50 protein-coding genes and 2 other annotated features (2 of these 52 cut by a window edge) are annotated in these 57,671 nt (G+C 50.8%); of the genes, 44 read left to right on the top strand and 6 right to left on the bottom strand.

The features are described 5' to 3' along the window. From atpA to JUF22_RS10340, 16 genes are all read left to right on the top strand, one after another. Positions 1–1,184, top strand: the 3' portion of a protein-coding gene (atpA, locus tag JUF22_RS10415) for a F0F1 ATP synthase subunit alpha (protein ID WP_203639852.1). It extends 346 nt beyond the left edge of the window; 1,184 of the gene's 1,530 nt are visible here — the last part of the coding sequence; its start codon lies beyond the left edge, outside the window; its stop codon occupies positions 1,182–1,184. 29 nt (positions 1,185–1,213) lie between these two features. Then, on the top strand, positions 1,214–2,113 hold the full coding sequence (locus tag JUF22_RS10410; RefSeq protein ID WP_203639853.1) for a F0F1 ATP synthase subunit gamma: 900 nt from the start codon (positions 1,214–1,216) through the stop codon (positions 2,111–2,113). A 22-nt stretch (positions 2,114–2,135) separates the two neighbouring features. Further along, complete coding sequence (gene atpD, locus JUF22_RS10405; protein WP_125766038.1) at positions 2,136–3,551, top strand: F0F1 ATP synthase subunit beta; 1,416 nt, start codon at positions 2,136–2,138, stop codon at positions 3,549–3,551. 13 nt (positions 3,552–3,564) lie between these two features. Then, the gene (locus JUF22_RS10400; RefSeq protein WP_125766037.1) at positions 3,565–3,984 is read left to right on the top strand and encodes a F0F1 ATP synthase subunit epsilon; all 420 of its coding nucleotides are present in this window, start codon (positions 3,565–3,567) and stop codon (positions 3,982–3,984) included. Positions 3,985–5,018: 1,034 nt separating this feature from the next. After that, the gene (locus tag JUF22_RS10395) at positions 5,019–5,249 is read left to right on the top strand and encodes a DUF1146 family protein (protein ID WP_125766036.1); all 231 of its coding nucleotides are present in this window, start codon (positions 5,019–5,021) and stop codon (positions 5,247–5,249) included. A 27-nt stretch (positions 5,250–5,276) separates the two neighbouring features. Continuing rightward, positions 5,277–6,584: a UDP-N-acetylglucosamine 1-carboxyvinyltransferase gene (gene murA, locus JUF22_RS10390; RefSeq protein ID WP_203646132.1), complete on the top strand. Its 1,308-nt coding sequence runs from the start codon at positions 5,277–5,279 to the stop codon at positions 6,582–6,584. 181 nt (positions 6,585–6,765) lie between these two features. After that, complete coding sequence (locus JUF22_RS10385) at positions 6,766–7,770, top strand: rod shape-determining protein (protein ID WP_203646131.1); 1,005 nt, start codon at positions 6,766–6,768, stop codon at positions 7,768–7,770. A gap of 28 nt (positions 7,771–7,798) precedes the next feature. After that, positions 7,799–8,101, top strand: coding sequence for a membrane protein insertion efficiency factor YidD (yidD, locus tag JUF22_RS10380; protein ID WP_125766033.1), 303 nt, complete (start codon positions 7,799–7,801; stop codon positions 8,099–8,101). Positions 8,102–8,113: 12 nt separating this feature from the next. Next, the gene (locus JUF22_RS10375) at positions 8,114–8,338 is read left to right on the top strand and encodes a DUF2969 domain-containing protein (protein WP_125766032.1); all 225 of its coding nucleotides are present in this window, start codon (positions 8,114–8,116) and stop codon (positions 8,336–8,338) included. Between the two features lie 95 nt (positions 8,339–8,433). Further along, a complete protein-coding gene (locus tag JUF22_RS10370; RefSeq protein WP_203646130.1) occupies positions 8,434–9,639 on the top strand; it encodes an FtsW/RodA/SpoVE family cell cycle protein in 1,206 nt (401 codons plus the stop codon). Positions 9,640–9,654: 15 nt separating this feature from the next. Then, entirely contained in the window at positions 9,655–9,957 is a 303-nt protein-coding gene (locus JUF22_RS10365; RefSeq protein WP_125766030.1) for a glycine cleavage system H family protein, read from the top strand. A 974-nt stretch (positions 9,958–10,931) separates the two neighbouring features. After that, complete coding sequence (locus JUF22_RS10360; protein ID WP_203646129.1) at positions 10,932–11,780, top strand: SPFH domain-containing protein; 849 nt, start codon at positions 10,932–10,934, stop codon at positions 11,778–11,780. 89 nt (positions 11,781–11,869) lie between these two features. After that, on the top strand, positions 11,870–12,841 hold the full coding sequence (locus JUF22_RS10355; protein WP_203646128.1) for a DUF2785 domain-containing protein: 972 nt from the start codon (positions 11,870–11,872) through the stop codon (positions 12,839–12,841). A 75-nt stretch (positions 12,842–12,916) separates the two neighbouring features. Beyond that, entirely contained in the window at positions 12,917–14,059 is a 1,143-nt protein-coding gene (locus JUF22_RS10350) for a D-alanine--D-alanine ligase family protein (RefSeq protein WP_203646127.1), read from the top strand. Positions 14,060–14,132: 73 nt separating this feature from the next. Further along, the gene (locus JUF22_RS10345; protein ID WP_236000765.1) at positions 14,133–15,737 is read left to right on the top strand and encodes a glycerophosphodiester phosphodiesterase; all 1,605 of its coding nucleotides are present in this window, start codon (positions 14,133–14,135) and stop codon (positions 15,735–15,737) included. Between the two features lie 417 nt (positions 15,738–16,154). Next, entirely contained in the window at positions 16,155–17,015 is an 861-nt protein-coding gene (locus JUF22_RS10340) for a helix-turn-helix transcriptional regulator (protein ID WP_203646126.1), read from the top strand. 111 nt (positions 17,016–17,126) lie between these two features. On the opposite strand, the gene JUF22_RS10335 is transcribed toward JUF22_RS10340, so the two are convergent. From JUF22_RS10335 to JUF22_RS10320, 4 genes are all read right to left on the bottom strand, one after another. Further along, positions 17,127–17,606, bottom strand: a complete 480-nt coding sequence (locus JUF22_RS10335) for a universal stress protein (protein WP_125766025.1) — start codon at positions 17,604–17,606, stop codon at positions 17,127–17,129. Between the two features lie 95 nt (positions 17,607–17,701). After that, positions 17,702–17,989: a hypothetical protein gene (locus tag JUF22_RS10330; protein WP_125766024.1), complete on the bottom strand. Its 288-nt coding sequence runs from the start codon at positions 17,987–17,989 to the stop codon at positions 17,702–17,704. Between the two features lie 1,047 nt (positions 17,990–19,036). After that, complete coding sequence (locus JUF22_RS10325) at positions 19,037–20,287, bottom strand: replication-associated recombination protein A (RefSeq protein ID WP_203646189.1); 1,251 nt, start codon at positions 20,285–20,287, stop codon at positions 19,037–19,039. A gap of 43 nt (positions 20,288–20,330) precedes the next feature. Continuing rightward, positions 20,331–20,786, bottom strand: a complete 456-nt coding sequence (locus JUF22_RS10320) for a YueI family protein (RefSeq protein ID WP_203646125.1) — start codon at positions 20,784–20,786, stop codon at positions 20,331–20,333. A gap of 75 nt (positions 20,787–20,861) precedes the next feature. On the opposite strand from JUF22_RS10320, the gene JUF22_RS10315 reads away from it, so the two are divergent. The 3 genes from JUF22_RS10315 to JUF22_RS10305 all read left to right on the top strand — a co-directional run bounded on the left by JUF22_RS10315 (position 20,862) and on the right by JUF22_RS10305 (position 23,161). Further along, positions 20,862–21,461: a DUF1054 family protein gene (locus tag JUF22_RS10315; RefSeq protein ID WP_203646124.1), complete on the top strand. Its 600-nt coding sequence runs from the start codon at positions 20,862–20,864 to the stop codon at positions 21,459–21,461. An 84-nt stretch (positions 21,462–21,545) separates the two neighbouring features. After that, complete coding sequence (locus tag JUF22_RS10310) at positions 21,546–22,592, top strand: AI-2E family transporter (protein WP_203646123.1); 1,047 nt, start codon at positions 21,546–21,548, stop codon at positions 22,590–22,592. 146 nt (positions 22,593–22,738) lie between these two features. Then, on the top strand, positions 22,739–23,161 hold the full coding sequence (locus JUF22_RS10305; RefSeq protein ID WP_203646122.1) for a hypothetical protein: 423 nt from the start codon (positions 22,739–22,741) through the stop codon (positions 23,159–23,161). A gap of 62 nt (positions 23,162–23,223) precedes the next feature. On the opposite strand, the gene rpsD is transcribed toward JUF22_RS10305, so the two are convergent. Both rpsD and msrC read right to left on the bottom strand, forming a co-directional pair. Further along, a complete protein-coding gene (gene rpsD, locus JUF22_RS10300) occupies positions 23,224–23,829 on the bottom strand; it encodes a 30S ribosomal protein S4 (RefSeq protein WP_203646121.1) in 606 nt (201 codons plus the stop codon). A gap of 198 nt (positions 23,830–24,027) precedes the next feature. Then, positions 24,028–24,498: a free L-methionine (R)-S-oxide reductase MsrC gene (gene msrC / locus JUF22_RS10295; protein WP_125766019.1), complete on the bottom strand. Its 471-nt coding sequence runs from the start codon at positions 24,496–24,498 to the stop codon at positions 24,028–24,030. Between the two features lie 187 nt (positions 24,499–24,685). Between msrC and ezrA the strand changes: the two genes are divergently transcribed. The 25 genes from ezrA to mutL form a co-directional block, all read left to right on the top strand. Next, the gene (gene ezrA / locus JUF22_RS10290; protein WP_203646120.1) at positions 24,686–26,422 is read left to right on the top strand and encodes a septation ring formation regulator EzrA; all 1,737 of its coding nucleotides are present in this window, start codon (positions 24,686–24,688) and stop codon (positions 26,420–26,422) included. A gap of 176 nt (positions 26,423–26,598) precedes the next feature. Beyond that, positions 26,599–27,744, top strand: coding sequence for a cysteine desulfurase family protein (locus tag JUF22_RS10285; protein WP_203646119.1), 1,146 nt, complete (start codon positions 26,599–26,601; stop codon positions 27,742–27,744). Between the two features lie 20 nt (positions 27,745–27,764). Beyond that, positions 27,765–28,982, top strand: a complete 1,218-nt coding sequence (thiI, locus tag JUF22_RS10280; RefSeq protein WP_203646118.1) for a tRNA uracil 4-sulfurtransferase ThiI — start codon at positions 27,765–27,767, stop codon at positions 28,980–28,982. A gap of 573 nt (positions 28,983–29,555) precedes the next feature. Beyond that, positions 29,556–30,065, top strand: coding sequence for a thiol peroxidase (gene tpx / locus JUF22_RS10275; protein ID WP_203639291.1), 510 nt, complete (start codon positions 29,556–29,558; stop codon positions 30,063–30,065). Between the two features lie 23 nt (positions 30,066–30,088). Then, positions 30,089–30,302, top strand: a binding site (T-box leader). A 67-nt stretch (positions 30,303–30,369) separates the two neighbouring features. Then, a complete protein-coding gene (locus tag JUF22_RS10270; protein ID WP_203646117.1) occupies positions 30,370–33,036 on the top strand; it encodes a valine--tRNA ligase in 2,667 nt (888 codons plus the stop codon). 802 nt (positions 33,037–33,838) lie between these two features. After that, the gene (locus JUF22_RS10265; protein WP_203646116.1) at positions 33,839–35,155 is read left to right on the top strand and encodes a bifunctional folylpolyglutamate synthase/dihydrofolate synthase; all 1,317 of its coding nucleotides are present in this window, start codon (positions 33,839–33,841) and stop codon (positions 35,153–35,155) included. Positions 35,156–35,198: 43 nt separating this feature from the next. Further along, positions 35,199–35,846, top strand: a complete 648-nt coding sequence (locus JUF22_RS10260) for a JAB domain-containing protein (RefSeq protein WP_203646115.1) — start codon at positions 35,199–35,201, stop codon at positions 35,844–35,846. 206 nt (positions 35,847–36,052) lie between these two features. Then, positions 36,053–37,057 carry a rod shape-determining protein gene (locus JUF22_RS10255; RefSeq protein WP_203646114.1) on the top strand — a complete coding sequence of 335 codons (1,005 nt, stop codon included), beginning with the start codon at positions 36,053–36,055 and terminating at the stop codon, positions 37,055–37,057. An 83-nt stretch (positions 37,058–37,140) separates the two neighbouring features. After that, a complete protein-coding gene (gene mreC, locus JUF22_RS10250; protein ID WP_203639278.1) occupies positions 37,141–37,992 on the top strand; it encodes a rod shape-determining protein MreC in 852 nt (283 codons plus the stop codon). 13 nt (positions 37,993–38,005) lie between these two features. Further along, entirely contained in the window at positions 38,006–38,533 is a 528-nt protein-coding gene (mreD, locus tag JUF22_RS10245; RefSeq protein ID WP_203639276.1) for a rod shape-determining protein MreD, read from the top strand. 18 nt (positions 38,534–38,551) lie between these two features. After that, positions 38,552–39,223 carry a septum site-determining protein MinC gene (locus JUF22_RS10240; RefSeq protein WP_125765781.1) on the top strand — a complete coding sequence of 224 codons (672 nt, stop codon included), beginning with the start codon at positions 38,552–38,554 and terminating at the stop codon, positions 39,221–39,223. Between the two features lie 2 nt (positions 39,224–39,225). Then, a complete protein-coding gene (gene minD, locus JUF22_RS10235) occupies positions 39,226–40,032 on the top strand; it encodes a septum site-determining protein MinD (RefSeq protein WP_125765731.1) in 807 nt (268 codons plus the stop codon). 310 nt (positions 40,033–40,342) lie between these two features. Continuing rightward, positions 40,343–40,569 (top strand) — a binding site (T-box leader). A 181-nt stretch (positions 40,570–40,750) separates the two neighbouring features. Continuing rightward, positions 40,751–41,392, top strand: a complete 642-nt coding sequence (locus JUF22_RS10230; protein ID WP_203646113.1) for an amino acid ABC transporter permease — start codon at positions 40,751–40,753, stop codon at positions 41,390–41,392. A gap of 18 nt (positions 41,393–41,410) precedes the next feature. Next, positions 41,411–42,046: an amino acid ABC transporter ATP-binding protein gene (locus JUF22_RS10225; protein WP_125765733.1), complete on the top strand. Its 636-nt coding sequence runs from the start codon at positions 41,411–41,413 to the stop codon at positions 42,044–42,046. A 12-nt stretch (positions 42,047–42,058) separates the two neighbouring features. After that, positions 42,059–42,910 (top strand): amino acid ABC transporter substrate-binding protein, encoded by an 852-nt coding sequence (locus JUF22_RS10220; RefSeq protein WP_203646112.1) that lies wholly within the window; start codon positions 42,059–42,061, stop codon positions 42,908–42,910. Positions 42,911–43,489: 579 nt separating this feature from the next. After that, positions 43,490–44,770 (top strand): EF-P 5-aminopentanol modification-associated protein YfmF, encoded by a 1,281-nt coding sequence (yfmF, locus tag JUF22_RS10215; protein ID WP_203646111.1) that lies wholly within the window; start codon positions 43,490–43,492, stop codon positions 44,768–44,770. Beyond that, positions 44,763–46,049: an EF-P 5-aminopentanol modification-associated protein YfmH gene (yfmH, locus tag JUF22_RS10210; RefSeq protein ID WP_373306115.1), complete on the top strand. Its 1,287-nt coding sequence runs from the start codon at positions 44,763–44,765 to the stop codon at positions 46,047–46,049. The genes yfmF and yfmH overlap by 8 nt, the downstream gene beginning before the upstream one ends. Positions 46,050–46,161: 112 nt before the next feature. Then, positions 46,162–47,103, top strand: a complete 942-nt coding sequence (locus JUF22_RS10205) for a helix-turn-helix domain-containing protein (RefSeq protein WP_203646109.1) — start codon at positions 46,162–46,164, stop codon at positions 47,101–47,103. Positions 47,104–47,174: 71 nt separating this feature from the next. After that, on the top strand, positions 47,175–47,762 hold the full coding sequence (pgsA, locus tag JUF22_RS10200) for a CDP-diacylglycerol--glycerol-3-phosphate 3-phosphatidyltransferase (RefSeq protein WP_203646108.1): 588 nt from the start codon (positions 47,175–47,177) through the stop codon (positions 47,760–47,762). A 696-nt stretch (positions 47,763–48,458) separates the two neighbouring features. After that, positions 48,459–49,709 carry a competence/damage-inducible protein A gene (locus JUF22_RS10195; RefSeq protein ID WP_203646107.1) on the top strand — a complete coding sequence of 417 codons (1,251 nt, stop codon included), beginning with the start codon at positions 48,459–48,461 and terminating at the stop codon, positions 49,707–49,709. Between the two features lie 91 nt (positions 49,710–49,800). Then, positions 49,801–50,937, top strand: coding sequence for a recombinase RecA (gene recA / locus JUF22_RS10190; protein ID WP_203646106.1), 1,137 nt, complete (start codon positions 49,801–49,803; stop codon positions 50,935–50,937). Positions 50,938–51,240: 303 nt separating this feature from the next. Then, positions 51,241–52,800, top strand: coding sequence for a ribonuclease Y (rny, locus tag JUF22_RS10185; protein WP_203646105.1), 1,560 nt, complete (start codon positions 51,241–51,243; stop codon positions 52,798–52,800). Between the two features lie 430 nt (positions 52,801–53,230). Then, a complete protein-coding gene (locus JUF22_RS10180) occupies positions 53,231–54,025 on the top strand; it encodes a TIGR00282 family metallophosphoesterase (RefSeq protein ID WP_125765742.1) in 795 nt (264 codons plus the stop codon). A gap of 28 nt (positions 54,026–54,053) precedes the next feature. Then, entirely contained in the window at positions 54,054–56,759 is a 2,706-nt protein-coding gene (gene mutS, locus JUF22_RS10175; RefSeq protein WP_203646104.1) for a DNA mismatch repair protein MutS, read from the top strand. 398 nt (positions 56,760–57,157) lie between these two features. Beyond that, a protein-coding gene (gene mutL / locus JUF22_RS10170; protein WP_203646103.1) for a DNA mismatch repair endonuclease MutL crosses the window boundary here: on the top strand, positions 57,158–57,671 show its start. It continues 1,487 nt past the right edge of the window; only the first 514 of its 2,001 coding nucleotides appear in the window; it begins with the start codon at positions 57,158–57,160; its stop codon lies off the right edge, out of view.

Here is a 57,671-nt window from a genome sequence, read left to right as displayed (position 1 = left end):
ACGGTAAAGGGGACATTTCCACGGATAAGACCCGACCAATTGAACATAAAGCACCAGGGGTTATGGACCGGCAAGGGGTTAGCGAACCTCTGCAAACCGGGATCAAGGCCATTGATGCCTTAGTTCCAATTGGACGTGGCCAACGGGAATTGATCATTGGTGACCGGAAGACTGGGAAGTCCTCCATCGCCATCGACACGATCATTAACCAAAAGGGCCAAGACATGATTTGTATCTATGTCGCTATTGGTCAGAAGGCTTCTACGGTTCGTGCACAAGTGGCTACGCTGGAGAAATTTGGCGCCATGGACTACACCATCGTCGTAACTGCTGCACCATCTGAACCAGCCCCGATGCTGTACGTGGCACCATATGCCGGTGCAGCTATGGGTGAAGAGTTCATGAACAACGGCAAGCATGTGTTGATCGTCTATGATGATTTAACCAAGCAAGCCGATGCTTACCGTGAACTTTCTCTGATTCTGCGGCGTGCGCCAGGTCGTGAAGCTTACCCTGGTGACATTTTCTACACCCACTCTCGTTTATTGGAACGGGCAGCTAAGTTAAACGATAAACTTGGTGGCGGTTCAATGACGGCCTTACCTGTCATTGAAACCAAGGCCGGTGACGTTTCTGCCTACATTCCAACCAACGTTATTTCCATCACCGATGGTCAAATCTTCCTGAACAGTGATTCCTTCTATTCAGGTGTTCGGCCAGCCATGGATGCCGGGACTTCTGTTTCCCGGGTTGGTGGGGACGCTCAAATCAAAGCCATGAAGAAGGTTGCTGGGACTTTACGGTTGGACTTATCTGCCTACCGTGAACTGGAATCCTTCGCACAATTCGGTTCTGATTTGGATGCCGCTACCCAAGCGCGGTTAGCACGTGGGGCCCGGACCGTTGAAGTCTTAAAGCAAGGCTTACACGAATCCGTTCCTGTTGCTAAGGAAGTTATTATCTTGTTTGCTTTGACACATGGTCATTTGGACAAGCTCGAAGTTGAGGACGTTTTACGTTACCAAAACGAGTTGTTTGATTACATGGACGCCAGCCATCAAGATCTCGAAGACACAATTACCACGACTGGGAACTTGCCAGAAGGCGACTCCCTGGAAAAGGCCATTGCTGAATTCGATACGACTTTCCAACCAACTGCCAAGGCCGACGACTCGGCTAATTAAGATACTTGAAGGAAGGATGGTGAGAAATAATGGCTGAATCAATTCATGACGTTCAACGTCGAATTAATTCCACGAAAGCAACCCGTCAAATTACGGCGGCGATGCACATGGTTTCGACGGCGAAGTTAAATAAGATTCAGAAACAAGCAGTCGGCTACCAAGACTATGTTTCTAAGGTTAAGGCTGTCGTCATGCATCTTTCGCAGTCTCATCTGTTGGATAATTCCTCAAGTAGCCTACAGTCGAACCGTCCAGTAAAGAAAACCGCATATTTGGTGATCACCTCCGATCGTGGTATGGTGGGAAGCTATAATAGCAGCGTCTTACGGGATGCCAATGCGTTCATTAAAGAACGGACGCCTAACCAAGACGACTACATGATTTTAGCCGTCGGCGGTACGGGTGCTGATTTCTATCGGCACCGGGGTGTTAACGTGGCCTATGAATATCGTGGGGTTAGCGATGTGCCTGAATTCAATGAAGTTCGGGAAATCGTGAAGACCGTAACCACGATGTTTAACAACGAAGTGTTCGATGAACTCTTCGTGTGCTACAACCATTTTGTTAACCGAATCTCATCTCGTTTCCGAGCTGAGAAGATGTTGCCAGTCGACAAGGAAACAATGACGACTGATGCGGCAAACGATACGCAAGCATCGCCCTTAACGGCTGAATACGATACGGAGCCTTCTGATGAAGCTGTGCTCCAAGTTGTGTTACCGCAATACGCGGAAAGCTTGGTTTATGGTGCGATCTTGGACGCAAAGACGGCCGAACATGCATCAAGTACCAATGCGATGCAGTCTGCTACTGATAATGCCGATGATTTAATCGCGACGCTGCAACTGCACTACAACCGTGCACGTCAAGCACAGATTACGACTGAAATCACCGAAATTACCGGTGGTCAGGAAGCCTTAAATAATTAATGACGGGAGGAATTAACGAATAATGAGTGCTGGTAAAATTGTTCAAGTTATCGGACCTGTTGTCGACGTTGAATTCCCGTTGAATGATGAATTACCTGACATCAACACTGCCCTAAACATCAAAAAAGATGATGGTAGTGTCCTTGTAACCGAAGTTGCCTTGGAATTAGGTGACGGGGTTATGCGGACCATTGCCATGGACGGTACCGATGGTCTTCGTCGGGGACTGGAAGTAGAAAACACTGGTGCTTCTATTTCTGTTCCTGTCGGTGACGACACACTGGGTCGGGTGTTCAACGTTCTCGGAAATCCAATTGACGGCGGTGCCGAATTTGGACCAGACGCAGAACGGATGCCAATTCACCGTGATGCACCTAAGTATGACGAATTAAACCCTTCAACTGAAATCCTGGAAACGGGTATCAAAGTTATCGACTTGCTCGAACCTTACGTTCGTGGTGGGAAGATTGGGTTGTTCGGTGGTGCCGGTGTTGGTAAGACCGTTTTAATTCAAGAATTGATTCATAACATTGCCCAAGGCCATAACGGGATTTCCGTCTTCACCGGTGTTGGTGAACGGACTCGTGAAGGTAACGATATGTACTGGGAAATGAAAGGCTCCGGGGTTCTGAAGCAAACGGCCATGGTCTATGGTCAAATGAACGAACCTCCTGGTGCCCGGATGCGGGTTGCCTTGACTGGTTTAACGATTGCGGAATACTTCCGTGATGTTAAGGGCCAAGACGTTCTGTTGTTCATCGATAACATTTTCCGGTTCACGCAAGCCGGTTCTGAAGTTTCTGCCCTCTTGGGTCGGATTCCTTCAGCCGTTGGTTACCAACCAACGTTGGCTACTGAAATGGGTCAGTTACAGGAACGGATCACGTCGACGAAGAAGGGGTCTATTACCTCTATCCAAGCCGTTTACGTGCCTGCCGATGACTATACCGACCCTGCTCCTGCCACGACTTTCGCCCATTTGGATGCTACGACCAACTTGGAACGGTCTTTGACCCAACAAGGGATCTACCCAGCCGTGGACCCATTGGCTTCAACGTCAACTGCTTTGGCCCCTGAAATCATCGGCCAAGCGCACTACGACGTGGCGACGGAAGTTCAACACGTCTTGCAACGGTACCATGAATTGCAAGATATCATCTCTATTTTAGGGATGGATGAATTATCCGATGAAGAACAAACGATTGTTAACCGTGCTCGGCGGATTCAATTCTTCCTGTCACAACCATTCTCCGTGGCTTCACAGTTTACGGGTATGGAAGGGAAGTACGTCAAGCTCGATGACACGATCCGGAGTTTCAAGGATATCCTCGATGGTAAGTACGATGACCTTCCAGAAGATGCTTTCCGGAACTGTGGTCCTATCGAAGATGCTGTGGCCAAGGCTAAGCAAATGAATGACGCCGTTGCCAACAATTAGGGAGGGATTCTAATTGGCTGATAATCAATCAGTGTTATCTGTTAGTATCGTTACCCCTGATGGCCAAGTTTACGAAGGTAAGAGCGACTTATTAGTTGTGAAGACCACGATTGGTGAACTTGGGATTATGTATAACCACGTGCCGCTCATCGCTTCTTTGGAAGTTGATGAGACGCGGATCAAGTTAGGCGAAAACGAAGATAAAATTGCCGTTAACGGTGGTTTCTTGGAATTCTCTGACAACGTGGCGACCATTGTTGCAGACAGTGCGGAACGTCAAGACGATATTGACGTCAATCGGGCTGAAAGTGCTCGTAAACGTGCTCAAGCAACGATTGAAAAGGCCCACGCCGCGCATGATGCTGACTCCCTTGCACGGGCTGAAGTAGCATTGCGTCGAGCTGTTAACCGGATCAACGTCGCTAAGCACTAAACTCTTAAACAAATTCTTGTTTGAACGGTCCATCGCCCTCGGCGATGGCCGTTTTTTTTTGTGCTTGGGGTGCGCTCCCGGCGGCAGCTTCAAGGTGCTCTGCTGTGGGGCACGGTTCCAGCCTGAGGGGCGGTCTTCCACCTCGCCTGGAAACCTCGCGAAGGGCGCGAGTCTCCCAGGTCGTCCCATGCCCTAAGCTGAGTGAGGAACCTCAGCTAATGCCATCGACACAGCTGAGCACCTTGAGCCGCCTCTGGTCGCTCACATGGTTATCCTGGTTTTAGTTGCCGTTGTGGGAGATGGTTACGGCTGCCGTTTAGTGTTCCCGCTAGTGGTTTGATTGTGCACGCCACGTCAAAGAAAATGGCCGTTGAATTTGGCTTTTGTGTGCTGGGTTTACTAACAATGAGAGGGTGATTTCAGTTTTGCTGCTGTCGGACGGTCGTCAATTTTCCTTCCAAAATGATTTTATATTTTGTCTGCGTGGAAAAATAAAGAGAATAATTAATCTTTGATTGACTGATGATTAGCAGGGCGGAGATACCATAGCCGAGAAAGACGGGGACTTTCTGACGAGATCCTGCGTTTACTTGAAAATGTGTTTTCAGTTGCAAGGTAAAATTGGTAGCACTAGGAAAAAACGATTGATACCTGTGCTAATTGACCTCAGTTTGGGCATGAGTGTCAATTTTCAACGACTAGCCAATGAAAATTGCAGACATCTTTTTTGCCGACGCTTTTTCAGTTTTAGCTGTGGGCCTTCACCAAGTTATTTCGGGATTGATTTTGTTGTGAAAGGTTATGCAAATCACAGATAGTTTAAAGTATGTACGGCGTGGCTAGCGGCGCTTTCAGCTAGTGAAGCAAATTGGCGGTTTAACGGTTTATCCGGTGATTTAACAAATGGTTTGTTCAGTTTAATTGATGAAATAAAAGAATTGTAATATTACAAACGCCGATTTTATAGGAATCTCGGGGACAAGCACGAAAATTTATGCTATAGTTAGTGAGAATGTTTAGAAGGGATTGAGGGAATGTCACTCATTGGGCTACAGGGAATCTTAACGATCATTAGTCATTTGTTTTTTATTGGGATTGCATTTTGGGCAATCTCTGCGTTACACATTGAACGATTAATGACGTTCTATCCCCGGCAGTCACGGGTCTTAATCGTGATGCTGTCCGTTGCCATTGGCTTCGGGTGTAGCTCATTCTTTTTGGACTTCATCGATAACGTTCGTAACCTGGGCTATCTGTTACGGTAGACCCATAAAAATCTCTGGAGGTATCCCATGGAAAAAATTATCGTTCATGGTGGGAACCGCTTAACTGGTGTGGTCCACATTGAAGGGGCCAAGAATGCTGTATTGCCAATCCTGGCAGCATCTATTCTGGCCGAAGATGGACTCACTCATTTAGCAAATGTTCCGGTTTTGTCTGATGTTTATACGATGAATAAAGTCTTACGCTTCTTGAATTTAGGCGTCGATTTTGATGAAGCCAAACGAGAAGTCACGATTGATGCAACCAAGCAAGTTTCTAGCGAGGCGCCGTTTGAATACGTCTCCAAGATGCGGGCATCAATCGTTGTGATGGGGCCACTGTTGGCCCGCTTGGGTCATGCTAAAGTGGCGCTGCCTGGTGGCTGTGCCATTGGGACCCGACCAATCGATCTGCATTTGAAAGGTATGGAGGCCCTGGGTGCCCGCATCGAACAACACGATGGGTACGTTGAAGCCTTTGCCGATCACCTCAAGGGAACGCATATCTACTTAGATTTCCCAAGTGTGGGGGCCACGCAGAACATTCTGATGGCGGCCTGCTTGGCTGAAGGCACGACTGTGATCGATAACGTTGCCCGTGAACCGGAAATCGTGGACCTTGCTAACATCCTGAACAAGATGGGTGCGCACGTCCGTGGTGCCGGGACCGAAACGTTGCGGATCGACGGCGTTAAGAAGATGCATGGGACCGAACACAGTGTGGTTCAGGACCGCATCGAAGCCGGCACGTTCATGGTGGGTGCTGCGTTAACACACGGGAACGTCTTGATTCAAGACGGCATCGTGGAACATAACAAGCCTTTGATTTCTAAATTACAAGAAATGGGTGTGCAAGTGACTGAAGAACCCGCTGGTATTCGGGTCATCGGCCCAGATAAGCTCCAACCAACGGACGTCAAGACCTTGCCTTACCCGGGCTTCCCAACGGACATGCAACCGCAAATGACCATTTTGCAGTTGGCCGCTGAAGGCACGAGTACGATGACTGAAACGGTCTTTGAAAACCGTTTCATGCACCTGGAAGAATTACGCCGGATGAACGCCAATTACCAAGTGAATGGGCGGACCGTCGTGATGCATGGACCAACCGATTTCAACGGCGCCGAAGTGGCTGCCACTGATTTACGGGCGGCCGCAGCCTTAGTCCTGGCCGGCTTAGTTGCCGACGGATACACGCAGGTCACGAACCTGAAGTACCTGGACCGGGGTTACTACGACTTCCACAAGAAGTTGACGGCGCTGGGTGCTGAGGTCAAGCGGGTCACTGTCGATGACACTGACGCGGTGGTCTTAAAGAACTCGCACGTGAATAACTAGCAATTATCGGGGGTGGCAGTGATGCCACCCTTTTGTTATCCTTGAAGCTAGGTCGTCAGTTTTGGTGGCCAGGGGACGGGGGAACACCCGTGATATTTTGAGAAATCGTTTAGAGTTCACGCGGTTTATGGTATAATGAAATGTTGAAAATTGGCATTAAAATTCAGGAGGACGCATAAGTATGGCGAAAGACATTGGCATTGACCTAGGTACGGCGAACGTTTTAATCTACGTGGTCGGCAAAGGAATCGTATTAAATGAACCATCAGTCGTAGCAATCGACACGAAGACTGACAAGGTATTAGCAGTGGGCTCCGAAGCCTACCGGATGGTGGGTCGGACACCTGGTAATATCCGGGCGATTCGTCCGTTGAAGGATGGGGTCATTTCTGATTTCGACATTACCGAAGCCATGCTCTCCTATTTCATCAATAAATTAAGTGTTAAGGGCTTCTTATCCAAGCCAAACATCATGATCTGTGCCCCAACCAACATTACCGAGATTGAACGGAAGGCCATCATTCAGGCTGCCGAAAAATCCGGTGGTGCCAAGGTTTACTTCGAAGAAGAACCTAAAGTGGCGGCCTTGGGTGCCGGCATGGATATCTTCAAGCCTAGCGGTAACATGGTGATCGACATGGGTGGTGGGACTAGTGATATTGCCATCCTTTCCTTGGGTGACATCGTCGCTAGCCGCTCCATTCGTGTCGCTGGTGACCGCATGAACACGGAAATCGTGAACTACCTGAAGCATAACCACAACCTGATCATTGGGGAACGGACCGCTGAAACCATTAAGATCAAGATTGGGACGGCTTATCCAGAACCAGGCAACGAAGAAAAGACCATGGAAGTTCGTGGCCGGGACTCCGTGAGTGGGATGCCAACCACGACGACCATCAACGCCGCCGAAGTGGAAATTGCCATTCATGATTCAATCGAACAAATCGTGTCCGCTGCAATGGCCGTGTTGGAAACGACACCCCCAGAATTGGCTGCTGACATTATCGACCGCGGTATCATGTTGACTGGTGGGGGTGCCTTGTTAGACGGCATCGACAAGCTCTTCTCCGAACGATTGACGGTCCCCGTCATCATTTCAGAAGACCCACTGGATAACGTGGCCAAGGGTGCTGGTGTGCTCCTGGAACACATGGACACCAAGACGGCTAAAGAAAATAACTAATTACGCTTAAAGCAAAGGGGGCCTGGCGTTGCGCCATATTCTAACTTGGCTCGTTCGCGGTTATCAGCGATGGATTTCACCGCTGTTTCCGCCGAGCTGTCGGTATTACCCGACGTGCTCGAATTATATGTTGCAGGCCTTGGCAAAACACGGGGCGCTTAAGGGCGGTCTGATGGGCATTGCCCGGATTTTACGCTGTCATCCGTTCGTACGGGGTGGCGTCGATCCGGTGCCGGACCATTTCACGCTGAAACGCAACGTGGCGGCTGAACAAGCCTACCGCCAGGCCATGAAGTTAGACGAGGAACACCCAGAATCCCTCAGCAAATAAAGGAGAGTTGGCATGAGCAAACGAGAAAAATCTGTACAGGTAACCATTGATGAGCAAAAGCTCCCAGACGGTGGCACCATGTCCGTGCTAAAGATTGGTGACGAGACCATCGGCACGGTAACCCCAGTTGAAGACCGGCTAGAAGCCCAACTGAACGACGGGGACGTTTACCGCGTTAAATCCGTCGATGAGGGTGTCGAGTTGCTATTAAAGGACTACCACCTGCACCGCGGTTAATAAATTTTGGTAAAGTTGGCCGGAGTGAAACGTCGAATTTCACTTCGGCCTTTATAATTAAATCAAAACCTAGTTTGAATTAAGGAGCAATCATTGTGGCAAAGAATGCGACAGAAAAACGGGGCGAGACGGAATCACGCATCGACTGGGGCATTATCTTCTGTGTCCTCATGTTGGCGCTGATTGGTGTCGCTTCAATCTACGTAGCGGCGACCCACGATAGTAGCGCCACCAGTATTACTTCTGCGGTGGTGTCCCAATTGGCTTGGTACGTGATTGGGTCGGTCGCCATCATTATTATCATGCAATTTGATTCGGAGCAACTGTGGAAAGTGGCACCCCTCTTATACGGCTTGGGAATTTTCCTACTGCTGGCGGTGCTGGTCTTCTACAGTCGGGCTTACTATATCAACACGGGTGCCCGGAGTTGGTTTGCGATTGGGTCGCTGACCTTCCAACCATCCGAAGTGATGAAGCCAGCGTTCATCTTGATGCTGGCACGGGTCGTGACGGAGCACAACAATGCCAACCCGATTCACACGGTGCGCACCGACTGGGTCCTGATTGGCAAGCTGATTCTCTGGACATTACCAGTGGCGGTCCTGCTGAAATTGCAAAATGACTTTGGGACCATGCTGGTGTTCTTCGCCATTGTAGGTGGGGTCATCCTGGTTTCCGGAATCACTTGGAAAATCATTGCCCCAGCCTTTGGCGCGATTGCCGTTGTCGGGGGGACCGCGTTAGCGCTGGTCACGACCGATGGTGGGCGGAAAATCTTGGAAAAGGTTGGCTTCCAGGCCTACCAATTCTCCCGGGTCGACACCTGGTTGCATCCCGCGCAAGATACCTCCAACAACGGGTATCAATTGTGGCAAAGTATGAAGGCCATTGGTTCCGGGGGCCTTACCGGGACGGGCTTCAACGTCTCACACGTGTACGTACCCGTGCGTGAATCCGATATGATTTTCTCAGTGATTGGAGAAAACTTTGGGTTCATCGGCGGCTGTATCTTAATTTTCCTCTACTTCCTGTTGATCTACCAAATGATTCGGGTCACGTTTGATACCAAGAACGTGTTCTACGCCTACATCTCAACCGGGGTCATCATGATGATCCTGTTCCACGTGTTTGAAAACATTGGGATGAGTATCGGGCTGTTACCATTGACTGGTATTCCTTTGCCATTCGTTAGCCAAGGGGGATCCGCGTTGATCGGGAACCTCATAGGTATTGGCTTAATCATGTCAATGCGTTATCATTATAAGAGTTACATGTTTAGTCGTAACGAATCGTTTAAGTAGAAGGAGATTATTTTCATGAGTGAAATGGTAAAGTACTTCTGGACGAAAGCAGTTAACGACGGCACTCGGATTGGGTTAACCACCGAGGGTCAAGACGAATTAGGCACCATCAAGTTTGCCAAGTTACCAGCCGTTGGCGATGACGTTAAGAAGGGTGAAAACCTGTTGAGCGTTGAAGCTGACAAGGCGGTTTCTGACATTCCTAGTCCCGTTTCTGGTAAGGTGACGGCCGTTAACGATGCTTTGGCCAACGATTTCGATGCTTTAAACGGTAGCGATACTGATGCAGCTTGGTTTGTCGACGTTCAAGAAGACTAATCCTCGCTGAAATACCAGCCGGTCCAACTCCCCACGGAGTTGAACCGGCTTTTTTATGTAAAAATATGTGTTGTCATCGCCTCCGGGATGGTGAAAATGGGCCGTGGCGCTGTGGCTGGTCGTTCCCGGCGGCGGATTCAAGCCACCCTGCTGTGGGGGCGGTTCCAGCCTGAGAGGCGGGCTTCCACCTCGACTTTGAGCCACAAGGCGGTCTCAAAGGTCGTCCTATGCTCTAAGCTGAGAAAGCCGCTCAGCTAAGACCATCGACACAGCTGTCTGGCTTGATCCGCCTCTGGTCACTGACACTGGCTCAGCGGGCTAATTTTCACCATCCCTGCGGCTGGGACTGGTTTGGCCCGTGAAAAAGCGGGTTCACTCGGTGGGGTGTTTGGCTGGTAGGCAGAAGGTTAGTCTTGGTCACTAAGACTGGCTCAGTGGTCTAATTTTCACCAATTCTGTGGCTGACATTGGTTTGGCCCGAAAAAACGGGTTCACTCGCTGGTAGAGGTGGGCTGTGCCTTAGCGGTAATTAGTTTCAGATATAGCTACGTTACATATTTGGAAGATACAATTGATTTGGTTTGCGGCAAATGGATAATAGTTGTATGTAGCAAAAATTCGTAAAATCAGCAATTATGTAATTATACTTAGCTTGAGACAATTACGTGGATAACTCATCAGAAAAGGCTAAATTAGTGTGAGTGACCAGAGGCGGGTCAAGTTGACCAGCTGTGTCGGTGGTCTTAACTGAGTGAATTTCTCAGTTTAGAGCACGGGACGACCTGGGAGACTAGTGGGTTTCTAGGCTTCCAGGCGAGGTGGAAGACCGTTCCTCAGGCTGGAACCGTGCCCCACAGCAGGGCTGCTTGGACCCGCCGTCGGGAACGCAATTAAAACTAAAAGTTAGCGGTTTCTTAGGGGTTTAGGGGCTAGTCGGGTATAATAGAACTATTAAGGGGATTGGAGTGAGTTTCATGGAAGAAAAGAACGTTTTTCACATTAACGGTTATTTAGGTCTGATTTTAGTCCTGATTGTTTTGGCTGGTGGGGTCTACCTCAGTGTTGCCGGGGTGCCCGTTTTAGGTGGGCTGTTAGTCATCATTGCCGTTTTAGGGGCTAGCAGTTTAACGATCATCAGTCCTAACCAATCCAAAGTGTTGACCTTCTTTGGCCGGTACATCGGCACAATTCGGGAGGCTGGGTTGTATCTGACCGTGCCGCTGACCAACAAGGCAACGGTGTCCTTACGGGTCCGCAACTTTAACAGTGCCATTTTGAAAGTTAACGACTTACAAGGGAATCCCGTGGAAATTGCGGCGGTCATCGTGTTTAAGGTGGTCGACACCAGTAAAGCCCTGTTTGCGGTGGAAGATTACGAACAATTTGTGGAAATTCAAAGTGAATCGGCTATCCGGCACGTGGCCTCTGAATATGCCTATGACAATTTTGGCGATGGCAAGGCCCTGACGCTGCGAAGCAATCCGACAGAAGTTTCTAACCACTTAACCGAAGAACTCCAGGCGCGGCTGAACGTGGCCGGGGTGGAAATCATGGAGACACGGCTGACGCACCTGGCTTACGCCACGGAAATTGCGTCTGCGATGCTACAACGGCAACAGTCCCAGGCCATCCTATCGGCCCGGAAAATCATTGTCGAAGGGGCGGTCTCCATTACGGAAGGCGCCATCGAACGGTTGGCGGCCGAAACCAATTTGGAATTAACCGATAGTCAAAAGATTCAACTGATCAACAACATGATGGTCACAATCATTAACGAACGGGGTTCTCAGCCCGTCATAAATACTGGGAAAATGGTCGAGTAGCAAGCATTTTCCCAGTTAGCATTTTGCTGAGCAGGGGGTGCTCGCAAGCGTAACTGGTAGCAAAAAGATTGAACGATGGAGGTTTCTTGATGGATGAACAGGTAGCACAGGTGTTGCAGGAGCTCAGCGACTTGAATACGCAGGTGCGTAATGGCGAGGTATACCAGTCATTGGGCACCCGGTTGGGGAAGATTATGGACGACATTCACCGGCGTCGGCGGACGGCTGTCCAGTTGCCAGATGACGGAGATGATATCCAGGACATTTTAGAAGAGCTGCGGTCGCAACTCAACGATAATGTGCCGGTCACCTTGTCGCGCGCGCAAATGACCAACCTGATCGACCACCTGTCATCCCTCGACCCCGGTCTCCGTTATCAGGGCATCAATTTCTCGCTATACGATGCGCTGCAACAGAATGCCTTGGACAGCGGTCAGTTGACCTACCTGTTCCAACAGCTGCGGGACCCGGAAGCCTTGTTTGACCATATCTTAGAGCCGGCCAACGCCGCCGTGTTTGGCCGGGCCGGGCGCGTGGCGATGTTAGCGGTGCTGTTGCACTTCATCTCGCCGGACAAGGTGCCGGTCGACCCGGACCTGCAACCGACCGTCGTCTTAGCGGCCGCTTACCTTTGTTTGGAAACGGACACGCGGGGCTTTGTGAACCACTACGGGTGGGCGCACGCCTTTACCGCTGCCACGGACCTCTTGAGCGTGCTGGCTGGCAATCAAAATCTGACGCGAGCCGACAAATTATTTTTGATGATGACCCTGATTGAACGAATCAAGCGCCTGAACACGCCGCTGATCTACGGGGAGAACGACCGGATCGCCACGTTCTTAACGGAATTGGCGAACCGCCACGACTTATACGAGGAAACGCTGTTGCTGGCACTCAAGAGTTGGCGGCAACAGGTCGCCTTGCATCGCCGGCCGGATACGATTGCAGGCTGGAATCGGTTCTTTAACCGTAAGCGTTTATTGGATTCCTTGCGGTTGCAAGAGAGCCTCCCCCAGTCGCTTAAAAAATATTTAAACTCGACCATCGATTTTTTAGGCTGAATCGATTCTCAATTATTTCGAGAAATGGTATACTGAAGGCTAACCGAAATATATACGAATAGGATGAGTGACAACATGGAAACGAAAAGCAAGTTACACGTAGGTCTATTATTCGGTGGCAATTCCTCGGAGCATGACGTCTCTAAGCGTTCAGCACACAATATTTATGACGCAATGGACAAGGACCGTTACGACGTTAGTTTATTCTTACTGACCCGGGACGGCTTTGTTTTGAGCGATGCCGCATCTCGTCGCGTCTTTGATGGCGAAGACGAATTAACGGTGGCAGCTGAGGAACAAACCAAAGTAGACGCATCCAACCCATTGGCACCCATTTGGAATTTATCTCAAGCAAAGGACATCGATGTTTTCTTCCCAATTATTCATGGTAACTTGGGTGAAGACGGTACGATCCAGGGGCTTTTCCGGTTACTGAAAAAGCCTTACGTGGGGAGTGGCGTCTTAGCATCGGCCGTGGCCTTTGATAAGGATATGACGAAGCAGGTCTTGACCGCGCACGGCATCCGCAATACCAAGTACTTGGTCTTAACGCCGGAAAACCGCGACGACTACGATTACGCGACCGTTCAAGCAAAATTGGGCGACAACGTCTTCATCAAGCCAGCGAACCAGGGTTCATCAGTGGGAATTCACAAGGCAGGTAACGAAAAGGCATTCGACGAGGGTATCGCTGACGCCTTCCGGTACGATTACAAGGTCTTAGTGGAACAAACCATCGACGGTCCTGAAGAAGTCGAAATTTCCATTTTGGGTAACGAAAAGCCACAAGCTTCCAAGCTCGGGGCCATTCGGGTACCAGATTCAGATGTCTTCTACGACTACAACAACAAGTTCGTGGACGCTAGTGGCGTGACCTTTGAAGTGCCCGTTAAATTATCCGCTGACCTGACCGCTGAAATCACGCAGATGGGCTTAGACACCTACGCTGCGCTTGGGTTGAAGGGGATGGCTCGGATTGATTACCTGGTCTCCAAAGATGGCGTGCCCTACGTCGGTGAGGTCAACACCTTGCCTGGGTTCACCAACATTAGCCTGTACCCACAATTGTGGCAAGCAACGGGCATCAGTTATGCCGACTTGATCGACCGTCTGATTCAATTGGGCTTAGATGAGTTCAAGTACCAAGACGAATTGGCCTATGACTTTATTCCGTTGGATGACCATTCAGCGGCATCAACTTACAAGCCAAAGAACTAACAGATTTTACGAGAAAGTCGGCGGAGCGGAAACGTTCTGACCGGCTTTTTTTGATGGAAAGGGGTGGACCGGTGTGCGGTCTTGGCGAAATGAACTGAAACGGGCGTGGACAATTGGCATTCAGGGCCCGAACCTGGCGTTGGGGTGGGGACTCGCCGTTCTGCTGTTCACCGGGTTGCGGTTGCTGGGACAAGTGCCGGGGTGGAGCGTTGCCGGCATCGCCCTGATCTTACTGACGCTGATAGTGGGTGCCTGGCAATTAACGCAGCTGACCCTGACCCTAATTGGTCGCCGACCGGCCGCCTGGCAAAGCTGGCAACTGGTTTGGCGCAACAAGGGGACCTGGTTGTTCGTAGAACTGGGCCTGATCATCCTGACGTTGCCGTTTGGTCTCTGGGGCCTGAGCAGTCGCCTGCTGGTTCGCTTGCCAGTGCCCGCCATGTGGGTCAACGCTGTCGGATTACACCGGCGGCCGGTGGGTATCGTAGTCGCCATTATCTATGTGGTCGTGGCGGGGTATTGCCTCCTGTGGGGGCCACGCCATTTTCGCCGGTTGACGCCGCAGATCAGCCATCCCGGAACTTGGCGACAGATGGTGGGCGCACTATTGGTCACCGCGGGGTTGACGCTGGCCTGGCTGATTTGGGCAGAGTTGTTTGTCGGCTTAAATTGGTGGTGGGGCCCGCACCTAGGTGCCGGAAGTGCGCGTTTCCTCGCCTGGGGGTCGCTTGGCCTGATTTTATTGGGCTTGTTACTGGTCACCAGTTTGAGCATCATCACGTTGGTGTGGAGCTGGTGCGGGCAGCCGTCCGTTACCAGTTCCCGTAGTCCCCGGCGACAGCTTGGCGCGCTAGTGGGCGTGATCGTGTTTGCTGCGGCCTGCATCAGCACCCAAGCTATTTACCAAACGCCCCAATTTTCCCCAATGGCCCTGATCAGTCACCGGGGCGTGGATCATGGTCATGGGGTCCAGAACACGTTGGGGGCGCTACGCTATGTCAGCCGTCAGCATCCGACCTACGTGGAAATGGACCTGCACGAGGCCCGGGATCATCAGTGGGTGGTGCTTCACGATGAAAATTTAGCCACTCTCGCAGGCCGTAACGTGACGCCACACTCGTTGACCCTAGCTCAACTACAACGGCTGACAGTCCACGAAAATGGCTATCACGACCACTTGGTGAGTTGGTCGACCTACCTGAGGACGGCAGAACGCCTGCATCAGCCCTTGTTGGTGGAAATTAAGACGACCCCAGCGGATTCCCAGGGGATGGCGGCACGGTTTGCCCGAGAGTATGGCCCACGGCTGGCGGCGGATCACTCGGCGGTTCATTCACTGGATTACCGGGTGGTGACCCAGGTGAAGCGGACCACGCCACAGTTACGCGTCGGCTACATTACGCCGTTTAACTGGGTGGCGCCGTCGTCGATTCCGGCGGACTTTTACTCCTTTCAGCGGATCTCCGTCAGCCAACAATTTATTTTGGCGGCGCATCAATTGGGGGCGAAGGCCTACCTGTGGACGCCGGACTCCCGGAGCACCATGACGCGCATGTGGGCGTTGGGTGCCGATGGGCAAATCACCAATGAATTGTCCCGACTACGGGGCGTGTCCCAGCAGCGGCCCGCAGCGAATTGGTGGGCGGTCCTGCAGAACTTTGTATTCAGTTATTTGTAGCGGGTGGGGCTCGTTCTGGTTTAGTCAGGTGTCGTACACAAGCGTGAGCATTGAGCCGATTAATGACTATTACGCAAAAAGAGTTATGAATGAATAAACGAATGAAATGAACTAATTAGAGAATTATATCCGGCTAAAGTTGCCGTTTATAATTCTTTTTATATTAGAATGATAAAATGGCCTAGACAGATTAGAGTTCCTTAATAAACTGGCATATTTCTTGTATTCCGTGATAAATCCCTTATTATTAGTATTAATGATAAAGGAACCGGACTAGGCCATTATTTTTCCAGGGGAAGAGTTCTAGTGAACGAGCGTCGACGGCTAGAGCTCTCAGTCAACGCGATTCAAACGTAATGTTCGGCTTTATCAGAATTGGCAACTGACCAGCGTTACAGTACGTGAGGGAGAGAGCAGATGCGGTTATTAGGGAATAAAGTTAAGCAATATCGAAAACAAAAAAACATGTCACAGCAAGAACTGGCTGACGGGATCTGTACGCAGGCGACCGTAAGCTTGATGGAAAAGAAGAACAAGATTCCAAGCATTAAGATCATGTTGCAGGTTTGCCGCCGACTCAACGTTTCTTTAACGGACGTGTTGGCCGGAGTGGGCAGTAGCATGGACGAACAATTTGATGAAATCTCCTTGGCGATTCGGCGGAGCGACTATACCGCGGCGGCGGATTCCCTAGAAGAGATTGATATGAATGAGGTCGCCACGGCCTTTGATCGCGAACGGTACCATTACTACCGCGGCTTCATTGAACTCGGGGCACATGGCCGGCCAGACGAAGCGATTTTTCACTTCAACCTGTTACTGCACCGGTCTTACCAGATGCCTTGGGACCTGTACGCCATCGTGGGCAACGTGGGGATGGCCGCTGCGTACTTGAAGCGTGAGGAACTGGACAAGGCCCGTTACTACTTAGGTGAGGCCGTTAGCTACCTTGATGATTTCGAGTGGCACGATGAGATTGATTTCAAACGCCTGGTTTGGGCGCGTTATCAGATTGCCCAAATGTATTTGACGCTCCAACAGCCCCAATTGGTGGTTGAAAGTGTTGAGTCCGCCTTAGAGGCCGTGAAACGCCAAGCCTCGCTTTATCTGATCGATGTCTTGTACGAGGTTAAGGGACAGGCAGAACAAGCCCTGATGGCCAAGACGGCCGCCAAACGCAGTCTGATGATTGCCAAGACGTTGGCCCTGGTGACCCACAACATTCCGTTACAGGAACGGTTGGCACCGGCCGCAGGTTCATCCGTGTTCGCAGATTAAGTTCACATTTAGCAGACCAGCAATCGGAGAAATTTCGGTAGCCGGTCTTTTTTTGCGCAAAAAAAACACGCCGCTGATCAACAGCGACGTGAGGAATCATCAAAAATTAAATTAAGCTTCGGGGTGGGTAACCTTAGCTGGTTGGTTATTCAGGTCAGTCCGAACGACGATAACGTCGCAAACGGCGGTCCGAGTAACGTATTCGGTAACGGAACCAATCAAGAGGCGTTCAACGGCGTTTAAACCAGTTGCCCCAATCATGATCAAATCAGTGTCATTATCCCGAGGAACGTCCCGTGCGATAATGGTCTTAGGTGCCCCATACTCAATGGCGTAGTCGATGCTTTGCAGGCCATCAGCCTTCGCATCAGCCACGTACTTGTCCAGCGTCTTCTTTGCCGTTTCCGTGACTTGTTCAACCATGCTGGTATCGAAGCTGGAAATGTTTTGGAAAGCCCGCGTATCAACAACGTGAACGAGATGTAAATCAGCATCGTTACGCTTAGCCACAGCGACCGCTTTCTTGAAAGCTAATTCGGCTTCGTAGGAACCATCAACTGGGACTAAAATGTGCTTGTATTGTTGTAACATATTGTTCACCTCTCATTACTTTATACTCTTATCATACGTTATTTGCCGGCAAATAAAAAGCGAAATGGTGAAAAATCGTAGAAAAGTGTAACCGGTTACCCCTTGGGCAGCCAGTGGGCGAGGATGAGTTGCAGCGTAATCACCACGATGACCCCCACCAGTAAGACGCCGGAAATAAAAATGGTATTATTCATAATTGTGGCAACGGCGGAGACAATCCCAATCAACATCATCAGGATGCCACCGACGTTGAGAACCCGGCTGAGTGCTGGGGATGATTCGGGATGAAAAACTAGGAAAGCGCGGCTCCGGTGACTGTAAAAGTACCAGCCGATACCAAGGGCGAGCAGGGTGTAACAAATCATTAAAATCGTAATGGCCAAGAGATGGGTCCTCCTTAAAAATTCGGTTCTGTGTGACTAAGTATACCCGATTCAGCCTTTAAAATCATCACGGGTTTGTGGGGATTACTTTGGTTTTTTACCACGCCTTACCGGTCGGCGAAAATGTACCGGAACGCTGGGGAAGGACGCTCCAAGCCAAAGAGCGGTCTTGAAGCTCGCTTTGAACCACGAAAAACACGTGTTTCAAAGACGCCATTCTTCGAGAAATTCACTCGAAGAATCCCACGGCTGAGCACATTTTCGCCGACCTCACGGCTGATATTGTGAGCGCCGCAACCGTGAGGATTTTCTTCGGTGTAAGTTGGTTTCTCAACTGATGTTGCTGAATTTCCGGACTGATAGGGTGGTTACCACATTCGCGTGATGGGATAATGAAACCTTATGTCATGCGAGGGCATACTACATATTGCTGATTAACAGGGGTGATTATACATGCGTTCCGAGTAAAAGTCTGATGCGACTGTTTTTTGACGGTTACGACGCTCGTCTGGTCAGGTGCTGGGGCCCGTGTAACCGGAGGAGGTCAGTTACGCAGCTGCCTGTGTCGTTGGTGTTAGTCGGCGTTTTTTGAGCCGGCTTACAGCACGGGATGATCTTTGAGACACATGAACCTTGTGACTCAAAGGCAAGCCGGAGGACCGCCCCTCAGGTCGCAGGCGGTCCCCACAGGTGCGGAGTGGCTGACAGCCGCAGGTGGAACGGACCCCAGCACCTGACCTGGAACCGAACCAGTAGAAAAAGGTAAAAAGGGCAAAAGAAAAAGGCCATTCAAAGGAATGGCCTTCAAAGCAGAGCTTTGGATGATCTAAGTGGTGCCGTTAATTGTCTAGTCATGTTGACCCGCGATGACAATGCAGGGGGGAAAGCTAGCTAGAACGTCTGACTTCCAAGTGAAAAGGCATGTCATCTTTTCCAGCATTTTGCGATCCCGTTTATAGATTACTTGATCGGCAACTTGTAGTGAGACAACGCGTACACCTTAGAACCATCTGTATAGTAGCATATAAATATTAAAATTTCAATTAGTCACTGTCGGTTTGCTTGCAGAAGGCGCCGATATTGTTCGGCCAACTGACTTTCAAAACGGCCATTAGTCTTGGGGTGATAGTATTCAGCGTGCTTAAGGTCATCGGGTAAATATTGTTGTTTGACCCAGTCACCCGGAAAGTCATGGGGGAACTGGTAAGCATTGCCGTGACCTAATTTTTTCGCGCCGCTGTAATGTGCATCCTTCAATCGGTCGGGGACCGCGCCGTTGTGACCGTTCATCACATCGGCCAGGGCGGCATCCACGGCCGCAATCCCGGAATTGGATTTTGGTGACAGACAGAGCTCAATCACCGCGTCGGCAAGGGGGATGCGCCCCTCTGGCAGGCCTAATTGTTGGGCGGCTTGAACGGCTTGAACCGTGCGCGCGGCGGCTGGCAAATTAGCCATGCCAATGTCTTCGTAGGCAATGACCATCAGGCGCCGACAGATAGACGGGAGGTCACCGGCAGCCACCAGTTGGGCCAAGTAGTGAAGGGCGGCGTCGGTATCACTGCCCCGAATGGATTTTTGAAAGGCAGAAATAACGTCGTAGTGGGCGTCACCATTTTTATCGCCGACCAGGGCCTTGCGTTGAAAACAGGCCTCGGCCACTTCAAGTGTCACGTGAATCTCGCCATCGTCGGCTGGGGGTGTCGATTGGGCGGCCAGTTCGAGACCGTTCAACGCGCTCCGCAGGTCACCATTGGTGGCACCGGCCATGAAGTTCAGGGCCTCGTCGTCAACGTTCAAGTTGAGCTTACCGAGTCCGCGGACCTCGTCGGCCATGGCCCGGTACAGCGCCGTCTTGATGTCGTCCAGCGATAGGGGATGGACCTCGAAAATTTGTGTCCGGCTCCGAATGGCCGGGTTGATGTTGATGTAGGGATTTTCGGTGGTCGCCCCGATTAAAATGATGCGGCCGCTCTCCAGGTGTGGCAACAGGAAATCCTGCTTGGTCTTATCCAGTCGGTGGATTTCGTCCAGGAGTAGGATGACGGTGCCGCTCATCTTGGCTTCCTCGGCCACGATTTGGAGGTCCTTTTTGGAATCGGTGGCCGCGTTTAATTTGCGAAAGGCATACTTCGTCGACCCGGCAATCGCGCTGGCGATGCTGGTCTTCCCGGTGCCCGGCGGCCCGTATAGAATCATAGAGGATAGTAGTTTAGCCGCGACCATGCGGGCAATAATTTTGCCGGGACCGACTAAGTCCTGTTGGCCCACGACGTCCTCGAGGCGTTGGGGCCGCATGCGGTAGGCTAAGGGTTGTTGTGCCAAAAACGAGACTCCTTTCTTAGTGGCCGAGTAGTTTATCGAACCAATTTTTCTTAGGTGCAGAAGTTGAATCGGTTGGTGTTTTGGTCGGATACTTTTTAGCAAGGCTGATTGGATTTTGATTGATGGCCTCGTCGCTGGCCACTACTAGGCCAAGGTCCGTATCGTTGACGCCATAGATGGTGTCCTGTTTGATCGTAAATTTGAGGTTGTGTTGACTCGCCAGCTTGAGGTAGGGCGCGAGGTCGGTCTGGTTAATGTGACCATTAAAAATAACCTGGTAGTCCGGGTGCGCAGAAATTTCCGTGATGAACGCATCCAGGCTTTGCCGGTCGGTGACTTCAGCAATCGTCATGGCCAGTGAGACCCGCTCACGGAAGGTGCCCAGGTAATGGCGTTGCTCGTCAGGATTGATTTTCGGTGTCCCGTAGACAGAATTTTGTAAATGTTGTTCCATTTGACTCTTCTCAGCCATTGGTTTCCCTCTTTTCAAGTTAGTCCCATAAGTATACCATGGAATAGAAAAGACGTTTAGGAAGGGGGCTTCAGCATGTATCAGGACCAAGATTTTCACGTGTGGGATGACCAAACGTTACCCGGACGATTGGGCAAGATTCGCGCGCAGATCGACCCGAAGTTTACGGCGACGGTGGCGGACCTCGCGCCCGTTTTCGCTGAACTGGCCGTGCCCATCTACGATCACATCTCGTTACATCGCCGGCGGTCTAAGAATCCACCGCCAGACACCTGGGTAGCATTTAGCACGTCCAAGCGGGGGTACAAAATGTTGCCGCACATTGAGGTGGGGTTCTGGGATGACCGGTTCTTCATCTGGCTGACCGTGTTGCAGGAGGCCAAGAATCGTCAGGCCTTACTGAGTAGTCTCAAGGAGGACACCGTGATGCAATTGCCCGCTGGTTTTGAATGCGGTGGGGACCACACGGATAAGAATTGTGGGCAGCCGTTGACGCGGGAGACTTATCAAGAACTGATGCGGATGCAACCGCAGAAACATGCGGAGTGGCAGGTTGGTCGCAACTTCTTGCGTGGCAGTGACTTCTTCACGGGGACGCCCGCGCAACAGGTTCAGACGATTCAGGATACGGTGCGCGCACTGTTGCCACTGTATGATCAATTGATTCGGATTTAGTTTAGCGGTAAGCTCAAAATAATCGGAGCTTACCAGGGGATGCGCCAGTTCGCGGCATGGCCCAAGCTTGAAGGGGGAGTTTTTGTGGTAGCGTTTCTAAAACGGGTGTGGCAGAACCCGCTGACGATGATGTACATCGCGTTAATCTTGCTGATCTTTATTGCGTGGCAGGCGCACGCCTTTTTGTCACTAGCCTTGTTTACGGTGATCTTCATTTATCTGGGGAATGCCGCAATCGTGGGTATCGAGCGACACCTGCATTTGCATCACTTGTGGGCGACACTGCTGGTTTACGTGTTATTCCTGGGGATTTTGGTGGCGGCCTTTTCACAGATTATTCCGCCGCTGGTGTCGGAGGCCTCGAACCTACCGAACACGATTGATAAATTAATTGATACATATCCCCAGCTGCAGAGTGAGGTAACCAGGCTGATCAAGAACCTGTCGCAAAATGCGTCGGTCATCAGCAATGGGAAAAACTTACTAACCAGTGGGATGGGGCAGTTGTCTCGCTTCAGTTCAGGCGTTGAGACGATTCTGTTGGCGTTCTTCTTCGGGTTTATCTTTAACCTGACGAAATTTCAGCTGCAGACCTTCGTCCACGCCTTTACCAAGAGTCGCTTCGCCAGTCTATTCGTGCCGATGGGCCAGTTGATTTTAAAATTCGTGAATATTTTCGGCACGGTATTGGAAACGCAACTGGTTATTTGTACCATCAACACGATTCTGATGGTCTTGGGTTTGTGGATCATTGGCATGCCCAGCTTACTGATTTTAGGGATCATGGTCTTCTTCCTGGGACTGATTCCGGTTGCCGGGGTGCTGATTTCCCTGATTCCACTGACCATCGTAGCCTTCCTGACTGGTGGGCTGATTTGCGTCGTCGAGGTCTTAGTGCTGGTCATCTTGATTCACATGTTTGAATCCTACTTCCTGCATCCCCGGTTAATGGCCAACGCCACGAACCTGCCGATCTTCGTCACGTTCATTGCCTTGATTGTCAGTGAACAACTCTTTGGCGCCTGGGGTCTGATCGTCGGGGTGCCGCTGGTAGCGTTCTTCCTGGACGTGTTCGACGTGCAGTTGAAGCCGAAACGGGTGACGTCGGTAGATGATGCTGAGAAATCATAAGTTGAAATGATTATAAAATTCATATAAGCGATAACCAGATTTTTAATTGAAAAATCTGGTTATCGCTTTTTGATTATCTTTGAAAAATATCATTTCAACACGGTGTTACCAGCAGTATACTTAACCCATAACAGGATGGAGGAAAGATGATGAAAATTGCTAAGATGGTCATTGCATTAACTATCCCATTGCTAGGGGTGGGACTAACCGTGCCAACAACGGTTAATGCATCTGCTTGGAAAAAGGGGACGCCCAAAGCGGTTCGGGGAGACTGGTATAACAAGGGCGTTCAAAATAAGCATGTCAATATCGGATGGACTGGTTTTTCTGCTACTAAGCATGATTTTAGCGTTGGACATATGGGAATGCCAGTTGTGGTGGTTTATCATCCATTTTACAAGCATACGAAGAACTCTTACTTTTTAAAGGGGTACGCAAAGAAGAATGGCTTGTGGTTAGGCGGAAATGTTATGTACAAACTGGTCAAAAAGGGTCATCATTTTCAGCTCAAAGGAATTAAAGGGATATTCGATGATGTGCCAGTCTACAGGCAGTCAGCTCACAAATAAATTTTCAAAATAAAAAGGCCCCGCCAAAGGCGAGACCTTTTTTAAACCAGTCAGAATTAATCTTAACGGTTGTAGTATTCAACGATAAGAGATTCGTCAAGTTCTGCATCTAATTCTTCACGTTGAGGGAAGCGGGTAAGGGAACCTTCCAGCTTGTCAGCGTCGAATTCGACGTATTGTGGACGACCAACAACGGCTTCAACAGCGCCCTTGATGATAGTCATGTCCTTAGACTTGTCACGAACGGAGATGATTTGGCCAACTTCGACTTCGTATGAAGGGATGTCAACGCGCTTACCATCAACGGTGATGTGACCATGGTTAACCAATTGACGAGCTTGACGACGAGTCGTAGCCAAACCTAAACGGTAAACCATGTTGTCCAGACGACGTTCGAGCAAGATTAAGAAGTTCGTACCATGGGTACCTTCAGAGATCTTGCCGGCACGCTTGAACAAGTTGTAGAATTGACGTTCAGTCATGCCGTAAGTGAACCGGAGCTTTTGCTTTTCACGCAATTGCGTACCGTATTCAGAAAGCTTCTTTTGACGTCCTTGACCATGATCACCAGGTGCGTAAGGACGACGGTTTAATTCTTTACCAGTGCCGGAAAGGGATACCCCTAAACGACGAGAAAGGCGCCAGCTTGGGCCAGTGTAACGAGACATAGATAGTTCCTCCAATAAAATATTATTTGGAGTAAAATAAGCTGTATATAAGTTTAGTATTCGTGCAGGTTGCTTTGCAGGTTTCACCGTATGCAGCCGCAGGTTACTTCCTGAACCAATGTAACGGCAACAATCTGTTGACGAGCTTACCACTTATCGCTGCATTATTTTACACAACGAGCAGTATAACCTGAAGGACTATGCTTTGTCAACGTGTTTCAACAGAACCCGGGCGAATTCTTCCAAAACGGCCTGATCTGCCGCGCTGAACCGGTCGATGCTCGGGGAGTCGATGTCCATGACGCCCAGCTTCGTGCCATCGGCCAACGTTAAGGGAACGACGACCTCGGCATTACTGGCAGAGTCACAGGCAATGTGGCCAGCAAATTTGTGGACATCGGCAACTCGTTGGACTTCCTGGGTCGCTAACGCGGTGCCACACACGCCGTGGTTATTTTCAATGTGAACGCAGGCGACGTTGCCCTGAAAGGGGCCGAGAATCAAATCGTCCGTGGCCGCCTGATACAGGTAAAACCCGGCCCAGTTCACGTCCGTCAAGGTTTGCTTAAGGAGCGCAGCGGCATTGGATAGGTTGGCGACGAGGTTCGTTTCCTCATATAACAAAGCGTCAAGTTGTTCGGTGATTAATGGATTAATTGCATCACTCATAGAAAGGCCTCCAAAGTTTAATGAATAAAATGTTCGAATATAGGGAAAACGTTAAGGGAATCGTGAAAACGTAGTGAAGCCTAGGCGTGACTTATGCTATAATCGAAATTAGATTAAATTGTAAAATGAACCGAGTTATTTTGCAACTCGTTAAATGATGAAATGCTGATGAAGGATGGGGTCAATTATGGTAGGTGTGTTGATTGGAATCGTGATACTTGCGATTGTCGTCTACGTGGGTGTGCTGGTTTACCAGCAGCGTATTCGCAAACAAGTTGTTGCGTTAACCACAAAAAAGGCGTCGATGGTGGCAATTCCCTTGGCGGATGAACTGAAGCTGGTTGGGCAATTAAGCCTGACGGGCCAGTCTTTGGAGCAGTTCCAGCAACTACAAGCGGATTATCAGGACATCACTGAGAACCGCTTCAAGCGCATTGACCAGGAATTGACCCAATTACTGAAGGACTCCCGCGGGGTGAACCTGGTACAACTGCGTCAGCGTCTGACCAAAATCACGTTGCTGGTTAACCAGACTGACGAGTTGGTGCAAGACGTTCAAGCCAAACTGGCCAGCTTACAAGAAGTTGATAAGCAACACCGTGAAGCCGTCCGCGACTTGGAAAAGAAGTACCAAGACCTGCGGAAAACGTTGTTGGCTAAAAACTTTGCGTTTGGCCCCAGCATTGATGGCTTAGAGGAACGCTTAGGCCAACTTGAGGGCAACTTTGATACGTTTACCCGCTTGACCCAAGAAGGGGACCACGAGCGGGCTGCGGACGTGTTGACCCAACTGCAAGATGATACGACCAACCTGGAAGACTTGATTGCGGCCATTCCGCCATTATATAAGGATCTGACCGTGGTTTACCCGGATCAAATCAAAGAATTAACCGGTGGGTTCCAACAGCTGAGCAACGAACACTATCAATTTGGTGATCAAGATGTTCCCGGCTTGATTCATGACGCTGAAGAACATATCAAAGATAATTTAAATACATTAAATGATTTGCGGCCCGAGGATGCGAAGGTCGTCAATGACCGGATTGCCAAACAGATTGATCAGATTTACGATCTGATGCAAACGGAAATGGACGCCAAGGACCCGGTTGAAACGAATCTGGACCGCGTTGCCAAGTTCATTGCCCACGCGCAAAACCAAAGCCACTCCCTGTTAAATGAGTTGGATCGGTTGAGCCAGAACTATACGTTGGACCACCAGGAGCTGGAAACGGCCCGGGAGTTGAATGAACAGTTACGCGGCATCGATGGCATTTACCAACAAGATGTTCAGGCGTTGACCGGTAAGACGGCCACGTTCTCCCAGGTGCTGGAACACCAGAACCAACAGGAAAAAGAACTCAAGCAGATTGAAGAGCAACAAGCAGACATTTTGAAGAGTGTGGCCGGGTTGGCCGACGAAGAGCGACAGGCTCGCGACACCTTACAACAGTTTGACTTCAACCTCCACAGTTTGCGGCGGCAGGTCGAGAACCTGAACCTGCCCGGCATTCCCCAAGCCTACTTGGATTATTTCTTTGTAGTGCGGGATGAAGTGGCCCAACTGGCGACCGATATGGATCAGCCCCAGATTGATATGGAGCGGATTACCAAGCAGTTATTGATCATCCAAACGGACCTGGACACGCTCCAGGAAAAGACGGATGATTTGATTGACAGCTCACAATTAGCCGAACAACTGTTACAGTATGCCAACCGTTACCAGACCAGCCACGACAACGTGGCCGAGGCTAGCCAAAAGGCGGAGAACTTATTTGAAAAGAAGTTCGAATACGCTCAGGCCCTGGAAACGATTGCGACGGTCTTGAACGAAGTTGAACCCGGGTCATACAAGCGGTTAGAAGACGCCTACTACGACCGTAAGGGAACGGCCAAGCCCAAACGGCGGCTCGAAGAAAGCAATTAAAACATGGAAGCCTCACTCGGACCCCATCCGGTGAGGCTTCTTTTTTGGGTCAAAGTGAAACCCCTTTCAACGAAATGCCCAGGGGGCAAAGGCTTGTGGTTCGTTGGATTTGTGTTTATAATGAGAAAGAATTTCTATCGGAGTCGAACCAATAGAAGAAGATAAGAGGGTTCAGCATGATTTATTTTGATAACAGTGCAACCACCAAGGCAGCGCCCGAAGTGGTTGATACTTACGCGAAGGTCAGCCAGAATTACTGGGGGAACCCATCAAGTTTGCACAAATTTGGTGAACAGGCATTTAACCTGTTAGAACAATCCCGCCAGCAAATCGCTGACCTGGTTGGTGCCAAGCTGAGTGAAATTCTCTTCACCAGTGGGGGTACCGAAGGCGACAACTGGGCCATCAAGGGTACCGCGATGGCTAAGAAGGAATTTGGCAACCACTTGATCACCACCGAAGTGGAACATCCAGCCGTGCACAATTCCATGGAACAATTGAAGCAGGAAGGCTTTGAAGTCACTTACCTGCCCGTTGATGAAAATGGCCGGGTGTCCGCTGCGGACTTACGGGCCGCTATCAAGCCCACCACGATTCTGGTGTCCACGATGGCCGTCAACAATGAAATTGGGGCCATCCAACCCCTCGATGAGATTGCCGATGTCCTGCGGGACTTCCCACGGATTCACTGGCATATCGATGCGGTTCAGGGGATTGGTAAGGGCTTAGCCGACAAGATCTTTAACGACCGGGTCGACTTTGTGACGTTCTCAGGCCACAAGTTCCATGCGCCTCGTGGTATTGGGTTCATGTACAAACGCCAAGGCCGGACCATTACGCCATTGATGGCCGGTGGGGGTCAGGAACGGAATCTGCGTTCCGGGACCGAAAACTTGCCAGCCATTGCCGCCATGGCCAAGGCTTTACGGCTGTTACTGACCGACGAATCCGCTAAGGTCAAGCGTCAACGTGAGATTCGGTTGGCCATCTTACACCACGTCGAGAGCTTCCCGAACGTGACGATTTTCTCTAAGGATTTGCCCGTCTTCGCACCCCACATTCTGTGCTTTGCGATTGCCGGTGTCCGGGGTGAAACCATCGTGCATGCCTTTGAGGAGCACGACATCTACATTTCCACGACCAGTGCTTGCTCTTCTAAGAAGCACGTCGAATCCAGCACGCTGCAGGCCATGAAGGTCGACGATGGGATTGCCACCAGCGCCGTGCGGATTTCATTAGACGAACACAACACCATGGCGGAAGCCGAAAAATTTAACCAAGTCTTTGATGAACTGTACACGCAGTTTGCCAAGTTAAGCTAAATCACGAAAGGGGTCGCGCAATGGAATACAGCGAAATTATGGTCCGTTACGGCGAGCTGTCAACGAAAGGGAAGAACAAGAAAGACTTTATCAAACAGCTGGGGCAAAACGTCCGCAAGGCGCTCAGCACGTTTGACAGTCTGGAAATTCGGGCCCAACACGACCGTTTGCACGTTACCTTAAACGGGGCGGATTCAGAAGCCGTTATGAACCGGCTGAAGGGTGTTTTCGGGATTGAAAACTTCTCGCCTTCGGTCAAGGTTGATAAGGATATTGACGAAATTAAAGCCACGGCGATTGCCATGGTCAAAGAAGTCTTCAAGCCAGGCATGACCTTTAAGATCAATACTCGGCGGCAAGACAAAGAATTTGAATATGATACCTACCAAATGAACGGGATTCTCGGGGATGCCGTCCTTGAAGGCGTTCCTGGACTGACCGTGCAAATGAAGCATCCCGACCTGGAATTACGGGTCGAAGTGCGAATGAACGGGGTCTTCCTGTCCGGTGAAACGATTCATGGTGCCGGCGGGTTGCCCGTTGGGACCGGTGGTAAGGCCGTCATGATGCTTTCTGGTGGGATCGACTCACCCGTTGCGTCTTACTACGCCCTCCGTCGTGGGGTCAAGATTGATATGGTGCACTTCTTCAGTCCGCCATACACCTCTGAACAGGCTTTGGCCAAGGCCAAGGAACTGACGGCACGGTTGGCCGGTTACTCTGGGGGAATTCAATTCATCCAGGTGCCATTTACCAAGATCCAAGAGACCATCAAGGAAAAGGTGCCTGAGGGTTACCTGATGACGGTCCAACGTCGCCTGATGTTGCGGCTGACGGCAGCGATTGCGGAGAAGCGGCACGCCAAGGGAATCTTTAACGGGGAGTCTCTGGGCCAAGTGGCTTCACAAACGTTGGAAAGTATGGCGGCCATCAATGATGTGACGTCCATGCCAATCTTGCGGCCATTGCTGTCCATGGACAAGACGGAAATCATTAAGGTTGCCGAAGATATCGACACCTATGACCTGTCCATCTTGCCATACGAAGACTGCTGTACCATCTTCACGCCACCAGCACCCAAGACGCATCCCGACTTGGAAAAGTCCCGGAAGTACGAAGGGTACATTGACGTAGAAGGCTTGATGCAGGAAGCACTCGACGGGATTACCGTAACGGAGATCCGTCCAGGGGACAACTACCTGAACCAAAACGAAGATGTCTTCGCAGAATTACTTTAATCAGAATTTGAGAGGGGCTGTGCTAGTTGGCATGGCTCTTTTTTGATGTGCTCTGAGTACAGTCTTAGGGCGTTTTAGATTAGAACGCAACAGTGTTAGTGACACCCATAAATATAATTAACTTTATATTATGTTTATAGACGAAATTACTTTGAGATAAGCCGTTAGCATGGTAAGCTGAACGAGTAATCTAAAGAAAATTTTGGAGGAGTCGACGGTGAACCACCAGACGGCAAAAATGGCTTATTAATCTAACACTATCTTTGATTTTACTGGTCGCTATTTTTATGGTGAAAGGAAATTACGGCCTGTTCTGGGCAATCGTCTTACTGGTCTACGTGGTTCAGTGGGGACTGTTCAAGTGGCTCAGCAAGCGTTAGCGAATCACGGCTAACCATGGATTTTTTGCTCTTGCCACGGCAACGATATTCCCGGTTCGGTATAGGTTAAAACGCAATTTTGTCTTTTTCGTGATTTTAACTCAAATCGCTTGTCAGGACCCCCTATGTTGCGTGATAATTGAAGCAATCAATCGGCGTTAGGCCGATAAACAACTTGAAGGGGTTGATCTGCGTGGAAGTCACACGACTCGGCGATACATTCTCACTGTCTGGCACCTTGCCAGCAGTCGGGGATCAGTTACCAAAGTTTAAGGTATTCGATCAAGACAATAACAAAGTTAAGACGGCTAATTTAGTTGGGAAAGTTACTTTGATCAGCGTTGTGCCTGACCTGGATACACCGGTATGCACGATTCAGACGCGGAAGTTTACCCAGCAAGCGGATCACTATCCAGATGCCCGGTTTGCCACGATTTCAAATAACTCAATCGCGGAACAGACCGGCTGGTGTGCCGCTCAGGGCGTTGAGAACGTTGATTTGTTGTCTGACGAAGAATTGTCGTTTGGCTACGAAATGGGTCTGTACGTTCCGAACCTGGGGAACCTGGCACGGTCCATCTGGATCATCGACGACGCCGGCAAGATTGTTTACCGTCAAATCGTCAAGGAACAAACGGAAGAGCCAGATTACCTGGCTGCCATCGATGCGCTGGAGAAATTAGTCTCACGTGTTGACCTTTAGGTTAAAATTGCGTAGAATATGTGAAAGTAGCGTTGAACAAGTCAGTAGCGTTAGAACATTCTCGTAGAGAGCCGGAATTGCTGGAAACCGGTGGATGACGAAACGTGAACGTAGCTTGCGAGCTGCCGGGCTGAACCAACAGTAAGCCCGGACCGGAGCACTCTCCGTTAACAAAGAAGTTAAGTGGGGCATAAACGCCCAATTTAGGTGGTACCGCGAAGAATCTTCGTCCTAATTTTTTAGGACGGAGATTTTTTTGTCCCGTCAAACGTTAACTTCGCTAGAAAGAAAGGAATTGATTTAAATGGCTGACAAGCAAATTGATATGCCAACCAAGTATGATCCAACCGCCGTTGAAGCGGGTCGGTACCAAACTTGGCTTGATGAAGATGTTTTCAAACCCAGTGGTGATAAGAAAGCCACGCCTTATTCCATTGTTTTACCGCCACCAAATGTTACCGGGAAGCTGCATTTAGGCCACGCCTGGGACACGACTTTACAAGACATGATCATTCGGCAAAAGCGGATGCAGGGTTTTGATACACTCTGGATTCCGGGGATGGACCATGCCGGTATCGCCACGCAAGCCAAGGTGGAAGCCCGCTTACGTGAACAAGGCATTACCCGTTACGACTTAGGTCGGGAAAAATTTGTCGACAAGGTTTGGGAATGGAAGGACGAATACGCCGCAACCATCCACAAGCAATGGGCCAAGATGGGGCTGTCCATGGACTACTCCCGTGAACGGTTTACCTTGGATGATGGCTTATCTGACGCCGTTAAGAAGGTCTTCGTTACTCTCTACAAGAAGGGCCTGATCTACCGGGGCGAATACATCATCAACTGGGATCCCCAAGCCCGGACTGCGTTATCTGATATCGAAGTGATTCATCAAGATGACAAGGGTGCGTTCTACCACGTGAAATACCCATTTGCCGACCCCGACTACACGTTTAACGGCAAGCATTACATTGAAATTGCTACGACCCGTCCTGAAACCATGATGGGCGATACCGCCGTTGCCGTTAACCCCGACGACGACCGGTACAAGGACTTAGTGGGCAAGAAGGTTATCTTGCCATTAGCTAACCGTGAAATTCCCATCATCGCTGACCAATACGTTGATATCAACTTTGGGACTGGGATGGTTAAGATTACCCCAGCTCATGATCCAAATGACTTCTTAGTGGGTAACCGTCACAACCTCGAACGGATCAACACCATGAACGAAGATGCTTCGATGAACGACCGCGCCGGCAAGTACGCTGGGATGGACCGTTTCGACGCTCGTAAGGCCATGGTTGCGGACTTAGATGACCAAGGCTTAATGATCAAAATTGACCCAATCGTCCATTCCGTTGGGCATTCAGAACGGACTGGGGTTCAAGTCGAAGCCCGGCTGTCTACCCAATGGTTCGTGAAGATGAAGCCACTTGCCGAAGCCGCTATCAAGAACCAAGAGGGCGACAACGCGGTTGATTTCGTGCCAGAACGGTTCGAACACACCTTCACCCAATGGATGGAAAACGTCCACGACTGGGTTATCTCCCGTCAACTCTGGTGGGGTCACCGGATTCCAGCCTGGTACAACAAGAAGACTGGTGAAGTCTACGTTGATGAAGAAGCCCCTAAGGATATTGAAAACTGGGAACAAGACCCCGACGTCTTAGATACCTGGTTCTCCAGTGCCCTGTGGCCATTCTCCACGATGGGTTGGCCAAACGAAGACAGCGCTGATTTCAAACGCTACTTCCCAACCGACACCTTGGTGACCGGTTACGACATCATCTTCTTCTGGGTTTCCCGGATGATCTTCCAAAGTCTTGAATTTACCGGTAAGAAGCCGTTCAAGCACGTGCTCTTACACGGGTTGATTCGGGCCGAAGACGGTCGCAAGATGAGTAAGTCCCTGGGTAACGGGATCGATCCAATGGACGTTATCGACAAGTACGGTGCCGATGCCCTGCGGTGGTTCCTGTCTACCGGTTCAACGGCCGGCCAAGATGTCCGGTTCAGTTACGACAAGATGGACGCCGCCTGGAACTTTATCAACAAGATCTGGAACGCCAGCCGATTTGTGATCATGAACTTGGGCGAGAACACCAAGCCCGTTGTGCCAGCCGCTGACAAGTGGGACCTGACCGACAAGTGGATCTTAAGCCGCTTGAACGATACGGTTAAGCACGTTACGGAAATGTTCGACAAGTTTGAATTCGGTGAAGCTGGGCGTTCACTCTACAACTTCATCTGGAACGACTTCTGTGACTGGTATATCGAAATGAGTAAGGAAGTCCTGACCGGCGACGATGACGCTGCCAAGGCCAACAAGCAAGACATGCTGGCTTACGTCTTAGACCAAACCTTACGTCTGCTGCAACCAATCATGCCATTCGTGACGGAAGCCATCTGGCAAGCCATGCCACATGACGGTCAATCCCTGGTCACGGCGGCTTACCCAGTCGACCACCCAGAATTTGACAACGCCACGGCAGAAAACGACATGACGAGCCTGATCGACTTGATCAAGGCTGTCCGGAACATCCGGGCCGAAGCCAACGCGCCAATGTCCACGCCAATCGACTTGCAGATCAAGACCAGCGATACCCAATTACAAAGTGTCTTTGAAAACAACCGTGACTACATTGACCGGTTCGTTCACCCAAAGGGCTTTGAAATGGGCGCTGACGTGACCGCACCAAAGCTGGCCATGACCTCCGTAATCTCGGGTGCCGAAGTTTCTGTCCCACTGGCCGAATTGGTCGACCTGAACGACGAAGCTAAGCGCCTGGACAAGGAAGTTGCCAAGTACACGGCCGAAGTTGACCGGGCAACCAAGAAGTTAGGCAACGAACGTTTCGTGGCTAACGCGCCAGAAGACGTGGTTAACGCTGAACGGGAAAAGCAAGCGGATAACGAGAAAAAGTTAGCCGCCACCAAGCAACGCCTCGCCGACATCAAGGCCCAAATCTAGATTGGTCTTTGCTGGTCGCCTTACCGGTCCGCAGAAATGGGCCGGAACGCTGGGGGCAGGACGTCTTAAGCCGAAGAGCGGTCTTAAGACTCGCTTTGAGCCACCAAAAAAGTGTCTCAAAGTCGCCATTTTCTAAGGAAACCACTTAGAAAATCCCCCGGCTGAGCCCATTTCTGCGGACCTCACGGCTGACACTGGCATAGGCCCATCTAGGTTGTTCCTGGTATCGACTGACTGTTCTGGGGTTCTTGTATTCAGAGCGGTTCTTAAATCACTAAAATTTCCGGCATCAACGACTCTTCGTGAGTAGTTGGTGCCGGTTTTTGTTTTCTGTAAAATTGATTAAGTACGGTGAACTAACTTACCGTGTTGTCTGGTGAAGGGACTAGGTGTTTTGCAGGCGAACCAGCGCGGATGCTGACTAAAAGTCATGAGTTTATATTTTATGTGACGAACATTTCGTGTGTATTTGTGATGTGAGAGGTGAGTTTTTAAAGCTGGAAGGGGCGAAAAAACAGTGAATGGATAAATTGCTGTGTAAGCCGTGAGGGTGGCAAAAATGGACTCAGCCGTGGGAATTCTCTTAACGGCGTAGGCGTTTAGAGAATTGGTGTCTTTGAGACTCGAACTTGGAGGCTCAAAGCAAGTCCGAAGACCGCTCTTTGGCTTCGGGCGTCCGCCCACAGCGTCACGGTCCATTTTTGCCACCCGGTAAGGCGACTACTCAGACAATTTACCGTTCACACCCCGGGGAAATCTGCTACACTGGGAGGCAATGACTACTACTCGGGAGGTTTTTAACTTGATTGAAACGTACGCCGAAGCACTACAATTTATTCACGGCCGGGACCGCTTCAAAAAGAAGCCCACGTTGGACCGGATGCGTGAGTTCATGGCGTTGCTGGGGAACCCGCAGGACCAACTGACCATGATTCATGTGGCCGGCACCAATGGCAAGGGCTCCACCGTGGCCTTTTTGCGGGACCTGTTCATGGCGGAGGGCAACACGGTTGGGACCTTTACCTCGCCATTTATCACGCGCTTTAATGAGCGTATCAGTGTCGACGGCGAGCCCATCAGTGATGCCGACCTGTTGGCCGACGTTCAACGCATCGAACCGGTGGTGGCGCAGTTGGACGCGGAGCTAGGGGCCGAGGGACCTACTGAATTTGAAATTGATACGGCTCTGATGTTCAGTTACTTTGCCAGTCATCCGGTGGACATCGTTGTCGTTGAAGTTGGCCTGGGCGGCTTGTACGACTCGACCAACATTATCACGCCGGTCGTCTCGGTGATCACCACGATTGGGATGGATCACATGAAAATTTTGGGTGACACGATTCCTAAAATTGCGGCACAAAAGGCGGGCATCATTAAGCCCGACGTTCCCGTGGTCGTAGGTCGGTTGACGCCGGATGCCTTAGCGGTCATGGACGATACGGCCACGGCCAACCACACGCAAGTCTGCGCGCTGGACCGGGATTACAAGGTGAAGAATCAACCAGAGGACGAGTGGGGCGAACGCTTTGCCTATGCTTGGGGTGACCGACGTTGGCGGCATCTCCAGATTGATTTGCTAGGCCCGTATCAAATTGATAACGCGGCGACGGCTTTGACGGCCTTCATCACGTATCATCTGGTCAAGAAGCAACGGGTCAACATTGCTGAGATTCGGCAGGGGCTGGCGCACACGGCTTGGCCCGGCCGGTTCGAACGGTTGAATACCGAACCGTTGATTGCGATTGATGGGGCCCACAACGAGCCCGCCATGGTCGAAATGACCCAACTGTTGCGCCAACATTTTAAGCAGCACGACGTTTACATTATCCTGGCGGTCTTAGCCGATAAGCAGTACGACCAGATGGTTCAAACGTTGCTCAAGGTCCGCAACGTCCACATCGTTGTGACGCAATTCCAGGGACCTGGGAAGCGGGCTGCCGCGACGCCACAGGCCTTGGAGGATGCGGTGACTTCCAAGCGGGTGACCATGGCACCGGATTGGCCGACCGCGTTGAAGACGGTGCTGGGGACCATTTCAGCCGATGACTTAGTCTTATTAACGGGATCGTTATACTTTATTTCCGAGGTTCGCCAATATTTTAAAGGAACCGACGAATAATTCGCCTTCTTTTACGGAGTTAACCCGTAGAGGGGTGAAACGCATGCAACGACCAAAATTATCGACACGTAATGAACGTCAGTTATTGAACCAAGTGTTAAAGAGTCTTGGCTTACCGGCCGCCGCGGAATGTGATCGGTTCTTTCACTATTTCCATAGCATTGCGGATGTCCGCTACGCCAGTCACCGGCAATGTCGGGCCTACGTGGGGAACCGCCCTCAGCGACGAAGCCTGTTAACGGCCATCGAGCTGGGAAGGTGGGTCCAACGCGCCCCACGCCCCATTTTAGGGGAGGTCCTGGCCAGTAGCCAGTTGGGCCAGAGCCTGATGGATGATCTGCGTTATTTGCCACAGGAACAGCTCGAGGTCCTGGCTTTGGATGCCAAGCACCAGATTATTGCCCGCCAGACGGTCTTTCAGGGCACGCTAGATAGCTGTCCGGCCCATCCCCGGGAAATCTTCCGGGTGGCGGTACTCAATGGCGCCGCGGCCATCGTGGTGGCCCATAACCATCCCAGTGGCCTGCCGGAGCCCTCCCACAACGATTTGGCCTTCATGATGCGCCTGGCAGAGTGCGGCCAGCTCATGGGGATTCCGCTGCTGGATGGCTTTGTGATCGGCGTGCACAGCTATTTTAGTCTGCGGGAAACGGGGCATTTGCCACTCGAGACGACGGCGGTCTCCGGATAAGTGGTTGCCAGGAAAAGCGGGTAAAGTGGCCCCAACCATTAAAAACTGTTTAAAATCACTTTTAGCTATTTCTTTCTCGTTAAAAGTTCGGTATTCTTGACATTGACGACGTGTTCTCACGCTGATAGGTATGTTATAATACGTCTATCAATGTATAAAAATAAAAATCAATTAAAGTTTTGTTGACAATGAAGGGATGAAACACAGTGTTCGGATTAGGAACGAAAAATATTGGGATCGATCTTGGTACCGCCAATACAATTGTCTACGTTGACGGTAAGGGTATCGTTCTACGCGAACCTTCCGTTGTCGCCAAGAACACAAAGTCTGGGGAAATTGTGTCCGTTGGTGAAGACGCACGCGCAATGATTGGTCGGACGCCGGCTAGTATTGTTGCCATTCGGCCCATGAAAGACGGCGTGATTGCCGACTACGATACAACTGTTGCCATGATGAAATACTTCATCGAAAAGACGGTTGGTAAGTCTAGTGGTAAGCCATATGTCATGGTTTGTGTACCAAGTGGTGTGACTGAAGTTGAAAAGCGGGCAGTGATCGACGCGACCCGGGTTGCCGGTGCGCGCGATGCCTACGTAATTGAAGAACCATTTGCTGCTGCCATTGGTGCCGGTTTGCCCGTTATGGACCCAACCGGTAGCATGGTCGTTGACATGGGTGGTGGGACCACCGACGTTGCCACCATTTCCTTAGGTGGGATCGTGTCCAGCCGTTCAATCCGGGTTGCCGGTGACAAGTTGGACGATGCGATTGCAACTTACGTTCGGAGTAACTTCAACCTGTTGATTGGTGAACGGACGGCTGAAAAGCTGAAGATGGACATTGGTTCCGCTTCCGTGGAAGAAGCCAGCAAGATCGACGGCGCCACGATTCGGGGCCGCGATTTAGTCACTGGTTTGCCTAAAGCAGTGGAAGTTTCCGCTGTTGATGTGGCCAAAGCCATCCAAGAACCCGTTCAAGACGTCATTACGGCTATCAAGGAAACCTTGGAAGAAACGTCACCAGAAATCGCTGCCGATGTGATTGATCACGGTATCGTGTTGACTGGTGGGGGTGCCTTACTGAAGAACCTTTCAGAAGTCATCGCCGACGCAACCAAGGTGCCGGTTTCCATTGCAAACGACCCATTAGATTGTGTGGCCGCTGGTACTGGTGAATCATTAAAGAGTATCGATGTCATGAAGAAAAAATAGGGACTAGCGGGAAGGCAGCTTCCCGCTTCTTTATTGTGACGGTACGGGCCAACTAAACCCGACCCACAAGATGGAGGTCAAACATGCAGAAATTTTCTCTCAATCGGCGACTCGTCATTATCATTGTCTGCGTGATTGTTAGCTTTGCTTTGATGACGGTGTCCGTGGCAGTTCGTAACAAGAAAGCAACGCCACCCCTAGTTCAACAGTTTGGTAACGACATTGTCGGCTTGGTCGACCGCGTCGTTGCGATTCCAACGAACGGGTTGAGCGGCTCCGTGAGCTCCATTTCCGAGCTACTGAATACGTATCAAGAAAACCAACAGTTAAAAAAGCAGGTCAGTGAACTCGCCCAAACCAAGGTGCGTGATCAGACTTTGGCTAAAGAAAATAAACAACTGAAAAAAGAAATTAGTTTAAACAGTTCATTAACGGACTACACGGCCGTGACGGCTTCCGTCATTACCCGGACGCCTTCGTCATGGCAGAACCAAGTCGTGATCAACAAGGGCGCTTCGGCTGGTGTCACGAAGAACATGCCTGTGATGTCCGGTTCCGGTTTAATCGGTCGGGTGGCCGAGGTCAACAAGACCAACTCGAAAGTTGAACTGATTACGGATAACAATGACACGGCTAACCGGTTCGCTGTGCAAATCAGCACGAAGTCCGGCAAGACGGTCAACGGTGTCCTGAGTGGCTACAATGCCAACACGGGTCAGGTAACCATGAACAACATCACCACCAAAGCTAAGATCACTAAGGGCGACAAGGTCGTCACGAGTGGTCTAGGTGGCGTGACGCCTAAGGGCTTGTATGTTGGGACGGTTGCGAAGGCCAGTGGGGATGACTACGGTCTGTCTACCAAGCTGTACATTACGCCAGCAACGGACTTAAGCGACCTGAATATCGTGACCGTTGCCGTAACCAAGCAGTAAGGGGGAACCAATCGTGTATCGCTTATCGAAATTACGTTTTGGCTTTCCTGTCTTCCTGTTCTTGGCTTTATTTCTAGACGGGGCAGTGAGCCAAGTCTTTAGTGTTCAAATGTTTCGTTACCCAACGACCATGATCAGCCATTTGGTGGTGCTCTGGTTAGTTTGCGGGGTCATCTTTGAAGCCGATGGGGCTTTTGATATGCCACTCGCGCGTTGGGCAGCGGTCGCCGGCGCAGTCTTCGATCTTTATTACACGGGAATTTTTGGCGTTTACGTCTTCATCTTTCCGTTAGTGATTTACGTGACCCGGCAGTTGGTGGCGTGGATCAGTCCGAACTTTTTAAGTGGGTTACTGATTTATTTCATCGATATTGCTGTGGTTGAAGGATTGGGGTACTTGGCGAGTCGCGCCGTTCACCTCAATGATGCCGCTGGGAGCGCGTTTCTAGTGAACACGCTGGGACCAACATTGGCTTTTAATCTGGCCATGTTTGTCATTTTATATTTCCCCATTCGTTGGGTGTATAATTGGTTAAAATAGGTGAAGGGAACGAACGCTATGCAGGCTGCCGTACTACGCGGAACGCAAAACGGCTATGATTTGGTCCTCAAGCAATCAGCGAGTCTGGACCAAATCTTGGTTGACTTAAAAACATTGTTAGAAAATCTCAAGGTGGATCCTCAAGCTTTGGAAAGTTCCAAGGTTTCTTTGGACGTCCTGACTGAGGACCGGATTTTGACGGCGGATGAGAAGAGTCGCATCGAGCAGATGGTGGCCCAGTATCCGCGCTTTGAAATCCACAAGATTGCTGCGAACGTCATGACGATTGCCGATGCAATCCAATTGCGTGAGCGGGAGAACGTTCACCTGTTAAGTAAAGTGATTCGTAACGGGCAGGAGGTCGCCATGAAAGGGGACGTCCTGTTCTTGGGGACGATTCACGAGGGTGGTAAGCTCCGGACAACGGGCAACATCTTTTCCATGGGGGATGTCGCTGGAATTCTTCAAGCGGGGTATCCCGATGACGAATCTAAGCTGATTATGGGAAATCTTCAGACCGCGCAACAGGTCCGGATTGCTGAGCAGTTTGATATTGTTGAGTCAGATGAATTGACCGACTCACGGCAAACGATTGCCTACGTCAATGACCTTCACGTCTTGTCGTACGGAAAGCTCGGGCAATTGAAGAAGATTAATCCGAAGTTGTATAACCAGATTGGAGGAATTTAGAAATGGGAAAAGCAATTGTGATCACCTCCGGTAAGGGTGGCGTTGGGAAAACCACGACCAGTGCCAACATCGGGACCGCGTTAGCCTTAATGGGCAAGCGGGTCTGCCTGATGGACTTGGACATTGGGTTGCGGAACCTAGACGTCGTGTTAGGCCTCGATAACCGCATCATCTACGATATCGTGGATGTGGCTGAGGGCCGCGCCAAATTACCACAAGCTTTGGTTAAGGATAAGCGGTTTGATGACAAGCTCTACTTGTTACCAGCTGCCCAAAACACAGATAAAACGGCCTTGCAGCCAGAACAAGTTAAGGAAATCGTTGACGAGTTAAAGCCCGAATACGATTACGTCTTGATCGATTGCCCAGCCGGTATCGAACAAGGCTTTATCAACGCCGTTTCCGGTGCCGATGCCGCTATCGTGGTGACGACGCCAGAAATTTCTGCCGTTCGGGATGCCGACCGGGTCGTTGGTCTGCTAGAACAACACCCCTTGACTGAAGCCCCACGGCTGTTGATCAACCGGATTCGCCGGAACATGATGCAGGACGGTTCCATGATGGATATCGATGAGATTACCCATCATCTTGGGATTGAATTGCTGGGCATTATCTTCGATGACGATGCCGTTATCACGACCTCCAATCAAGGGGAACCCGTGGTTATGCAAACGGACAATCCCGCTGGTCAGGGTTACCGCAACGTTGCTCGGCGTTTAGAGGGCGAAACGGTGCCGTTGATGAAGATTGAGGAACAAGAGGATACGGGCTTCTGGCACAAAGTCAGCAGCTGGTTCCACCGCGGCTAGGCACCTCTGCCGCGCCTTACCGGGTAACGAAAATGGCTCGGAACGCGTTTCAAAGTCGCCAGTTGGATTTCAGCTTAGAAGCTGAAATCCAACTCCCACGGCTGAAGCCATTTTCGTTACCCTCACGGCTTACACAGTGGTGGTTAGCCACGTGGAACAACTTTGTGATGCATATTGTTATTACGGAGTTGTTGTTAGGAGAGTTAGGCAAAAATTTATTTGGGTCGATGAAACCAATCCACTGAAAATAAATTTTGTGACAACTGGTCTTGACAGCGCCGTGAAAAAAACGTAGTATACTGTCAATGAATGAAAAACGTTGAACGGAAGAGTAGAACGGTTAAGGTTCTCCAGAAAGCCCCGATGATGGAAACGGGCGGACTTAACGATTCGAACCACATCTGTGAGTTGGCTTTCTGAAATGAGTAAGAAGGTCCGGGGTAGCCCGTTATCGCTGGAGTTGCTAGCAACTCGCTGAGGTTTTCGTAGTGATACGGAAACAAACAGAGGTGGAACCACGATGTGATCGTCCTCTTAGGTCTTTGGACCTAGGAGGGCGTTTTTTATTTCCCGCCAAATTTCTCAGCGCTTGTCGGCAACTCGTTGAGTCGGCGTGGCGTGAGCCCGTCGAGAACATGAGGTGGCACAGCGTTGAGACGCCCTCTTGAGAAGGTTATTTCTCGAGAGGGCTTTTTGTCGTTAAAGGAGGAGAATTGTTATGCACTATGTAAGTCAGATTTTACCATCGTTAATTTCCGGGACCGGAATGACGCTATCGATATTCTTTTGGACGATTATTATTGCGATTCCGCTGGGAATTCTGGTCGGTCTAGGCATGACCACGAATTTCAAACCGTTGACTTGGTTGATCAACATCTACGTGTGGTTGATGCGGGGAACGCCCTTGTTACTGCAATTAATTTTTGTTTTTTATGGGTTACCCATCATCGGCGTGGTGTTCCAACGGTATGACGCTGCCTTATTCGCCTTCATTTTGAACTACACGGCTTACTTCGCTGAAATTTTCCGGGGCGGCCTGCAAGCCATTCCAGAAGGGCAGTATGAAAGTGCCCGGGTTCTGCGGCTGACCAATTGGCAGACGTTACGGAAGATTGTGATTCCCCAAGTGGTTAAAATCGTCTTACCTTCCATTGGGAACGAAGTCATTAACTTGGTTAAGGATTCGTCCTTAGTTTACGTTATCGGGTTGGGCGACCTGTTGCGGGCCGGCAACGTGGCCATGGCGCGCGATGTCACGTTGGTGCCCATGTTGCTAGTCGGGGTCATTTACCTGCTGCTGACGGCCGTTTGCACGTTGGTCTTGAAGCGGATGGAAAAGCACTACAGTTTCTGGCGTTAAGGAAAGGATGGTCAACATATGTTAGAACTTAAAGGAATTACGAAAAAATTTGGTGGCAAGACCATCTTGGATAATATTAATTTGACCGTGACGGATGGCAAAATTTTAACCATTGTCGGACCATCCGGCGCCGGGAAAACGACGTTACTGCGGTGCATTAGTGGGTTGGCTTCAGTCGACAGTGGCCAATTTCTCCTGGATGGCAAGGCCTTTGATCCTGCCTCTAACCGGGACAACGATGCCGTGATTGGCGTCGTCTTCCAGGACTATCAACTCTTTCCTAATTTAACCGTCCGGCAAAACGTGACGTTGGCACCCACGATGGTGCTGAAGCAATCCGCTAAGGACGCTAATGAAGAAGCCGAACGTCTCCTGAAACAATTGGATTTGGGCGACAAGGCGGACCTGTTCCCTTACGAATTATCCGGGGGCCAGAAGCAGCGGGTCGCCATCGTACGGGCCCTGGCCATGCATCCCAAACTGTTGTGCTACGACGAACCCACGTCCGCGCTGGACCCTGACTTACGTCGAGAAGTGCAACAGATCATCGTTAAATTACGGGATGAGGGTATCACGCAAATTGTCGTGACCCATGATATTCCCTTTGCTGAAGCAATTGCGGACCAAATGCTCCGCGTGGAACCGAAGAACTAAGGAGGCCGCGAAATGAAAAGAGTATATCGTTTCTGGGTTCTTCTAGCCGTGGTGGCGGGATTCGGCACGCTGTTAGCCGGATGCAACAATGTCACCCAACGCGCCAATACCGATGACACCTGGTCGACCGTTCAGAAGAAAAAGCGGGTGGTCGTGGGCCTCGATGATAGTTTCGTACCCATGGGTTTCCGCCAAAAGAGTGGGAAGCTAGTCGGCTACGATATTGATTTAGCCCGGGCCGTGTTCAAACTCTACGGTATCAAGGTCGATTTTCAATCAATCGACTGGAGCATGAACGTGACCGAGCTGCACAACGGGACAATTGATTTGATTTGGAACGGCTTCTCCATCACGCCGCAACGAGCCAAGCAGGTGGCCTTCTCGGATACCTACTTGAACAACGACCAAGTGCTGGTCACGCTGAAGAAAAATCACATTACCTCGTATCGAGACATGACGGGCAAGGTCTTGGGCGCCCAAACCGGGTCTTCCGGGGCCAATGACATTGATGCCCACCCGAAGCTGTTGAAGAACCGCATCAAGAATCACGAAGCCGTCACGTACGACTCGTTTACCAACGCTTTCATCGATCTCAACGTCGGCCGGATTCAGGGGCTGTTGATCGACAGTACCTACGCCAATTACTACATCAAACACCAGGCGCACCCCGAAGACTACCGCGTCACGGTCGGTAGTTTCCCTAAGGAAAAATTTGCCGTGGGGACACGTAAAGGGGATGTGACCATGCGCAAGAAGATTAATGCCGGTTTGAAGCGGTTAGCTGCGAATGGGACCTTGCGTCAGATCAACAAGAAATGGTTCGGCGAAAACGTCGACACACCACTTTTACCTGATAGCAAGTAAAAAGTCGTGGGCTTTCAGTTCACCGGTTGCGTTAACTTTTAGGTAGTCATCTCAGAAAATTCAGGGGATGGCTATTTTTTTTGTAAAAATTGTGAGGCCGGTCGACAAAGGGGGACACCCGGGGAAAGACATTTACAAATTAATTCATATTTGCGTGCGGTTGCTTGTATTTATGCCGGGCTTCCCTTAAAATTAAACACCGATACGCTTGGTTTTAGTTAGGATACTAGCAAAATGGCTGAAAGAGTCATTGTGAAAAGTAACCAGTGCGAGACGATTTCAAACGCAACTAAAACCTAGAGTTGGTATAATCAAGAAATAATAAATAAGCGGTTGATGGGTTAAGCCAGTGTCAGCCGTGAGGATGGGTAAAATAGGCTCAGCCGTGGGAGTTTGCTTAGCGGTTTACCGCTTAGCAAACTGGTATCTTTGCGACTCGCACCACAGAGGCGCAAAGTAAGTCCGAAGACCGCACTATGGCTTCGGGCGTCCGCCCACAGCGTCCCGGCCTATTTTCCCCATCCGGTAAGGCGATGGCCTTAATCCCACCAACCAGATATTTAGAGGAGGCAATTGCGCGTGCATTTTCGCATACGAGACGGGGTAACGCTCGACCTGTTACCCACAAAACAATTTAAAACAATTGGCATTAAGGTGGACTTTGTTGCACCACTGACGGCCACGGCGATTACCGCGCGAGCCTTGTTGGCTCAGGTTCTAGAGACCAGTACGGCCGCTTACCCCACGCAGACGGCCTTGGCCCGTAAGCTGTCCCAGATGTATGGGGCCAGTTTCGGCATCAGTGTCGTTAAATTGGGGACGAAGCATGTGATTCGGTTGACCTGTTCCGTTGTCGATGAACAATACCTGAACCAATTTGCGGACCAAACCCCGCTCTTTGAACAGGGGATGGCGCTCCTGAAGGCCGTCCTGTTTGAACCACTGTTGCCAAATGGTCAGTTTGATCCGACCACGTTTACGCAACAACGCCAGAATTTATTAACGGCGATTAAATCCTTAGATGATGATAAACAATACCTGGCCAACCGGCGTTTACAAGAATTATTGTTCACCGGTCAACCCGCCCAGGCCATGAGTGCCTTGGGGGACACGACCACGTTGGGTGAGCTCAGTTCAGCCGACATTTTGGGCACCTATCACGACATGTTAGCCAACGATGCCATTCACGTGGCCGTTGTCGGTGATGTGACGGCAGAACGGGTGCAGGAAGCTTTGACCACCTGGCCACTGACTGACCGGACGATTACCGATGACTCACCGTACTACCGGTGGAATAAGCGCGATGAGGTGCAGTCCGGAGATGACCTGGCGCCAGTCGTGCAAGCCAAATTGAACCTGGCCTACCAGCTCCCAATTTACCGAGACGATGTGGACTTCATGGCTGCCGTTGTCTTTAACGCGGCCTTCGGGGGCACACCGTTGTCACTGTTGTTCACGAACGTTCGCGAAAAGGCCAGCTTGGCCTACTATGCCAGCAGCTCGTACAATCCTTTTACCGGAACCATGGGCGTGCAAAGCGGTATTCAGGCCCAGAACCAGGATCGCGTGATTGCCATTATTGGCGAACAACTGGCCGCCGTTCAACGCGGTGAGCTCAGTGAATCTTTGCTGGCCGAAGTGAAGGCCAGCCTGCTCAATGCCCGTCTGGCTGGACTGGACAGTCCCCAACGGAAATTAGTGGGGTTGTTGAACAGTGAATTGACCCATTTGACGGAACCGTTAAAGACTTGGCAAGAAAAATTAGCGGCGGTGACGGTGGCCGACGTGCAGCGCGTGGCGCAACAAGTCACGCTGCAGGCCACTTACTGCCTGCATGGAGGTGATCAGGATGCTGAATAAACAAGCGCACGACCGGTTGGGCGAAAACGTCTACCAAACCACGTTGGCCAATGGCTTAAAGGTCATTCTGGTCCCTAAAGTCGGTTTCCATAAGACCTTTGCCGTGATGACCACGGACTACGGGTCCACGGACAATGAATTTGTGCCCCGCGGACAACAGAAACCCGTTCGTTTTCCGGATGGGATTGCCCATTTCCTGGAACACAAACTGTTTGAGAAAAAGGACCACGACGCTTTTGACCTATTTGGTCAGTACGGGGCAAGTGCCAACGCCTTTACCAGCTTCACCCAGACCAGTTATTTATTTGCGACGACTAGCCATCTGCGTGAAAACCTGGATATTCTCCTCGACTTCGTGCAGGACCCGTACTTTACGGCCCAAACGGTCAACAAGGAAAAGGGGATTATTGGCCAGGAAATTCAGATGTACGATGATGACCCGGGTTGGCAGAGCTACTTTGGCATGATTGGCCAACTGTACCCCCGCGAGCCCTTGCACATCGACATTGCGGGGACCGTTGACTCCATCGACAAGATCACTGCGGACGACCTGTACGCCGCCTACAACACGTTCTATCACCCAAGCAACATGAGCCTGGTCGTGGTGGGGCAGCTTGAGCCGGAAGAAACGTTAAGCTGGATCACGGCTAATCAAGCTGGCAAGACCTTTGCGCCGGCCGAGCCGATTCAACGGATTCCTTCTGCGCAAACACCAGCCACGGAAATTGTACCAACGACAACGCGCCACTTAACGGTCAACCGGCCTAAGGTCAGCATTGGCCTGCGCGGGTACGATCAAGTGCCAGCGGGTAAGGCGGGGCTGGCATATAGTGATGCCATTTCGTTAGCGATGGACCTGTTATTTAACGATAGTAGCGACAATTACCTACGGCTGTATGATGCCAACGTGATTGATGATAGTTTTGGCTACGATTTCCAAGTCCAACGGGGGGCACATTTCGGCCAACTGGCGGGCGATACTGATCAGCCAGAATCTTTTGTCAGTGAACTAACTGCGATTTTAAATGATGGACCCGCACAACTACTGGCTGCCCGGGAGCAATTTGACCTGGTTAAACGCGAGGCGATTGGTCGGACGATTGGGGCCATCAACTCGGTCGAGGCCATTGCCAACCAGTACGACGGGTCGCTATTTGGCGGAACAACACTCTTCGATGAGTTGGCCGTGTTAGAGGCCATGACGTTCGCCGATGTGCAGGCGGCTTGGGCCCAATTTTCAGATGCCAGCCGGCAAACGGTCTACACGATTTTGCCCTAACGGAGGTTAAGAATCCGTTAAATCCTGAATTCTGGGAGTTGTGGCTGAAAATGCGGTGGCGCCTATGCTATACTGCTTATAGAGAAATTTTGAACAGGTGGAGAATTAAAACATGAGTGATAACAGCAAAATTACATTGGGAAAAACGCTGCGTGACGCGCGGATTGCGAAGGGGTACACCCTGGATGACCTGCAACAGACGACGAAGATTCAGAAGCGTTATCTGATTGCCATCGAAGATCAAAACTTTGATGAGTTGCCTGGGGACTTTTACGTGCGGGCATTTATCAAGCAGTACGCCGATATGGTCGACTTGGATGGCGCGGAACTGTTAAAGCAGTTCGACAGTGCTTTGCCGAGCACGCAGACGCAGGAGTATGTGGATAAGGTCAACGAAAGTAATCCGGAGACCCGTTCCCAACAACGTCAAGTCGATGAACGTTATGTCAAATTACGCCGGACAATTCCTGTGATTGGGATTGTCATCGTCGTCCTCGTGATCCTCGTGGGTATCTGGGTCGCCGCTTCACATAACGGCAACAATACCGCCAAGGACAACGTGGACAGCAGTTCTGTCAGTGTTTCTGGTAGCAGTTCCAACAAGACCAAGAGCAGTAGTAGCAAAAAGTCCTCGTCTAAGAAGTCTTCCTCAAAGAAGACCAAGACGCCAAGCTTTAAGAAGGTCAGCTCAACGACCTCAGGCTCAACTTGGGAAATGACGAACGCTTCCTCGAAGCCAAAGATGAGCTTGTCCGCAACTGGCAGTGCTTGGATGTCCGTGACCGTTAGTGGCTCGACCGTTTGGCAAGGCACCTTGTCAGCTTCGACGTCACATTCACTGACCATTCCAAGTTCCGCAACGAGCGTGACCCTGAAATTTGGGAACGCCCCAGCAACGTCCGTGAAGGTTGACGGGAAGAAGTTTGACTTCACTTCCGATACCAGCACCAGCAGTGCTTCCAGTTCAAGCACGACTTCGGGAACGACGACCACGTCTAGCGCAAGCACGACGACGTCTTCTCAAGTTCAAACGGTGACGTTGGAATTTAAGTAAGACTTAAGGCGGGTCGGTCCGTGGCGACCGGCGCGCCTTTTTTAGTTGGAAAATTTAAGGAGGAACCTTTCGTGAATCTACCAAATCGCTTAACCATTGTCCGGATCATCTTAATCCCGGTCTTCATTCTGTTACTAGTGTTGCCGTTAGACTGGGGCCAGGTCACCTGGCTAGGGACCGCTATTCCGGTTGCCCAAATCTGGGGCGCTCTGGTCTTTGCCGTGGCGTCTATCACTGACTTCTTGGATGGCCAAATTGCGCGGCGCAACCATTTAGTCACGAACTTTGGGAAGTTTGCCGATCCGCTGGCTGACAAGATGATCGTCATGACGGCCTTCATTCTGTTGGTATCGATGAATGCCGTCCCTGCCTGGGGCGTCGCCATCATCGTCTGCCGGGAACTAGCCGTCACGGGGTTACGACTGATTGTTGTGGAGACTGGGGGCAAGGTCCTCGCTGCGGCTTGGCCAGGTAAAATCAAGACCACGACGCAAATGGTCGGGATTATCCTGTTACTGTTGAACAACATTGGGTTTGGGAGTATCAATGTGCCGATGGCGCTGATTTTCTTCTACATCTGCTTGTTCTTCACGATTTACTCTGGGATCGATTACTTTGTCCAGAACCGCCAAGTCTTCGCCGAATCCTCCGCCGAATAACTGGGTTAAACCTGTCGTTGATTGCGCCTCCGGGCTGGTGAAAACTGGGCCGTGGCGCGGTGGGCGCACGTCCGGAGCCTGAAAAGCGGTCTCCGGACTTACTTTGAGCCGGAAAACACGTCTCAAAGATAGCAGTTATCTAAGCGGCTCTGCCGCTAAGGTAACTCCCACGGCTGAGCCCATTTTCACCAGCCCTGCGGCTAAGACTGGTTTAGCCCGTTATGCGTTACTCTTTACAGAATGTGTATTGCGGCAACGATGACTTTAAATTTATTTTGTGGATCGTATGACAGCTAGCGCTGGTGTGCGACCCTTTCTATAAGACCGCATCTCTGCGGCTAAGACTAGTTTAATCCGTTATTCACGTTTGCAGTGTGTGTACCGTGATAGGTGTTATTTGCTGATTCTCGGCTGATACAAAATTTAAAAATAGTCGGATGGCGATTCCCAGTTGTTAACGACTGGGGGTCGCCATTTTTGTTTGGATTTCTCACGATTTCTGAGGCAATATTAACCAGTTGTGGCGTGATTGTGGTAGGATTTTAGTACAGGTGTCGTTTCTTTGATGTGGTTGAAGAAACGGCTGAACGTTGTATTGTGGGCGTTTTGCTTGATATTAGAAAATAAATTTGAAAAAAATAAAATAAATCGCGTTTCATTACGAAGTTAACTTTAAGTCATCCAGGAGGGGTCAGCATGCAAGCAGAAATCATTGCCGTCGGAACCGAAATTCTATTGGGACAAATCGTTGATACGAATTCGGCCTTTATTGCCCGTGAATTGGCCGGGGCTGGTATCGAAGTTTATTACCATTCATTGGTTGGCGATAACGCTGACCGGCTGACGGCAGTGGTGAATCAGGCCCGTTCGCGGAGTGACTTGGTGATCATCAGTGGGGGACTTGGACCGACGAAGGATGATCTGACAAAACAGACCGTTGCCCACTTGTTGGGGGTGAAGCTGATTGAGGAGCCTGAAGCGATGGTCAAGATTCGTAAGCACTTTGCCACGGCAGAGCGGCCTATGACCCCTAACAATCGCTTACAGGCACTTTATCCTGAGGGGAGCCAACCACTCAAGAACCGGACTGGGATGGCTGTCGGGGCCTTTTATCAGGACCCTAACACGGCTGACATCATGTTATTGCCCGGGCCGCCTAGTGAAGCGGAGCCCATGTTTGCGGAACAGGCGGTTCCTTTGCTGAAAGCCACCTATCATCGGGATGAATACCTGGTATCGCGGGTCTTGCGGTTCTTTGGTATCGGTGAAGGGCAACTGGTGACCCTGCTGAGTGACCTGATTGATGGGCAAACGAACCCGACGATTGCCCCGTATGCCAAAGTAAATGAGGTCACGCTACGTTTGACGGCCCAGGCAAAGGATGAGGCTGCCGGTAATCAGCTGTTGGATGACATGACGGCGACCATCAAGGACCGTGTAGGCGATTATCTCTATGGCTATGGGGATGAAAACAGTTTGGCAGCGGTCGTGGTCAATGAAATGATTGACCGCCACCTGACGATTACGGGCGCTGAAAGTTTAACGGCGGGGAAGTTCCAGAGTACGCTGGGAGATGTCCCCGGGGTTTCGGCCATCTTTCCGGGCGGCTTCGTGACCTATGCCAATTCAGCTAAGCATGACCTGTTAGGAATCCCACAAGCTATCATTGCTGAAGATGGGGTCGTTAGTGCGGCCACGGCTCAGCAGATGGCGGAACGTTCCCGGGCGTTATTGGATACCGACTTTTCTCTGAGTTTTACCGGTGTAGCGGGGCCGGATGCCCTGGAAGGTCACCCAGCTGGGACCGTTTGGTTGGGCCTGGCGCAACGCGGACACGAACCGCGGGCCCGTCTGGTTCATTTGACGGGGACCCGAGCGGCTATTCGTGAGCGGTCTGTGATGACCGGTTTGGATTGGCTCCGCCGCGTCTTACACGGGTCAAAATAAAAGGGGAACTTTTGTTCTATTTTTACTTGCATTTTGCGAACAAAACCCGTATAGTGATACATGAATATTGATGCAACAAAGGAGGATTTGGATGGCTGACGAACGACAAGCGGCGTTGGATAAAGCGCTGAAGAAAATTGAAAAAGATTTCGGTAAAGGTTCGATCATGCGGCTAGGTGACAACAGTAACCTGGACATTGAAACCGTTCCATCTGGCTCGTTGGCCCTTGATGTGGCCTTGGGTGTTGGTGGTTACCCACGTGGACGAATCGTTGAAATTTACGGTCCAGAATCATCAGGTAAAACGACCGTGGCCTTGCACGCCGTAGCGGAAGTTCAAAAGCGGGGCGGGACTGCAGCTTATATTGATGCAGAAAACGCTCTGGATCCGGCTTACGCAACTGCGTTAGGGGTTAACATCGACCAATTACTTTTGTCACAACCTGATACGGGTGAACAAGGTCTGCAAATTGCAGATGCCTTGATCTCTAGTGGGGCCGTGGACATTGTGGTTGTCGATTCCGTTGCCGCTTTGGTTCCCCGTGCGGAAATCGAAGGGGAAATGGGTGATGCCCATGTGGGTCTGCAAGCCCGTCTGATGTCTCAAGCATTGCGGAAATTATCCGGGACGATTAACAAGACGAAGACGATTGCACTCTTCATTAACCAAATTCGTGAAAAAGTTGGGGTTATGTTTGGTAACCCTGAAGTTACGCCTGGTGGTCGTGCGTTGAAGTTCTACGCCACGGTTCGGTTGGAAGTTCGCCGGGCTGAACAGATCAAAGACGGCACCGATGTTATCGGTAACCGGACACGAATCAAGGTCGTTAAGAACAAGGTTGCGCCGCCATTCAAGCGGGCTGAAGTCGACATCATGTATGGTAAGGGAATTTCCCAAACCGGTGAATTGCTCGACATGGCCGTTGAAAAGGACATTGTTGATAAGAGTGGGTCCTGGTACTCTTACGGCGAAGACCGAATTGGTCAAGGTCGTGAGAATGCTAAGGCATACTTGGCTGACCATCCAGACATGATGGCTGAAGTTAACCAACGTGTTCGGGCAGCTTATGGTGTTGGCGAAGGTGACGACGCCGATGACGGTAAGAAGGCTGCTGGTAAAGACAGTAAGCCAACCGACAAGAAGGACGCCAAAGCCGATGCCCCTAAGGACAAAAGCAAGCCAGAACAAAGTGAATTAATTCCGGACAAGAACAAGCCTGGTAAATAAAACGAAACGCTAGTCATCCTGTGAGGTGGCTGGCGTTTTTTGTTTGGTGTCGTGACTGAAAACAGGGCAGGGAGTGGCTAGTGCTCGCATTTGATTCTACCTTCGCATGCTACGTGTGATTTTTCTGGCAACACTGGTTTATCACCCGAAACGAATAAATCCGCACGGACCCACCAGTTTCCGGTGAGTTTAGTTGACAGCGTTCATGGCAACCATTAAAATTGAAGTTGCGTCAGTTATTAAATCAACATCTTAAAAAGTCTGATTTTAAATTAGTCATTTTGATGATGCGGAGGTGGAATCATGAGTGTTCCAATTATAATCCTCGCAATCATCGCTATCGTTGTTGGTGTTGTGGGCGGGTATTATTTTCGTAAATCTGTCCACGAGCGAAAGCTAGATGCGGCTAAGTACACTGCTGAAGGTGTACTGGCTGAAGCTAAGAAGCAAGCTGAGACTGCCACGAAGGAATCTTTATTAGAGGCCAAGGAAGACAGTCATAAGTACCGCGCAGAGGTCGAAACCGAGCTGAAAGAACGTCGTGCCGAAGTTCAGAAGCAAGAAGATCGCTTGATTCAACGTGAAGAAACGTTAGACCGGAAAGATAATTCTCTGGAAAAACGCGAAAACTCTTTGAATCGTCGGGACAAGAAGCTAAGTGCTGAAGAGCAGAATTTAGCAAAGAAGCAACAGCAAGCAGACTCACTGATTGAAAAACGCCAAGCTGCGGTTGAAGACGTAGCTGCTTTATCCCAGGATGATGCACGGGACCTGATTATTTCCGAGGCCAAAAAGGCTTTGGCAGGCGAACGGGCAAAGATGATTAAAGAAAGCGAAGAAACGGCGCGGAAGACAGCTCAGGCAAATGCCAAAGACCTGATTGTCTCCGCCATTCAACGGAGTGCCGCCGACATGGTTACGGAAACCACAATTACTGTGGTGACGTTGCCTAATGACGACATGAAGGGCCGAATCATCGGCCGTGAAGGACGGAATATTCGGACGTTAGAGACTCTGACCGGGATTGACCTGATCATTGATGATACGCCAGAAGCCGTCGTTTTGAGTGGCTTTGACCCGTTACGGCGAGAAGTTGCGAAGATTGCTCTCGAGAAGTTAATCCAAGACGGGCGAATTCACCCGGCACGGATTGAAGAAATGGTAGCCAAGGCGAAAAAAGAACTGGACGAACATGTCCGGGAGCTTGGCGAGCAAGCAACCTTTGACTTGGGGATTCATTCCATGCATCCCGAAATGGTCAAACTGGTTGGTCGCATGAATTTCCGAATTTCTCATGGGCAAAACGCGTTGGCCCATTCAATCGAAGTTGCCAAGATCACTGGGGTGTTGGCTGCTGAATTAGGTGAGGATGTTACGTTAGCAAAACGTGCAGGATTATTACATGATATTGGCCGCGCTGCAGAGCATGAAGACGATAGCTCGTACATCACGACGGGCACGGAACTCGCAAAGAAGTACCGTGAAAGTTCCGTTGTGGTTAACGCTATCGCAGCTCAAGCAGATCAAACGGCACCGCAATCCGTTATTGCGGAACTGGTTGGGACCGCTGATGTTATTTCAGCCACCCGGCCAGGCGCACGCTCAGATTCTCTGGAAAGTTACATCCACCGGTTGGACAAGCTGGAAACCGTTGCCAATGCATTTGACGGCGTCGACCACAGCTTTGCCATTCAGGCGGGACGAGAGGTTCGAGTTATTGTGCGGCCCGAGAAGATTTCCGACACGGATGCCGTTGTCTTGGCACGCGACATCAAGAAACAAATTGAGGGCGACCTGGATTACCCAGGCCACGTCAAAGTTTCCGTCATCCGGGAAGTCCGGTCAGTTGAATATGCGAAATAAGTCAGAGAAGCTAGGCCATTTGGTCCTAGCTTTTTTACGTTTTTGTAGAAAGAAAGCGGGATTGACTAGCTGGCTTATAGGAGAACTAAACAAAATTGAAAACAGAGGGGCTAAGCGGCCGTTAACCGCAGGGCTGGTGCAAATGGGTTCAGCCGTGGGAATTGTCTAAACGGCTGGCCGTTTAGACAATTGGTATCTTTGAGATGCGTTTTTAGCAGCTCAAAGTAAGTCTGAAGACCGCTCCTCAGGCTTCAGACGTCCGCCCACCGCGTTCCAATCCCATTTTCACCAGTCCGGAGGTGCGTGAACGGGGGATTAGCTCAGATTTAACTCACGCAGGATTAGAAAAACCATGGTAAAATAGAGGTTATTTACGAGAACTGGTCACAAGAGCCAGGCGGGCCAAAACGGTCTAGATAGGGGAACGAAGATGCGTATTTTATTTGTTGGTGACGTTGTTGGAAATATTGGTGTGGATATGATTCATGAGTACCTCCCCCAATTAAAGCGGGACTTAAAGCCCCAAGTCACCATCGTCAACGGGGAAAATTCAACCCCCGTTGGTCGCGGTATCAGTCAAAGTATTTACAAGCAGCTCTTAAAAGATGGCGCCGATGTGGTCACGATGGGAAACCATACCTGGGACAACGCCGAACTCTATGATTTCATTGGTGGCGCCAACCGGCTAGTTCGGCCCGCTAACTTCCCTGGTGATACGCCGGGACAGGGCTGGACGAAGGTCAAAGTGAACCAACAAGTGTTGGCCGTTGTCAACATGCAAGGCCGGGTCTTCATGAACCCCATGGACGATCCCTTTGCGAAAATGAAGGAGTTACTGCCAGAACTGGACACGGATTTTGTCTTCGTTGATTTCCATGCGGAAACGACCAGTGAGAAACGGGCCTTTGCGATGCGCTATGCCGGTAAGGTTTCCGCCGTCGTTGGCACCCATACGCACGTGCAGACCAGTGACGCGCAGGTTCTGCGTGGCGGCACGGCCTTCATGACCGAAGCCGGCATGACCGGTCCCGCCGACAGTGTTTTGGGGATGCAGGCCGATAGCGTCATCGAACGCTTTGAAAACCAACGGCCAACCCGCTACACGGTCCAAGAAGTCGGTCCCGGAATTCTCTCCGGTGCCGTCATTGACTTAAACGATAAAACGGGGCACGCGGCTAGCATCAAGCCAATCTTGATCAGCCCACAACACCCGTACCAAAGCTAAACGATAACGGAAGGATGAACCATTTTTCATGACGAAAACGAACACGACGCCCATGATGGTGCAGTACCAAAAGATTAAAGATCAGTATCCCGATGCGTTCTTGTTCTACCGGCTCGGGGACTTTTATGAAATGTTCAATGAAGACGCCGTCAAGGGTTCGCAATTGCTGGAGCTGACGTTGACGACCCGGAGTCACAGTGCCAAGAACCCGATTCCGATGTGTGGGGTGCCGCACAAGGCCGTGCAAAACTACATCGACATTTTGGTGGATCAGGGCTACAAGGTTGCCGTTTGTGAACAAATGGAGGACCCGAAGTTAGCCAAGGGAATGGTTAAGCGAGAGGTCATTCAACTGGTGACCCCAGGGACCCAGACCGATACCGGCGCTGCCGGCGCCAAGCGGAACAACTACTTGACCGCCCTAACCATGAGCACTAAGTCACAATACGGCTTGGCCTACACCGACTTGTCGACCGGGGAACTCAAGGCCGCTGAAATCAGTGGTGACGACCCCGTCATGAATGAATTAATGAGCCTGCAGACCAAGGAAGTCGTCGTGGATACCACGATTGACGATGAGTTGAAGGCTCGGATGAAACAGCTCGGCATGATGATTTCTAATCAAGACGAGATTCAATCAAGTTCCGAGCTCAGTTACGTGGAGCAGGACCTACAGACCGATTTGCTGAAGCAAGTTGTTGGTGTCCTGGTGACCTACGTGACGGTGACGCAGAAACGCAGTCTGGCGCATTTACAACGGGCCGTGGCTTACCGACCAACCGCCTTTTTGAAGATGGACCATTCCTCACAAAGCAACCTGGAAATCACCCAGAACTTACGAACCAAGAAAAAATCGGGGACCTTACTGTGGCTCTTGGACCAAACCAAGACGGCCATGGGGGGGCGGCTACTGAAGCAATGGTTAGATCGGCCGCTGATTGACCGGCAACAGATTGAAGAACGGCAGGACAAGGTCGGCGCGTTACTCGACCACTATTTTGAACGCAATAATTTGCAGGAAGAATTGGTTAAGGTCTATGACCTGGAACGCTTAGCCGGGCGCGTAGCCTTCGGAAGCGTAAACGGCCGGGACTTAATCCAGCTGCAAACGTCCTTGGAACAGGTACCACAAATCCAGCACACGATTGAAGAGCTGGACGAACCGGTCTTTGATGACACGCTGGCCGGATTGGACCCCGTGGAAGATGTCGCGGCGGCCATTCGGGAGGCCATTGTGCCCGAACCCCCAATCTCCGTTTCCGACGGTGGGGTGATTCGTGATGGGTTCAACGCCCAATTGGACGAGTACCGCGATGCCATGCGTAACGGGAAGACCTGGCTGGCCGAAATGGAAGCCCACGAACGTGAAGTAACCGGGATCAATAACCTGAAGATTGGCTACAACCACGTCTTCGGGTACTACATCGAGGTCACCAAGGTCAACCTGGACAAATTGCCGGCTGACCGGTACGAACGAAAGCAGACGCTGGCTAACGCCGAACGGTTCTCAACGCCTGAGCTGAAGGATAAGGAACGCTTGATCTTAGAGGCCGAGGAGAAATCCGTTGCGCTGGAATATAAATTATTTGTTGATCTGCGTGAACAGGTTAAACTGGCCATCACCCGGCTACAGAAATTAGCCGCCGCTATTGCCAGTCTAGACGTGCTCCAAAGTTTTGCCGTCGTCAGCGAGGACTATCACTTCATCAAGCCAACGTTGATTGAAGGGCATAATTTAGCCATTAAACAGGGCCGACATCCCGTGGTCGAAAAGGTTTTGGGTCGTCAATCATACGTCCCTAATGATGTCATGATGGATGAACAAACCAACATCTTACTGATTACCGGGCCGAACATGTCCGGGAAGAGTACCTACATGCGGCAACTGGCCCTGACCGTAATTATGGCGCAGATGGGGTGTTTCGTGCCCGCAGAGTCCGCCCAGATGCCCATCTTTGACCAAATTTTCACCCGAATCGGGGCCGCAGATGACCTGATTTCTGGGCAAAGTACCTTCATGGTGGAAATGCAAGAGGCCAACCACGCGTTGAGTCAAGCTACCGCCAACAGCCTGATCTTATTCGATGAAATCGGGCGGGGCACGGCCACGTATGACGGGATGGCGCTGGCCCAGGCCATTATCGAATACGTTCACAACCGGGTCCACGCCAAGACGTTGTTCTCAACCCACTACCACGAGTTAACGGCGTTAGACCAGTCCTTAAAGCAGTTACGCAACGTCCATGTGGGCGCTGTCGAACGCGATGGCGACCTGGTCTTCTTACACCAAATGCAACCGGGTCCCGCGGACAAGTCTTACGGGATTCACGTGGCCAAATTGGCCGGGATGCCAACGAAGCTGTTAGACCGTGCTGAGGTCATCTTAGAGGACCTGGAACAGTCAGCTGAGGACCAACCCCTGTCCACACCAGAAACGGCGCAGGCACCTATTCAAACGGCCCCAACGGCATCAGAATCGACGGCTCCCGTGCAGGAGCAACCGGCAGAGACAGTTAAGCCGGAACCGGCTGTCAGCGAACCAACCCCAGAACCAAGCGAGCCGGCAGAACCAGCTACCGATCAACAGCTCTCGTTGTTCACGGAAGAGCCAGAGCTGAATCCGGCTCAGGCCAAGGTGCTGGCACAAATTTCCGACCTGAACCTGATGGGGATGACCCCAATGGCCATCATGAACCAGGTTTACCAATGGCAACAGAAATTGGCGAAGAAGTAAACAGCTTTGATGATGTTAAGTTGGCTGGCCAAAAGGGACTACGAGTCGTTTGGGTGGCAGATTTAGCAGAGATAACCTAAAATTGTTTGCGAATGGCGCTAGGCTAACTAAAAACAAATTATCGTGATAATAAAGTAAGACAATGAAAAATGGTGGTCGATGTGAGTGACCAGAGGTGGATCAAGGTTCTCAGCTGTGTCGGTGGTCTTAGTTGAGTGTGTTTCTCAACTTAGAGCACGGGCCGACCTTGGAGACTGGTGATTTTCCAGGCTTCAAGGCGAGCTGGAAGACCGTTTCTCAGGCTGGAAGCGGGCCCCACAGCAGGGAACCTTGAATCCACCGTCGGGAACGGATGCATCCACCATTTTTTATTTACGCAATGAGAGGAAGGGTCGTTGATGGCCAAAATTCATGAATTAGCGTCGGTCTTAGCCGACCAGATTGCCGCGGGTGAAGTGGTTGAACGGCCCGCATCCGTGGTCAAGGAACTGGTCGAAAACGCAGTCGACGCCCACAGTAAACAGATTGATATCACGGTCGAGGAGGCCGGGTTACAACGGATTACCGTGGTTGATGACGGGGACGGCATCGCGGATGAAGATACCGAGATGGCCTTCAAACGCCACGCCACCAGTAAGATTACCGACCGGCGGGACCTCTTTCGTATCAAATCCCTGGGGTTCCGGGGTGAAGCCCTACCTAGTATCGCTTCCGTGGCCGACGTCACGATGACGACCTCGACCGGGAGTGTTGGCACGTTGATTCACAACGTGGGCGGCATCATCAAGGAACACACCGCCGCGGCCGCTCGCAAGGGGACCACGATTACCGTCAAGGACCTCTTTGGCAACGTGCCGGCACGCTTGAAGTATTTGAAATCACCAGCCACCGAGCTAGCCCGGATCACGGATA

The organism is Levilactobacillus lanxiensis (genome assembly GCF_016861655.1).
In the GTDB taxonomy this organism is placed as follows: Bacteria; Bacillota; Bacilli; order Lactobacillales; family Lactobacillaceae; genus Levilactobacillus; species Levilactobacillus lanxiensis.
This window is presented reverse-complemented; position numbering and strand designations above follow the sequence as displayed.

What these genes read in the sequence shown, in the direction of transcription:
- JUF22_RS10335 (WP_125766025.1), bottom strand. Translation starts at nt 17,606, where the DNA reads ATGTTACAACAATACAAGCACATTTTAGTCCCAGTTGATGGTTCCTAC.
- JUF22_RS10180 (WP_125765742.1), top strand. Translation starts at nt 53,231, where the DNA reads ATGCGTATTTTATTTGTTGGTGACGTTGTTGGAAATATTGGTGTGGAT.
- JUF22_RS10195 (WP_203646107.1), top strand. Translation starts at nt 48,459, where the DNA reads ATGCAAGCAGAAATCATTGCCGTCGGAACCGAAATTCTATTGGGACAA.
- rpsD (WP_203646121.1), bottom strand. Translation starts at nt 23,829, where the DNA reads ATGTCTCGTTACACTGGCCCAAGCTGGCGCCTTTCTCGTCGTTTAGGG.
- JUF22_RS10240 (WP_125765781.1), top strand. Translation starts at nt 38,552, where the DNA reads ATGCAGGCTGCCGTACTACGCGGAACGCAAAACGGCTATGATTTGGTC.
- JUF22_RS10225 (WP_125765733.1), top strand. Translation starts at nt 41,411, where the DNA reads ATGTTAGAACTTAAAGGAATTACGAAAAAATTTGGTGGCAAGACCATC.
- JUF22_RS10395 (WP_125766036.1), top strand. Translation starts at nt 5,019, where the DNA reads ATGTCACTCATTGGGCTACAGGGAATCTTAACGATCATTAGTCATTTG.
- JUF22_RS10410 (WP_203639853.1), top strand. Translation starts at nt 1,214, where the DNA reads ATGGCTGAATCAATTCATGACGTTCAACGTCGAATTAATTCCACGAAA.
- ezrA (WP_203646120.1), top strand. Translation starts at nt 24,686, where the DNA reads ATGGTAGGTGTGTTGATTGGAATCGTGATACTTGCGATTGTCGTCTAC.
- recA (WP_203646106.1), top strand. Translation starts at nt 49,801, where the DNA reads ATGGCTGACGAACGACAAGCGGCGTTGGATAAAGCGCTGAAGAAAATT.
- JUF22_RS10305 (WP_203646122.1), top strand. Translation starts at nt 22,739, where the DNA reads ATGATGAAAATTGCTAAGATGGTCATTGCATTAACTATCCCATTGCTA.
- JUF22_RS10325 (WP_203646189.1), bottom strand. Translation starts at nt 20,287, where the DNA reads ATGCGGCCCCAACGCCTCGAGGACGTCGTGGGCCAACAGGACTTAGTC.
- msrC (WP_125766019.1), bottom strand. Translation starts at nt 24,498, where the DNA reads ATGAGTGATGCAATTAATCCATTAATCACCGAACAACTTGACGCTTTG.
- JUF22_RS10320 (WP_203646125.1), bottom strand. Translation starts at nt 20,786, where the DNA reads ATGGCTGAGAAGAGTCAAATGGAACAACATTTACAAAATTCTGTCTAC.
- rny (WP_203646105.1), top strand. Translation starts at nt 51,241, where the DNA reads ATGAGTGTTCCAATTATAATCCTCGCAATCATCGCTATCGTTGTTGGT.
- mreC (WP_203639278.1), top strand. Translation starts at nt 37,141, where the DNA reads ATGCAGAAATTTTCTCTCAATCGGCGACTCGTCATTATCATTGTCTGC.
- JUF22_RS10270 (WP_203646117.1), top strand. Translation starts at nt 30,370, where the DNA reads ATGGCTGACAAGCAAATTGATATGCCAACCAAGTATGATCCAACCGCC.
- mutS (WP_203646104.1), top strand. Translation starts at nt 54,054, where the DNA reads ATGACGAAAACGAACACGACGCCCATGATGGTGCAGTACCAAAAGATT.
- JUF22_RS10360 (WP_203646129.1), top strand. Translation starts at nt 10,932, where the DNA reads ATGGAAGAAAAGAACGTTTTTCACATTAACGGTTATTTAGGTCTGATT.
- minD (WP_125765731.1), top strand. Translation starts at nt 39,226, where the DNA reads ATGGGAAAAGCAATTGTGATCACCTCCGGTAAGGGTGGCGTTGGGAAA.
- JUF22_RS10355 (WP_203646128.1), top strand. Translation starts at nt 11,870, where the DNA reads ATGGATGAACAGGTAGCACAGGTGTTGCAGGAGCTCAGCGACTTGAAT.
- JUF22_RS10350 (WP_203646127.1), top strand. Translation starts at nt 12,917, where the DNA reads ATGGAAACGAAAAGCAAGTTACACGTAGGTCTATTATTCGGTGGCAAT.
- murA (WP_203646132.1), top strand. Translation starts at nt 5,277, where the DNA reads ATGGAAAAAATTATCGTTCATGGTGGGAACCGCTTAACTGGTGTGGTC.
- JUF22_RS10375 (WP_125766032.1), top strand. Translation starts at nt 8,114, where the DNA reads ATGAGCAAACGAGAAAAATCTGTACAGGTAACCATTGATGAGCAAAAG.
- thiI (WP_203646118.1), top strand. Translation starts at nt 27,765, where the DNA reads ATGGAATACAGCGAAATTATGGTCCGTTACGGCGAGCTGTCAACGAAA.
- JUF22_RS10260 (WP_203646115.1), top strand. Translation starts at nt 35,199, where the DNA reads ATGCAACGACCAAAATTATCGACACGTAATGAACGTCAGTTATTGAAC.
- atpD (WP_125766038.1), top strand. Translation starts at nt 2,136, where the DNA reads ATGAGTGCTGGTAAAATTGTTCAAGTTATCGGACCTGTTGTCGACGTT.
- JUF22_RS10285 (WP_203646119.1), top strand. Translation starts at nt 26,599, where the DNA reads ATGATTTATTTTGATAACAGTGCAACCACCAAGGCAGCGCCCGAAGTG.
- JUF22_RS10315 (WP_203646124.1), top strand. Translation starts at nt 20,862, where the DNA reads ATGTATCAGGACCAAGATTTTCACGTGTGGGATGACCAAACGTTACCC.
- JUF22_RS10220 (WP_203646112.1), top strand. Translation starts at nt 42,059, where the DNA reads ATGAAAAGAGTATATCGTTTCTGGGTTCTTCTAGCCGTGGTGGCGGGA.
- JUF22_RS10385 (WP_203646131.1), top strand. Translation starts at nt 6,766, where the DNA reads ATGGCGAAAGACATTGGCATTGACCTAGGTACGGCGAACGTTTTAATC.
- JUF22_RS10365 (WP_125766030.1), top strand. Translation starts at nt 9,655, where the DNA reads ATGAGTGAAATGGTAAAGTACTTCTGGACGAAAGCAGTTAACGACGGC.
- JUF22_RS10205 (WP_203646109.1), top strand. Translation starts at nt 46,162, where the DNA reads ATGAGTGATAACAGCAAAATTACATTGGGAAAAACGCTGCGTGACGCG.
- JUF22_RS10230 (WP_203646113.1), top strand. Translation starts at nt 40,751, where the DNA reads ATGCACTATGTAAGTCAGATTTTACCATCGTTAATTTCCGGGACCGGA.
- JUF22_RS10340 (WP_203646126.1), top strand. Translation starts at nt 16,155, where the DNA reads ATGCGGTTATTAGGGAATAAAGTTAAGCAATATCGAAAACAAAAAAAC.